The sequence below is a fragment of the Kitasatospora sp. NPDC085895 genome (genome assembly GCF_040702125.1).
In the GTDB taxonomy this organism is placed as follows: Bacteria; Actinomycetota; Actinomycetes; order Streptomycetales; family Streptomycetaceae; genus Kitasatospora; species Kitasatospora arboriphila.
Genome location: NZ_JBFBJY010000058.1, coordinates 1 through 55,804, shown reverse-complemented (window position 1 = coordinate 55,804; position 55,804 = coordinate 1). Strand labels below are relative to the sequence as shown.

General features: G+C 73.8%; 45 protein-coding genes, 2 pseudogenes and 1 riboswitch. Of the genes and pseudogenes, 26 read left to right on the top strand and 21 right to left on the bottom strand.

Translation table 11 applies throughout. From position 1 onward, the window contains the following. Nucleotides 1-103 precede the first annotated feature (103 nt). The gene (locus AB0442_RS29170; RefSeq protein ID WP_366166546.1) at nt 104-958 is read right to left on the bottom strand and encodes an aldo/keto reductase; all 855 of its coding nucleotides are present in this window, start codon (nt 956-958) and stop codon (nt 104-106) included. Nucleotides 959-1,299: 341 nt separating this feature from the next. On the opposite strand from AB0442_RS29170, the gene AB0442_RS29165 reads away from it, so the two are divergent. From AB0442_RS29165 to AB0442_RS29130, 8 genes and pseudogenes are all read left to right on the top strand, one after another. Next, a complete protein-coding gene (locus AB0442_RS29165; RefSeq protein WP_366166544.1) occupies nt 1,300-3,165 on the top strand; it encodes an ABC transporter ATP-binding protein in 1,866 nt (621 codons plus the stop codon). Beyond that, complete coding sequence (locus AB0442_RS29160) at nt 3,144-4,934, top strand: ABC transporter ATP-binding protein (protein WP_366166542.1); 1,791 nt, start codon at nt 3,144-3,146, stop codon at nt 4,932-4,934. The genes AB0442_RS29165 and AB0442_RS29160 overlap by 22 nt, the downstream gene beginning before the upstream one ends. A gap of 134 nt (nt 4,935-5,068) precedes the next feature. Next, nucleotides 5,069-5,326, top strand: a complete 258-nt coding sequence (locus tag AB0442_RS29155) for a LapA family protein (protein WP_366166540.1) — start codon at nt 5,069-5,071, stop codon at nt 5,324-5,326. A 17-nt stretch (nt 5,327-5,343) separates the two neighbouring features. Next, nucleotides 5,344-6,045, top strand: a pseudogene (locus tag AB0442_RS29150) (amino acid ABC transporter ATP-binding protein); the annotation flags it as partial. A 323-nt stretch (nt 6,046-6,368) separates the two neighbouring features. Beyond that, complete coding sequence (locus tag AB0442_RS29145; RefSeq protein WP_366166538.1) at nt 6,369-7,274, top strand: LysR substrate-binding domain-containing protein; 906 nt, start codon at nt 6,369-6,371, stop codon at nt 7,272-7,274. A 259-nt stretch (nt 7,275-7,533) separates the two neighbouring features. Beyond that, nucleotides 7,534-8,070 (top strand): cysteine dioxygenase family protein, encoded by a 537-nt coding sequence (locus AB0442_RS29140; RefSeq protein ID WP_366166550.1) that lies wholly within the window; start codon nt 7,534-7,536, stop codon nt 8,068-8,070. A 5-nt stretch (nt 8,071-8,075) separates the two neighbouring features. Beyond that, a complete protein-coding gene (locus AB0442_RS29135; protein WP_363547783.1) occupies nt 8,076-9,143 on the top strand; it encodes a putative sulfate exporter family transporter in 1,068 nt (355 codons plus the stop codon). A gap of 51 nt (nt 9,144-9,194) precedes the next feature. Then, a complete protein-coding gene (locus AB0442_RS29130) occupies nt 9,195-9,878 on the top strand; it encodes a spermidine synthase (protein WP_366166536.1) in 684 nt (227 codons plus the stop codon). Nucleotides 9,879-9,896: 18 nt separating this feature from the next. Here the strand turns inward: AB0442_RS29130 and AB0442_RS29125 are convergent, their stop codons facing one another. From AB0442_RS29125 to AB0442_RS29115, 3 genes are all read right to left on the bottom strand, one after another. Then, entirely contained in the window at nt 9,897-12,149 is a 2,253-nt protein-coding gene (locus AB0442_RS29125) for a glycosyl hydrolase family 18 protein (RefSeq protein ID WP_366166534.1), read from the bottom strand. Nucleotides 12,150-12,475: 326 nt separating this feature from the next. Next, nucleotides 12,476-14,470 carry a hypothetical protein gene (locus tag AB0442_RS29120; RefSeq protein ID WP_366166532.1) on the bottom strand — a complete coding sequence of 665 codons (1,995 nt, stop codon included), beginning with the start codon at nt 14,468-14,470 and terminating at the stop codon, nt 12,476-12,478. 130 nt (nt 14,471-14,600) lie between these two features. Continuing rightward, a complete protein-coding gene (locus AB0442_RS29115; RefSeq protein ID WP_366166530.1) occupies nt 14,601-15,389 on the bottom strand; it encodes a TetR/AcrR family transcriptional regulator in 789 nt (262 codons plus the stop codon). Between the two features lie 120 nt (nt 15,390-15,509). Between AB0442_RS29115 and AB0442_RS29110 the strand changes: the two genes are divergently transcribed. Beyond that, a complete protein-coding gene (locus tag AB0442_RS29110; RefSeq protein WP_366166528.1) occupies nt 15,510-16,226 on the top strand; it encodes a molybdopterin-dependent oxidoreductase in 717 nt (238 codons plus the stop codon). Beyond that, the gene (locus AB0442_RS29105) at nt 16,210-16,872 is read left to right on the top strand and encodes a cytochrome b/b6 domain-containing protein (protein WP_366166526.1); all 663 of its coding nucleotides are present in this window, start codon (nt 16,210-16,212) and stop codon (nt 16,870-16,872) included. The genes AB0442_RS29110 and AB0442_RS29105 overlap by 17 nt, the downstream gene beginning before the upstream one ends. On the opposite strand, the gene AB0442_RS29100 is transcribed toward AB0442_RS29105, so the two are convergent. Beyond that, nucleotides 16,848-17,357, bottom strand: coding sequence for an NUDIX domain-containing protein (locus AB0442_RS29100; protein ID WP_363547766.1), 510 nt, complete (start codon nt 17,355-17,357; stop codon nt 16,848-16,850). The two genes, AB0442_RS29105 and AB0442_RS29100, sit on opposite strands and share 25 nt — an antisense overlap. Nucleotides 17,358-17,543: 186 nt before the next feature. Between AB0442_RS29100 and AB0442_RS29095 the strand changes: the two genes are divergently transcribed. Continuing rightward, on the top strand, nt 17,544-18,770 hold the full coding sequence (locus tag AB0442_RS29095) for a serine hydrolase domain-containing protein (protein WP_366166548.1): 1,227 nt from the start codon (nt 17,544-17,546) through the stop codon (nt 18,768-18,770). A 7-nt stretch (nt 18,771-18,777) separates the two neighbouring features. On the opposite strand, the gene AB0442_RS29090 is transcribed toward AB0442_RS29095, so the two are convergent. The 5 genes and pseudogenes from AB0442_RS29090 to AB0442_RS29070 form a co-directional block, all read right to left on the bottom strand. After that, a complete protein-coding gene (locus AB0442_RS29090; protein ID WP_366166524.1) occupies nt 18,778-19,584 on the bottom strand; it encodes an acetylxylan esterase in 807 nt (268 codons plus the stop codon). A 55-nt stretch (nt 19,585-19,639) separates the two neighbouring features. Further along, complete coding sequence (locus AB0442_RS29085; RefSeq protein WP_366166522.1) at nt 19,640-19,993, bottom strand: hypothetical protein; 354 nt, start codon at nt 19,991-19,993, stop codon at nt 19,640-19,642. A gap of 37 nt (nt 19,994-20,030) precedes the next feature. After that, nucleotides 20,031-22,039, bottom strand: a pseudogene (locus AB0442_RS29080) (TIM-barrel domain-containing protein). 235 nt (nt 22,040-22,274) lie between these two features. Continuing rightward, a complete protein-coding gene (locus AB0442_RS29075; protein WP_366166520.1) occupies nt 22,275-23,288 on the bottom strand; it encodes a LacI family DNA-binding transcriptional regulator in 1,014 nt (337 codons plus the stop codon). Nucleotides 23,289-23,514: 226 nt separating this feature from the next. Beyond that, nucleotides 23,515-23,838, bottom strand: coding sequence for a nuclear transport factor 2 family protein (locus AB0442_RS29070; protein ID WP_366166518.1), 324 nt, complete (start codon nt 23,836-23,838; stop codon nt 23,515-23,517). A gap of 184 nt (nt 23,839-24,022) precedes the next feature. On the opposite strand from AB0442_RS29070, the gene AB0442_RS29065 reads away from it, so the two are divergent. Continuing rightward, a complete protein-coding gene (locus AB0442_RS29065) occupies nt 24,023-24,445 on the top strand; it encodes a DUF6325 family protein (RefSeq protein ID WP_366166516.1) in 423 nt (140 codons plus the stop codon). Nucleotides 24,446-24,701: 256 nt separating this feature from the next. Here the strand turns inward: AB0442_RS29065 and AB0442_RS29060 are convergent, their stop codons facing one another. Further along, complete coding sequence (locus AB0442_RS29060; protein WP_366166514.1) at nt 24,702-25,652, bottom strand: terpene cyclase; 951 nt, start codon at nt 25,650-25,652, stop codon at nt 24,702-24,704. A gap of 282 nt (nt 25,653-25,934) precedes the next feature. On the opposite strand from AB0442_RS29060, the gene AB0442_RS29055 reads away from it, so the two are divergent. The 7 genes from AB0442_RS29055 (at nt 25,935) to AB0442_RS29025 (ending at nt 36,718) form a co-directional block, all read left to right on the top strand. Next, on the top strand, nt 25,935-28,895 hold the full coding sequence (locus AB0442_RS29055; protein WP_366166513.1) for an AAA family ATPase: 2,961 nt from the start codon (nt 25,935-25,937) through the stop codon (nt 28,893-28,895). Nucleotides 28,896-29,052: 157 nt separating this feature from the next. Then, complete coding sequence (locus AB0442_RS29050; protein WP_366166511.1) at nt 29,053-30,120, top strand: aldose epimerase family protein; 1,068 nt, start codon at nt 29,053-29,055, stop codon at nt 30,118-30,120. Between the two features lie 373 nt (nt 30,121-30,493). Then, entirely contained in the window at nt 30,494-31,777 is a 1,284-nt protein-coding gene (locus tag AB0442_RS29045) for an extracellular solute-binding protein (RefSeq protein ID WP_366166509.1), read from the top strand. Between the two features lie 112 nt (nt 31,778-31,889). After that, the gene (locus AB0442_RS29040; protein WP_366166507.1) at nt 31,890-32,891 is read left to right on the top strand and encodes a sugar ABC transporter permease; all 1,002 of its coding nucleotides are present in this window, start codon (nt 31,890-31,892) and stop codon (nt 32,889-32,891) included. 50 nt (nt 32,892-32,941) lie between these two features. Next, on the top strand, nt 32,942-33,847 hold the full coding sequence (locus AB0442_RS29035) for a carbohydrate ABC transporter permease (protein WP_363547741.1): 906 nt from the start codon (nt 32,942-32,944) through the stop codon (nt 33,845-33,847). 104 nt (nt 33,848-33,951) lie between these two features. Then, entirely contained in the window at nt 33,952-35,673 is a 1,722-nt protein-coding gene (locus tag AB0442_RS29030; RefSeq protein WP_366166506.1) for a glycoside hydrolase family 13 protein, read from the top strand. Nucleotide 35,674: 1 nt separating this feature from the next. Continuing rightward, on the top strand, nt 35,675-36,718 hold the full coding sequence (locus AB0442_RS29025) for a LacI family DNA-binding transcriptional regulator (protein ID WP_344621856.1): 1,044 nt from the start codon (nt 35,675-35,677) through the stop codon (nt 36,716-36,718). A 211-nt stretch (nt 36,719-36,929) separates the two neighbouring features. Here the strand turns inward: AB0442_RS29025 and AB0442_RS29020 are convergent, their stop codons facing one another. Together AB0442_RS29020 and AB0442_RS29015 are read right to left on the bottom strand one after the other, a co-directional pair. After that, nucleotides 36,930-37,133 (bottom strand): hypothetical protein, encoded by a 204-nt coding sequence (locus AB0442_RS29020; RefSeq protein ID WP_366166504.1) that lies wholly within the window; start codon nt 37,131-37,133, stop codon nt 36,930-36,932. A 172-nt stretch (nt 37,134-37,305) separates the two neighbouring features. Then, entirely contained in the window at nt 37,306-38,475 is a 1,170-nt protein-coding gene (locus AB0442_RS29015) for a transglycosylase family protein (protein ID WP_366166502.1), read from the bottom strand. A gap of 5 nt (nt 38,476-38,480) precedes the next feature. Then, a riboswitch (cyclic di-AMP (ydaO/yuaA leader) is annotated at nt 38,481-38,679 on the bottom strand. A 1,326-nt stretch (nt 38,680-40,005) separates the two neighbouring features. Between AB0442_RS29015 and AB0442_RS29010 the strand changes: the two genes are divergently transcribed. Next, nucleotides 40,006-41,055 carry a hypothetical protein gene (locus AB0442_RS29010; protein ID WP_366166501.1) on the top strand — a complete coding sequence of 350 codons (1,050 nt, stop codon included), beginning with the start codon at nt 40,006-40,008 and terminating at the stop codon, nt 41,053-41,055. Nucleotides 41,056-41,223: 168 nt separating this feature from the next. Here the strand turns inward: AB0442_RS29010 and AB0442_RS29005 are convergent, their stop codons facing one another. Then, complete coding sequence (locus AB0442_RS29005) at nt 41,224-42,129, bottom strand: hypothetical protein (protein ID WP_366166500.1); 906 nt, start codon at nt 42,127-42,129, stop codon at nt 41,224-41,226. Between the two features lie 385 nt (nt 42,130-42,514). Here AB0442_RS29005 and AB0442_RS29000 point away from each other — a divergent pair, with 385 nt between their 5' ends. Continuing rightward, a complete protein-coding gene (locus AB0442_RS29000; protein WP_366166498.1) occupies nt 42,515-42,751 on the top strand; it encodes a DUF397 domain-containing protein in 237 nt (78 codons plus the stop codon). A 356-nt stretch (nt 42,752-43,107) separates the two neighbouring features. Here AB0442_RS29000 and AB0442_RS28995 read toward each other — a convergent pair whose 3' ends face one another. Then, nucleotides 43,108-43,626 (bottom strand): ATP-binding protein, encoded by a 519-nt coding sequence (locus tag AB0442_RS28995; RefSeq protein WP_366166496.1) that lies wholly within the window; start codon nt 43,624-43,626, stop codon nt 43,108-43,110. A 419-nt stretch (nt 43,627-44,045) separates the two neighbouring features. Between AB0442_RS28995 and AB0442_RS28990 the strand changes: the two genes are divergently transcribed. Then, complete coding sequence (locus AB0442_RS28990) at nt 44,046-44,912, top strand: helix-turn-helix transcriptional regulator (RefSeq protein WP_359984566.1); 867 nt, start codon at nt 44,046-44,048, stop codon at nt 44,910-44,912. Nucleotides 44,913-44,985: 73 nt separating this feature from the next. Here AB0442_RS28990 and AB0442_RS28985 read toward each other — a convergent pair whose 3' ends face one another. The 4 genes from AB0442_RS28985 to AB0442_RS28970 form a co-directional block, all read right to left on the bottom strand. After that, nucleotides 44,986-45,306 carry a hypothetical protein gene (locus AB0442_RS28985; protein WP_366166494.1) on the bottom strand — a complete coding sequence of 107 codons (321 nt, stop codon included), beginning with the start codon at nt 45,304-45,306 and terminating at the stop codon, nt 44,986-44,988. A gap of 138 nt (nt 45,307-45,444) precedes the next feature. Then, on the bottom strand, nt 45,445-47,127 hold the full coding sequence (locus AB0442_RS28980) for a LuxR C-terminal-related transcriptional regulator (protein ID WP_366166492.1): 1,683 nt from the start codon (nt 47,125-47,127) through the stop codon (nt 45,445-45,447). 75 nt (nt 47,128-47,202) lie between these two features. After that, a complete protein-coding gene (locus tag AB0442_RS28975) occupies nt 47,203-47,799 on the bottom strand; it encodes a helix-turn-helix domain-containing protein (protein WP_366166490.1) in 597 nt (198 codons plus the stop codon). A gap of 272 nt (nt 47,800-48,071) precedes the next feature. After that, on the bottom strand, nt 48,072-49,613 hold the full coding sequence (locus tag AB0442_RS28970) for an MFS transporter (protein WP_366166488.1): 1,542 nt from the start codon (nt 49,611-49,613) through the stop codon (nt 48,072-48,074). An 87-nt stretch (nt 49,614-49,700) separates the two neighbouring features. On the opposite strand from AB0442_RS28970, the gene AB0442_RS28965 reads away from it, so the two are divergent. Next, on the top strand, nt 49,701-50,099 hold the full coding sequence (locus AB0442_RS28965) for a MarR family transcriptional regulator (protein ID WP_344621869.1): 399 nt from the start codon (nt 49,701-49,703) through the stop codon (nt 50,097-50,099). Nucleotides 50,100-50,158: 59 nt separating this feature from the next. On the opposite strand, the gene AB0442_RS28960 is transcribed toward AB0442_RS28965, so the two are convergent. Continuing rightward, on the bottom strand, nt 50,159-51,109 hold the full coding sequence (locus AB0442_RS28960) for a M56 family metallopeptidase (RefSeq protein WP_366166487.1): 951 nt from the start codon (nt 51,107-51,109) through the stop codon (nt 50,159-50,161). A 132-nt stretch (nt 51,110-51,241) separates the two neighbouring features. Beyond that, nucleotides 51,242-51,778, bottom strand: coding sequence for a DUF5134 domain-containing protein (locus AB0442_RS28955; RefSeq protein ID WP_366166485.1), 537 nt, complete (start codon nt 51,776-51,778; stop codon nt 51,242-51,244). A gap of 382 nt (nt 51,779-52,160) precedes the next feature. Here AB0442_RS28955 and AB0442_RS28950 point away from each other — a divergent pair, with 382 nt between their 5' ends. Genes AB0442_RS28950 through AB0442_RS28940 form a run of 3 tightly spaced genes read left to right on the top strand, consistent with a single transcriptional unit; the run spans nt 52,161 to nt 55,380 of the window. Then, the gene (locus tag AB0442_RS28950) at nt 52,161-53,558 is read left to right on the top strand and encodes a DUF6421 family protein (RefSeq protein ID WP_363547704.1); all 1,398 of its coding nucleotides are present in this window, start codon (nt 52,161-52,163) and stop codon (nt 53,556-53,558) included. Next, entirely contained in the window at nt 53,555-54,298 is a 744-nt protein-coding gene (locus AB0442_RS28945; protein ID WP_030272023.1) for an SDR family NAD(P)-dependent oxidoreductase, read from the top strand. The genes AB0442_RS28950 and AB0442_RS28945 overlap by 4 nt, the downstream gene beginning before the upstream one ends. After that, nucleotides 54,295-55,380, top strand: coding sequence for a low specificity L-threonine aldolase (locus AB0442_RS28940; protein WP_363547808.1), 1,086 nt, complete (start codon nt 54,295-54,297; stop codon nt 55,378-55,380). Before AB0442_RS28945 ends, AB0442_RS28940 begins: the two co-directional genes overlap by 4 nt. The last annotated feature ends 424 nt before the right edge of the window (nt 55,381-55,804 follow it).

The following is a 55,804-nucleotide window of genomic DNA, read 5'->3' as shown; positions in this document are numbered from 1 at the left end:
CCCGCGGGCCGCCCCCTGGGCGGTGTGACCCCCCCCGGGCCCCCCGTCCGGCGCCCGGCCCCCCCGGGGGGGGGGGCCGGCCGCCGTACGGACCGGCACCGGCTCAGTTCCAGTCGAAGCCCTGCGGGTCCGGGCCGATCCGGCGGCCGGTGTCGATCGAGGCGATCGCCGCGAGGTCCTCGGCGTCCAGCTCGAAGCCGGCCACGTCGAGGTTCTCCCTGATCCGCGACGGGGTGACCGACTTCGGGATCGCGATGACGCCGCTCTGCAGGTGCCAGCGCAGCACCACCTGGGCCGGGGTGCGGCCGTGCTTGGCGGCCACCTTCGCCAGAGCCGGCTCGTCGAGCAGCGACTTGCCCTGGCCGAGCGGGCTCCACGCCTCGGTCGCGATGCCGTGCCGCGCGTGGAACGCCCGCAGCTCGTGCTGCGGGAAGTAGGGGTGCAGCTCGACCTGGTTGAGCACCGGGGCGACCGAGCTCTCCTGCAGCAGCACCTCCAGCTGCTGCGGACCGAAGTTCGAGACGCCGATCGACTTGGCGCGGCCGTCCGCCGCCAGCTGCTCGAAGGCCTTCCAGATGTTGCCGAAGGAGCCGTGCATCGGCCGCGGCCAGTGGATCAGGTACAGGTCGACGTGGTCGAGCCCGAGCTTGGCCAGCGAGTCGTCGAACGCGCGGAGCACGGCGTCCCGGCCCTGCTGCCCGGACCAGTCGACGGTGCCCGAGTTCCACAGCTTGGTGGTGACGAACAGCTCCTCGCGGGCCACGCCCGACTCGGCTATCGCGACGCCGGTGCCGGTCTCGTTCTCGTACACGGCCGCGGTGTCGATCGAGCGGTAGCCCGCCTCGATCGCCGCGCGGACCGCCGGCGCGGCCTCCGCGTCCGGAACCTGCCAGACGCCGAAACCGAGCTGCGGGATCACCGCGCCGTCGTTGAGCGTGACGCTGGGGATGGTGCTCACGGGAAGGGGTGCCCTCCTGGTCGTCCGATGCTTCCGAAGGCGGCCAACGGGAGCGGCGGGGAAAACATTCCCGGTGTGCGGATATTCCCTCGATCCAGTGAGACCCGCCGCCGCCCTGGCCGGAATTCCGCGGGTCGCCCGGAAAACCTGTTGCGTGCGCCACACCCCGACGGGGACGCTCGGTGACCATGACGTCCTGAACCGTGTCCGGCGCCCGCACCCCCGACGGGCCCGCCCCCCGCCTTCCGAAGCCCTGGTCGCGCCCGAGCGCAGGGCCCTCCGCCGTGCCCGCGATCCGGGCCGCGCGCCCGACCTGCCCGTACCACCCGTAACGGAGCGTCATGCCGCTCGTACACCTGCCGCTGGACGACCCCGGCAGACCCGACCTCTCCTCCCCGCTGGGCCTGCTGCGCTGGCTCTCCCGCGCCCAGCGGCGCGGGCAGGTCCTCGCCACCTGCTGGGGCGTCCTCGAAATGGGCTGCCAGGCGGCCCTGCCGCTGGCCCTCGGCCTCGGCATCCAGGCCGCGGTCGACGGGGACACCGCCGGCATCCGGCGGGCCGGCGGCCTCGCCGTGCTGCTCGCCGTCCTCCAGGCCACCGGCACCGTCCTGCTGCACCGCCAGGCGGTGTGGAACTGGATCACCTGCGCCGCCCAGGTCCGCCAGCTCGTCGCCCGCCAGGCCTCCCGCCTCGGCGCCGGCCTCTCCCGCCGGATCGCCACCGGCGAGGTCGTCGCCGTCAGCAGCGGCGACGTCGAGAAGATCGGCTGGTACGTCGAGCTGATGGCCCGGGTCCGCGCCGCCGTGCTGGTCTGGTTCGCCGTCAGCCTCGTCGTGCTCGTCCGCGAGCCGCTGCTCGGCACCGCCGTCCTGCTCGGCGTGCCGGTGCTCGCCGCCGCCGTCTGGCCGCTGCTCGGCCCGTTCGAACGGCGCTACTCCGAGCAGCGCGCCCTCGGCGGCAAGGCCACCGAACTCGCCGCCGACACCGTCGCCGGCCTGCGCGTGCTGCGCGGCATCGGCGGCGAGGAGCTCTTCCTGGAGCGGTACCGCACCGCCTCGCAGAAGGTCCGCCGGGCCGCCGTCCGGGCCGCCCGCACCTGGTCCCTGATGCAGGCCCAGCAGATCCTGCTGCCCGGCCTGTTCGTCGTCGGCGTCACCTGGTACGGCGCCCACCTCGCCGCGACCGGCGCGCTCGGCATCGGCGAACTCGTCGCCGTCTACGGCGCGACGGCCTTCCTCGCCGCGCCGCTGCGCATCCTCGGTGAGGCCGCGCACGCCTGGTCGGTGGCCCGGGTCTCGGCCGGCCGGGCCGCCCGCGTCCTCGCGCTCAGCCGCACCGCCCCCGGCAGCGACTTCCCGGAGAGCATCGTCCGGCCCGAACGCGGCGACCTGCACGACCCGGTCACCGGCCTGACCGCCCGGGCCGGCCGGCTCACCGCCGTGGTCTGCGGCGACCCGGACGTCGCCGGCGCGCTCGCCGCCCGGCTCGGCGGACACGTCCCGCTCGGCGAGGACGAACGGCCGCAGCCCTCCGTCCGGCTCGGCGGCGTCCCGCTGGACGGCGTGCCGCTGGCCGACGCCCGGGCCGCCGTGCTCGTCCACGACAAGGAGCCGGTGCTGCTCTCCGGCACGCTGGCCGATCTGCTGGACGTCCCCGGCGCCGGGCGGGTGGACACCGCCGAGGCGCTGGCCGCCGCCCGCGCCGAGGACGTGCTCGACGCCCTCGTCGACGGCTCGCCCGAGTGCGGCGGCGACCCGATGGCCGCCCGGATCACCGAGCGCGGCCGCTCGCTCTCCGGCGGCCAGCGGCAGCGCCTCGCCCTCGCCCGCTCGCTGGTCGCCGACCCGCCGGTGCTCGTCATGGACGAGCCCACCAGCGCCGTCGACGCCCACACCGAGTCGCGGATCGCGGCCGGTCTGCGCAAGGTCCGGGACGGCCGCACCACGGTGGTCTTCGCCACCAGCCCGCTGCTGCTCGACCAGGCCGACGCCGTCATCCTCGTCCAGGACGGCCGGGTCGCCGCGACCGGCACCCACCGCGCCCTGATCGCCGACGACGCCCGGTACCGGGCCGTCGTCACCCGCGAGGAGGACGCCGCCGGCCCCGCTCCCGCCGGCCCCGCCGCCGCACGTCCCGCGCCGGACGCCGGCACCCCCGCACCGAACCAGACCGTGAAGGAGGCGGCATGCGGCTCCCCCGAGGCCTGAAGCCCCCCACCGTCCAGGAGCAGGGGCCCGCCACCATGCTCCCGGTGGCCCGCCCGGCCACCGTCCGCGCCTACGTCCGGCTGCTCGCCCGACGCCACCGCGGCGGCTTCGCCGCCGTCGTCGCCCTGCACTCGGTCGCCACCGTGGCCGGCCTGGTCGGCCCGTGGGTGCTCGGCTCGCTCGTCGAGTCGCTCTCCGCCGGCACCACCGAGGACCGCATCCTCACCGCCGTCGGCTGGTACCTCGCGGCCCTGGTCGTGCAGTCCGTGTTCACGGGACTGTCCCGGCTGCGCGGCGGCATCCTCGGCGAGGAGGTGCTGGCCGACCTGCGCGAGGACTTCCTCGTCCGGTCGGTCGCGCTGCCGCCCGGCGTCCTGGAGCGGGCCGGCACCGGCGACCTCGTCTCCCGCGGCACCACCGACGTCGACCGGCTCGCCAAGTCGGTCCGCGAGGCCGTCCCCGAGCTCGCCGTCGCCGTGGTCTCCGTGGTGCTCGTGCTCGGCGCACTGGTGCTGACCTCGCCGCTGCTCGCCGCCACCGCGGTGATCGGCCTGCCGCTGCTGCTCGCCAGCTCCCGCTGGTACTTCCGGCGCGCACCGCAGTCCTACCGCGCCGAGTCGGCCGGGTACGCGGCGGTCAACACCGTCCTCGCCGAGACGGTCGACGCCGGCCGCACCGTCGAGACGCTGCGCCTCGGCGAGCAGCGGGTCCGGCTGACCGACCGCAAGATCGGCGAGTGGGTGGCCTGGGAGCGGTACACGCTCTGGCTGCGCTCGGTCTGGTTCCCGACCGTCGACGCGACCTACGCGCTCGCCGTGCTCGGCACGCTCACCCTCGGCGGGGTGTTCACCGTCCAGGGCTGGATCGACGTCGGCCGGCTCACCGCCGGCGTGCTCTACGCGCAGGCGCTCGTCCACCCGGTCGACCTCATCCTGCGCTGGTACGACGAGCTGCAGATCGGGCAGGCGTCGCTGGCCCGTCTGGTCGGCGTCCGCGAGGTGGAGGACCCGGACACCGACGGGACGCTCAGCCCCGACGGCCGGCGGGTGCGGGCCGAGGAGGTCCGCTTCGGCTACCGCGAGGGCGCCGACGTGCTGCACGGCATCAGCCTGGACGTCGCACCGGGCAGCCGGGTCGCCCTGGTCGGCCCGTCCGGCGCCGGCAAGTCCACGCTCGGACGGCTGCTCGCCGGCATCTACGCACCGGGCCGCGGCCGGGTCACCCTCGGCGGCGCCGCCCTGGCGGAGATGCCCGCCGAGCGGGTCCGGGCCGAGGTCGCCCTGGTCAACCAGGAGCACCACGTGTTCGTCGGCACGCTCCGGGACAACCTGCGGCTCGCCCGGCCGGGCGCCGACGACACCGAGCTGCGGGCCGCGCTCGCCGCCGTCGACGCCGAGGACTGGGCCGACGCCCTGCCCGAGGGCCTGGACACCGAGGTCGGCTCGGGCGGCACCGCGCTCACCCCGGCCCAGGCCCAGCAACTGGCGCTCGCCCGGCTCGTCCTCGCCGACCCGCACACCCTGGTGCTGGACGAGGCGACCTCGCTGCTCGACCCGCGGGCCGCCCGCCACCTGGAGCGCTCGCTCTCCCGGGTGCTGGAGGGCCGCACCGTGATCGCCATCGCGCACCGCCTGCACACCGCGCACGACGCCGACGTGATCGCGGTGGTCGAGCAGGGCCGGATCAGCGAGTACGGCAGCCACTCCGAGCTGGTCGCGGCCGGCGGGCCGTACGCGGCGCTCTGGCGCTCCTGGCGGGACGAGCGCTGAGCGCGTCCGGCCCGACCGGTGGGCGCGTCCGGCCCGACCGGTGAGGAGCACGGAGCAACCGGCATTGCGCCGCCCGGGTCGTACCGGGCGGCGCGATACCGGCAAACCGTTACGGAACGGAGCAGACTGACGGTGTGACCAAGACTTCGGGTGGTTCCCCGGGCGGTGCGTCCGGCGGGCCGCGAGGCGAGATCGCGGGAGTGCCCACCGGATGGATCGCCGGCGGGGTGATCGCGGTACTGGCGATCTGGTTCCTGTTCGCCAACCTCGACGACGTGCAGATCCGGTTCTGGGTGTTCACGGTGACCGCACCGCTGTGGATCGCCCTGTTCGGCACCCTGCTCGTCGGCGGCGCGGCCGGCTGGCTGCTCGGGAGGCGTCGCACCAAGTGACCACCGCCCGCCCGCCGCTGATCGAACTCGCCGGGGTGAACAAGCACTTCGGCGAGCTCCACGTGCTGCAGGACATCGACCTGGTCGTCGGCCGGGGCGAGGTCGTGGTGGTGATCGGTCCCTCCGGCTCCGGCAAGTCCACCCTCTGCCGGGCGATCAACCGGCTGGAGACAGTGGAGAGCGGCCGGATCAGCATCGACGGCCGTCCGATGCCGCAGGAGGGCCGGGCGCTGGCCGCGCTGCGCGCCGAGGTCGGCATGGTCTTCCAGTCCTTCAACCTCTTCGCGCACCGGACGGTGCTGGACAACGCCACCCTCGCGCAGACCAAGGTCCGCCGGCGCTCCCGCGCGGACGCCGAGCGGCGCGGCCTCGACCTACTGGACCGGGTCGGCCTCGCCGCACTCGCCGACCGCTACCCGGCGCAGCTCTCCGGCGGCCAGCAGCAGCAGGTGGCCGTCGCTCGCGCCCCCGCCATGGACCCGAAGGCGCTGCTCTTCGACGAGCCGACCTCCGCCCTCGACCCGGAGATGATCACCGAGGTGCTGGACGTCATGCGCGGCCTCGCCCGGGACGGGATGACCATGGTCGTGGTCACCCACGAGATGGGCTTCGCCCGCGCCTCCGCCGACCGCGTGGTCTTCATGGCCGACGGCCGCATCGTGGAGGACCGCCCGCCGGAGGAGTTCTTCGCCGCCCCGCGCAGCGCCCGGGACTTCCTGATCGCCACCAACCTCGACTACAGCCTGCCGTTCATCCCGGTGGTGATGGTCGTCGCCCCGGTCCACATCGGCCTCTGCCTCCTGCTGTCCTGGCTCGCCCGGACCGTCGGACGGCACGGCCGCCGCAGCCCGAAGCTGCGCGGCGGGGCACCGGTCGCCCCGGCCGAAGCCGTGACCGGCCTACCCCCGGACGCCCAGGGCCAGGCGAGCAGTACGGGGGCGCGGGGAGAGCCACGCGCCCCCGGTGCGCCTCTCGGCGCATACGGTGACCGCGAGCTGACGGTGCGTCGTCCGGGAACCCAACCTCCGCTTATGATTCGTTGGTGTTCGATTCACGGCACATCAGGACCTTCCACCAGGTGGTCGTCTCCGGTTCGTACTCGGCGGCGGCCCGCACGCTGGGCTACACCCAGCCGGCGATCACCCAGCAGATGAAGGCGCTGGAGCGCTCCGTCGGCGTGCCGCTGTTCACCCGGGCGGGCCGCGGCCTCCGGCTCACCGAGGCGGGCGAGGCGCTGGCCCGGCACGCGGAGACGATCCTCGACAGTCTCGCCTCCGCCCAGCAGCAGCTCGGCGCACTCGCCCGGCTGCGCGCCGGGAAGGTCAGGGTGTGCGCCTTCCCGAGCGCCAACGCGACCCTCATTCCGGAGACGATGGCCCGGCTGCTCGCCGACCACCCCGGCATCCGGGTGGAGCTGCTGGAGGCCGAGCCGCCCGACTCCGTGGAACGGCTGCTGCGCGGCGAGTGCGACATCGCGCTGGCCTTCCAGTACCCGGGCCTGCCGGTGGAGGTCCCGCCCGAGGTGGTCGAGACGCCGCTGCTGGAGGACCAGCTCACCGTGCTGCTGCCGGTCGGCCACGCGCTGGCCCGCCGGAGCGCCGTCCGGCTCGCCGACCTCGCGGAGGAGCGCTGGATCGCCGGCTGCCCGCGCTGCCGCGCCAACCTGCTGCAGATCTGCGCGGAGCAGGGCTGGACCCCGGACATCGTCTTCACCACCGACGACAACCTCGCCGTGCAGAGCCTCGTCGCCGCGGGCGTGGGGATCGCGCTGATGCCCGCCCTGGTGCTGTCCTTCCTGTGCCACGCCAAGGTCACCGGCCGCCTGGTCGAGCCGCACCACCGCCGCCGGGTGCTCGCCTACGCCCTGCGCGAGCACCTGCGGATGCCGGCCACCGCGCTGGTGCTGGACGAACTCCGCCGCGCGGCCGCCGCCAGGGCCGGCTGCTGACGGACCTGCCCGGGGCCGCCGACCCATAAGCGGGAGTTGGCGATCCCTCAACAGACTGTCGTTGGACGTGATGGGTCGTCGCGCCGACCCTGCTGCCATGGCCACCGCCGCGAAAACCGCCGCCGTCCCCGCCGCCACCCCGGCCGGCACGGCCGCCTCCGACGCCGCCCGCACCGCTCCCACTGCCGTCCCCGCCCAGGCCGCCCCCCTTGCCGACGCCACCGGCCGGCTCGCCGCCGCCACCCCGGCCACCCCGCGGATGCAGCAGCTGATCGCCGACATCCGTGCCGCCGTCGGACGCGGCCTCGACCCCGACACCACCGCCCGGCTGGTCGCCGACCGCCTCGCCCCGCACCTCGGCCCCGACGACCTGCTCACCCCCGAGCAGCGCCTCGGCGACCCCGACCGCTACCGGCAGCACCTGGTGCACGCGGAGGCCGACGGCTCCTTCTCCGTCGTCGCCCTGGTCTGGCTGCCCGGCCAGCAGACCCCGATCCACGACCACGTGGCCTGGTGCGTGGCCGGCGTCCACCGCGGCCAGGAGAGCGAACTGCGCTACCGGCTCGTCCCCGACGGGCCGGTCGCGCGGCTGGAGTTCACCGAGGCCGCCGTCAGCCCGCAGGGCTCGGTCGCCGCCTTCGCCCCGCCCGGCGACATCCACCTCGTCCGCAACCCCGGCCCCGGCACCGCGCTGTCCATCCACGTCTACGGCGCAGACATCTCCCGGCTCACCACCAGCATCCGCCGCACCTACCACCTGCCCGCCGGGCCCGGCCCGGCCACCGGCGGGAGGTGAGCTCGATGGCCCTCACCCTGCGCACCACGGCCGGGCCCACCGCACCGCCGCTGCTCCACCGCACCGGCCCCGGCCTGCTCCTCGCCTGCCTCGGCACGGCCGCCGCCTGGGCGGTGCACGCCGCCGTGCCCGCCGTCCCGCGACTGACCGCCGCCGTGGTGCTCGGCATCGCGGCCGCCCATCTGCCGGGCCTGCGCCCGATCGTCCGCGGCCCGGCCCGCCCCGGGCTGTCGCTGGCCGGCCGCCGGCTGATGCGCGCCGGCATCGTGCTGCTCGGACTCGCCCTCGGCCTCGACGACCTGCTCGGCCTGGGCTGGGCCACCGTCGCCATGGTGCTCGCCGTGGTCGCCGCGACCTTCGCCGGCACCGTCTGGCTGGGCCGCCGCCTCGGCCTGCCCGGCGACCAGCCGCTGCTGGTCGCCACCGGCTACTCGATCTGCGGGGCCTCCGCGATCGGCGCGGTCGCCGAGACCGCGGGCAGCGACGAGGAGGACGTCGCGGCGTCCGTCGCCCTGGTCACCCTCTGCGGCACCCTGGCCATCGCCGTCCTGCCGCTGCTCCACCATCCGCTCGGGCTCGACGCGCCCGGCTTCGGCCGCTGGGTCGGCGCGAGCGTCCACGACGTCGGCCAGGTGGTCGCGACCGCGCAGACCGCCGGTCCGGTGGCGCTGCGCGAGGCGGTCGTCGTCAAGCTGATGCGGGTGCTGCTGCTCGCCCCGCTGGTCGCCGGCACCGCCCTCGCCCTGGCCCGCCGGGCCCGGCCGTCCGGCGTGGCAACGGCCCCCGGCGGCAAGGGGAGCGCCGGTGCCCGGCGGCCCTCCCCGGTGCCGCTGTTCGTGGCCGGCTTCCTGCTCGCCGTCGCCGTCCGCTCCACCGGACTGCTGCCCGAGGCGGCCCTGAACCTCGCCCAGGACGGCCGTGAACTCCTGCTCGCCGCAGCCCTGTTCGGCCTCGGCAGTGCGGTCGACCTGCCCGCCCTGCTGCGCACCGGCGGCCGGATCGCGCTGCTCGGCCTCGGCTCCTGGGCGGTGGTCGCCGGGGTGTCCTATATCGGTGTCCTGCTGACCCGCTGAGCGGTTAGAGTCGGTCGCGTCCGACCTGTCCGACCTCCGAGGTGCGCAGCGATGAACCGCCCGCCCGTCCGCGAAGACGCCACCCCCGTCACCCTGGACCGGCGGGAGGGCCCGTACGGCGAGGTGGTGCTCCGCCGCCGCGGCGAGCACCTGGAGATCATCGCCAACGGCTGCTTCCTGATGGACACCGCGGACGGCCGCTCCGAACGGCTGCTGGTGCAGGCCGCGTTGGACGCGCTCGCCGAACCCCGGCCGGCCGTGCTGATCGGCGGGCTCGGCGTGGGCTTCTCGCTGGTGCACGCGGTGGCCGAGCCCCGCTGGGGCCGGATCGCGGTGGCGGAGCGGGAGGCGGCCGTCATCGACTGGCACCGCACCGGCCCGCTCGGCGCGTTCTCCGCCGGGGCCCTGGACGATCCGCGGGTCAGCGTGCTGCACACCGACCTGGTGGCGCACCTGGCCGGCGGCGGCGAGGCGTACGACGCGCTCTGCCTCGACATCGACAACGGCCCGGACTGGACGGTGGACGAGGCCAACGACGGGCTGTACGGCCCGGCCGGCCTGGCCGCCGCGCATCGCCGGCTCAACCCCGGCGGCGTCCTGGCGGTGTGGAGCGCCCGGCCCTCCGCCGCCTTCGAACAGGCTTTGCGCAGGGCCGGGTTCGCGGAGGTGCACACCCTGGAGGTGGCGGTCGCGCGCGGCGTGCCGGATGCGGTGCACCTGGCACGCCGCGCGTGAATCCCTCGGAGGCGAAGGCTACTTGAGGCCGTTGTCCACCGCGGTCATCAGCTCACCGCTCGTGGTGTCGCCGTCGAAGGACCAGATCATGGCCCCCGCCAGCCCCTGGGCCTTGATCCAGGCGGTCTTGCGGGCGATCTCCGTCGGGTCGTCGTAGGTGTAGAGGACGTTCCCGTTGTAGATGTAGGCGAAGCCCGCCACCGGGTCCCGGTAGATCGTGTAACCGCCGCTCGCAGCCATGTCCTTGAGCTTGTGGTAGTCCTCGTAGCCGGCCTCGTAGGTGCCGGGGGCGGCGCCGGTCGAGGTCTGGAACAGGCCGTTGGTGGTGCCGCGCGGCACGCCCTGCCAGCCGCGTCCGTAGAACGGGATGCCGAGGGTGAGCTTGCTCTTCGGCGCCCCGCCGGAGACGTAGGCGTTGATGGCGATCTCGGAGCTGAACCGCTGGTTCGCCGGGCTCGGGTCACCCGCCGGCAGGGTCAGCGCCGACTGCTGGTTGGTGGTGGTCTCCCAGGCGCCGTGGTAGTCGTAGCCCTGGATCGTGGCGAAGTCGAACGCCCCGAACAGGCCCGGGACGTCGATGCCCGCGGAGATCTTCGCCGGGTCGGCCGGCAGGAAGGCGCTCAGCGTGTAGTGCTTGCCGGTGGTGGCGCCGAGGGCGTCCAGCTGGCGGCGGAACTCCTGGGCCAGCAGGGTGTAGTTGGCCTTGTCGGCGGGCTTGTAGATGTTGCCGAGGTGGCCGTCCGAGTTCGGCCACTCCCAGTCGAGGTCGATGCCGTCGAAGATGCCGGCCGCCGAGCCGGCGCCGCCGCGGCCGTCGATCACCGGCAGGTTGCCCTTGACGTACATGTCGATGCAGGAGCTCACCAGCGCCTTGCGGGAGGCGTCGGTGGAGGCCGCGTCGGAGAACCACTTGCTGTACGACCAGCCGCCGATGGAGATCTGGATCTTCAGGTTCGGGTGCTTGGCCTTCAGCTGCTTGAGCTGGTTGAAGTTGCCCGCCAGCGGCTGGTCCCAGGTGTCCGTGGTGCCGGCCACGGAGTTGCCCGCGTCCCAGCCCTTGCCGAAGTCGGCCCAGGCGTCACCGGCGCCGTCGCCCGCGTTCGGGTCGGAGTCGTTGCCGGCCGCCTTGTTGGTGATGAAGCACTGCTTGGTGGTCGGGTGGATGTTGGCGAAGGCGTAGTTGAGCGTGGTGAGCTTCGCCGCGCTGCCCGAGGTCTCCAGCTGCTTCACGCTGTAGCCGCGGGAGTAGATCGACCACTGGGTGAAGTAGCCGATCTTCATGGTGCCGCCGCCCCCGCCGCCGGTCTGGGTGCGGGCGGTGACCGGGCCGGAGGCGGCCGAGGCGTTGCCCGCCGCGTCCCGGGCCTTCACGGTGAAGGTGTACGAGGTGTCCGCGGCCAGCCCGCCGACGGTGGCCGAGGTGCCGGTGACGGTCGCGGCGATCGTGCCGCCGTTGTACACGTCGTAGGCGACCACGCCGACGTTGTCGGTGGAGGCGCCCCAGGTCAGCGAGACCGAGCTGGACGTGGTGCCGGTGACGGTCGGTGTGCCGGGCACGGTCGGCGGCTGCGGGTCGGTCGTGGTCGGGACGGTGACGGTCACCGGCCCGGCCGCGGCGGAGCGGTTGCCCGCCGCGTCGAAGGCGACCACGGTGAAGCCGTGCGCGCCCGCGGCCAGCCCGGTGACGGTGGCCGAGGTGCCCGTCACGGTGGCCCGCTTGGTGCTGCCCTCCAGCACGTCGTAGCCGGCCACCCCGACGTTGTCGGTGGAGGCCGTCCAGGACAGCGCCGCGCCGTTGCTGCCGCTCGGCGTCCCGGTCAGGTTGCCCGGCGCGGTCGGCGGAGCGGTGTCGCCGCCCCCGCCGCCGCACGGCGCGCCGTTGAGCTTGCAGTTGGCGAGCGGCACGTAGGCACCCGAATAGGCGATGTTGAAGCCGAAGTTGTACGAGCCGCCGGCCGGGATGCTCGGCTGCCAGCTCGGGTTCTTCACCGTCACGTGCGAGGACGCCACCGTGTAGGTCGCGTTCCACAGCGAGGAGACCGTGTTGTTGGCGGGCAGGTCGAACTCGAGCGTCCAGCCGTTGACGGCGCTGGTGCCACCGTTGGTGATGGTGTAGCTGCCGCCGTACCCGGTGCCCCAGTCCTGGTCCTTGGTGAAGGTGGCGGTGGCGCCCGCGGCATGGGCCGCGGTGGCGGGCAGGGCGACCGCGACGAGCGGTGCGAGCAGGGTCCCCGCGGCGATCAGCGGGAGGCGGTACCGACGTTTGCGCATGGGTGAGAGCTCCTGTCCGGGAGCACGCCGGACCGCGTACGGCCCAGGGCTCCGCTACCTGTGGGGGAGGTGCCAGGTGCAGGGCTCCGGACGCGCGGGCGCGGCGGAGCCGGGTCCTCGGGCCGTCGGGTTGCCGCGGAGGTCCTGTCCAGGAGGTTAGGGAGGGTGCGGCCGCTGCGCAATAGGTCTGGACCATGCGGTGTCGCCGGGTGGTGACGTTCCGTCACCCGGCGGGCGGTGGCGGGAGGTCCGGGTGCGGAAACGGCCGACGGCCGGGCGGGTGGGAGACTACCTGCCCGGCCGTCGGCCGTGCACCACTGACCCGGTCAGCCGAAGGGGCTGTACGACGGGGGCTCCTCGGGCGCCGGCGGCGCGGCGGGAGCGGCCTGGGCCGAGGGCGCGGGCGGGGCGAAGGGGTTGAAGTCCGGCGGGGGCACGCGCACCGGGGTGCCCTTGCCCGGACCGGGCGGAGCCTCCTGTGCGGCCGGCTCGGCGGCGGGGGCCGGTGCCGGCGGGGCGAAGGGGTTGAAGTCCGGCGGGGGCACGCGTACGGGCGTGCCCTTGCCCGGGCCGGGCGGAGCCGCGGCCGGAGCGGCCGGTGCCGGGGCGGGCGCCGCAGGAGCGGCAGCCGCCGGAGCCGGCCGCGAGGTCACCGTGCCGAACGGGTCCTGCGGCTCGTTCGTGACCACCGTGCCGAACGGGTCCGCCTTCGCCGGCGCCGCCGGAGCGGGGGCCGCTGCCACGGGGGCCGGTGCCGGCGCGGCGGGAGCGGCCTGGGCCGAGGGCGCGGGCGGGGCGAAGGGGTTGAAGTCCGGCGGGGGCACGCGCACCGGGGTGCCCTTGCCCGCGCCCGGGGCCTGGCCGCCGGCCTGGGCGGCCGCCGTCTCGGCCGGGGCCGCGGCGGCGGGGGCCGGTGCCGGCGGGGCGAAGGGGTTGAAGTCCGGCGGGGGCACCCGGACGGGCGTGCCCTTCGGCCGCTCCGGGGCGGGTGCGGGCGCCACCTCCGCGACCGAGGCGAGGACGGGCTCGGCCGCGACCGGCGCGGGCGGCACCGGCGTCGGGGCGGGAACGGGCTCGGCGGTGGGCGCGGGCACCACCGGCGGGGCCGGGGGCATCGGCGGCACGGCCGGCGGCTGCTCGAAGACGGCCTGCGGCAGCGTCGGGGCGGTGACGGACGGCTCGACGGGCACCGGAGGAGCAGGCACCGGAGGCGCAGGCGGTGCGGGCGCGGCGGCGACCGGCTCCGCGACCGGCTGCGGCCGGGCCGCGCCGACGCCGTCCCAGCCGAGCTGCACGCTCTGCAGGACGTCCGCGAAGACGCCCGCGTACAGCTCCCAGTCCTCGGCCTGGACGGTGCCGAGCTGCAGGACCAGGGTGGTGGCGCCGTCCGGCAGCGGGAGCACCGCCTGGGCCACGGAGCTGACGGCCCATCGGCGCCGGCCGTCGGCGGTCAGCTCGGCGGGCACCGGGGAGGTGCGCGGCTCGACCAGCAGCGCGGCGGGGCCGGCCGGCAGCAGGACCGTCCACACCTCGGCGTGCGGCCGTGCGTCGGCCAGCCGGACGGCCAGCTGGTCGGCCGGTCCGCTGTGCCGGTGGAGCGAGACGGTGAGCGAGGCGTGGCTCGTCCGGCCCTCGGCGGCGAGCGCGCAGAGCCCGGCGAAGACCACCCCGGCCGCGGCCGCCTCGCCGGCCAGCGAGGCGGCGATCACCGACCAGTCGCGGCGCGCGGCCGGACCGGCGCCGGCGAACAGCTCCTCCGCGACCTCGGCCAGGTGGGCGGCGACCGAGGCGCCGTCGCCGCGGGCGGTCAGCGGGTGGAAGACCGGCGGCACCACGAGGCGCACCTCGGTGCCGGAGCCGGTCGACAGCTCCTCGGGTGCGCGGGTGGGCCGCTCGGAGGCGAGTGCGGCCAGGGCGGCCGTGAACGGCGGGCGGAGCTTGACGTCGCCGGGCTCCGGCACCACCGGCAGCCGGAAGGCGCCCGGGACGGCGTCGCCCGCCACTGCGTCGACCGCGACCCCGCGGACCTCGCCGGCGCCGAAGCGGGCGGCCAGTGCGGCCGTCGCGCCGGCGGCGGACCCGGTGCCGCGGGCCGTGCCGCCCTCGACCACCGTGCCGAGCCCACGGACCGTCAGCACACCGGGCCCGCCCGGGGCGATCCGCAGGCCGAACAGGGCGTCGGCGGACGGGTGGTCGTCGCGCCGGAAGGCCGTCAGCGACCCGGCGGCGTAGTGGGTGGCCCGTTCGTCCAACAGCGCCTCGGCCAGTACGTCCAGTGTCGCGGCGATCCGCTCCGCGCCGGCGAAGCCGTCCAAAGTCATGCGCCGAGCCCCCCTCGTTCCCGGTGGAAAATCTGTCCACTTTCTATCAGACCGGGCCGACGCCGCGGTGACCCCCCGAGGCCCACCGGCCGTCCGTCCCCGCCCTGTTGCGGCCGGTCCCGCGGTGCGGTCAGGCCCCCGACGCCAGGTGCCCGAGGGCGTCGGCGATGCCGTCGACGGCGAGCAGGCCGGCGAGGTCGCGGACGAGCCCGGCGCACGGGCCGTCCGGGCGCTCCTCGGCGAAGAAGCCGGCGAACTCCACGGCGAGTGCGGGTTCGCGGGAGGCGGTGACGGCCAGCGCCGCGACCAGCTCCTGCACCAGCTGGAGCTGCAACTCCTCGCGGGGGACGGCCCGTTCGCCCAGCCAGTCGAGGGAGCTGATCTCCGCGTTGGCGATCCAGGCGCGGACGGTGCGGCGCACCCCGGGGCTCGCCTTCGGCAGCGCCAGGTGCAGCAGGATCTGCTCCTGCGCGGCCCGCCGCACCTCGTCGATCACCGCGTTGGTGCCCGGGCTGGCGGCGACCGAGCCGCCGCGCAGCAGGGCGGCGAAGCCGGGGCCGTGGCTGTCCACGAAGTCCAGGTAGCGGCCCATGACCCGCAGCAGCCGCTCGGACAGCGGCCCGTCGGCGGGCTCCTCGAAGCGGGCGGTGAGCTCCTGCCCGGCCCGGCGCAGCGACTCCTCGTAGATCGCCTGCTTGCCGGGGAAGTAGTGGTACACCAGCGGCCGGGAGGCGCCGGCCGCCGCGGCGATGTCGTCGATCGACACCTCCTCCGGCGGGCGGCGGCTGAACAGCTCCAGCGCCACCGCGATCAACTGCTCCCGCCGCTCGTCGACGCTGAGCCGGCGCCGGGGCGCCTTGTCGGCACGGCTGGGCTGATCCTCCGACCGGGGCGCCGCCGAGGGCGTACGGGAAACCATGGCGCCACCCTATCCAGCCCGGACCGTCGGATGATCACTCGATCATGGGATTCCCGCCGGGTGGCGGAGGTGACGAAAGTCTGACGTCCGCCGGTAGCCCCTGGTCGGCGGGCCCGGCGGGTGGTCGAATCGAGGGGTGACGAATCCAGCGGTACGCCGGTCGGGCGGCGGGTGGTGCTCGGCATGCTGGGCCTCGGGGCGGCGGGCGTCGCCGCGGGCCCGCACCTGCAGCGCGTCGTCGAGGCGGTCACCAGCCGCGACCCGACGGGCCTGAGCGACCTGGTGCCGGGCGGCGGCGGGTTCCGCTACTACTCGGTCGTCGCCTCGGTGCCCGGGCGCACGGCCGCCGACTACGAGCTGCGGATCGACGGCCTGGTCGACCGGCCGGCCACGCTGCGGCTCGCCGACCTCGAGGCGCTGCCGCAGACCCGGATCGTCCACGACGTGCAGTGCGTCACCGGCTGGCGGGTGCCGGCGACCCCGTTCGAGGGGGTGCGCCTCAGCCTGCTGCTGGAGCGGGCCGGTGTCCGCGACGGCGCCGCCGCCGTGCGGTTCAGCTGCTTCGACGGCGCGTACAGCGAGAGCCTCACCCTCGACCAGGCGCGCCGCGACGACGTGCTGGTCGCGCTGCGCATGCAGGACCGCCCGCTCGGCCACGCGCACGGCGGCCCGGTGCGGCTGTACGTCGCGCCGATGTACTTCTACAAGTCGGCCAAGTGGCTCTCCGGCATCACGGTGACCCCGGAGGTCCGCCCCGGCTACTGGGAGCGTCTCGGCTACGACGTCGACGCCTGGGTCGGCCGATCCAACGGACGCGACGATGCACCCACCGGCTGACCCCGGGCGCACCGCCCGTCCCGCCGTCCGGGTGGCCCGCTTCGCCCGTGCCGAGCGGCTGGTGCACCGGGCCACCGCCGGCCTGCTGCTGACCTGCCTGGCCACCGCGCTGATGCTCTACTACCCGCCGCTGTCGGAGCTGGTCGGCCGCCGCCGGCTGGTCGTCGTGGTGCACGAGTGGTGCGGCCTGCTGCTGCCCGTCCCGCTGCTGCTCGGCCTCGCCTCCCGGGCGCTGCGCGCCGACCTGGCCCGGCTGAACCGGTTCACCGCGGCCGACCGGCGCTGGCTGCGGGCCGTCCGCCGCCGCTCCCACGACCGCCCGGCCGGCAAGTTCAACGCCGGGCAGAAGCTGTACGCGGCGTGGATCGCCGGTGCGGTGCTGGTGATGCTCGGCACCGGGCTGTTGATGTGGTTCACGCACCTGGCTCCGCTGGTGTGGCGCACCGGGGCGACCTTCGTCCACGACTGGCTGGCGGTCGCCGTGGGGGTGGTGGTGGGCGGCCACGTCTGGATGGCGGTGCGCGACCCGGAGGCCCGGCGCGGCATGCGCACCGGGCTGGTCGACCGGCGCTGGGCCGCCCGCGAGCACCCCGAGTGGGACCTCGGCGACGAGCGGGCCGCTCAGGACGGACGGGACTCCAGGTAGCGCCGGTACGCCTCCCGGCCGTCGGCCACGAAGTCCCACTCGGCGAGCCGCTCGGCGAGCTCCTCCTCGGTCAGCCAGCCGTGCCAGGCCACCTCCTCGACCTGGGGGGAGACCGGGCCGGCCCAGCGGGCCTCGTGCATGTCGCAGAACCAGGACAGCCCGTCCTGCTCGAACAGGAAGCGGAACAGCGGCACCGGCTCGATCCCGCGCACCCCGAGCTCCTCCTCGGCCTCCCGGACGGCCGCCTCGGCGTACGACTCCCCGGAGCCGACGACCCCGCCGACGAAGCAGTCGTAGGCGCCGGGGGCGAACAGCTTGGTGTCCGTGCGGCGGTGCACGAAGATCCGGTCCTGCGGGTCGCGGACCAGGACGAACACGCAGCGGTGGGTGAGGCCGTCCCGGTACGCCTCGGCGCGGGTCGCGGTGCCGACCACCTCGTCCCGGGCGTCCACCACGTCGAGCAGTTCTTCGGCGGGATTCGTCATGCTCGGGACACTACCGCCGGACGGGGCCGCGCCGCGGGCGGTGCGGGCGCTCCCGGCGGTCCGGCTCCCGTGCGGCCCGGCACCCCGGCGGCACCGGTAGGACCGTCCGACTATCGTTCCAACCGGAGGCGTGGGCGAGGAAGCGACCGGACGCACGGGCGAGGAACGGCGGGGAACGTGACAGCGGTGGAGATCTGGGGCGAGACGGCGGAGGGCTTCGAACCCGTCCGCGAGGCCTTCGCCCGCAACTTCCGCGAGTACGGCGAACTCGGCGCGGCCTTCGCGCTCTACCTGGACGGCCGCAAGGTGGTCGACCTGTGGGGCGGCGACGCCAGGCCCGAGGTCGGCGGGCGACCCGCCCCCGCCGTGCCGTGGACCGCCGACACCGCCCAGGTGCTGCGCTCCGTCACCAAGGGGCTCACCGCCGCCACCGCCCTGCACCTCGTCCAGCAGGGCCTGCTCGACCTGGACGCCCCGGTCGTCTCCTACTGGCCCGAGTTCGCCGCCGCCGGCAAGGAGCGGATCCCCGTCCGCTGGCTGCTCTCGCACCAGGCCGGACTGCCCGTCCTGGACGTGCCGCTGCGCCTGGAGGACCTGCTGACCTGGGAGCCGGCCGCCGCCGCCGTCGCCTCCCAGGCCCCCGCCTGGGAGCCGGGCACGGCCCACGGCTACCACCCGTACACCTTCGGCTGGCTGGTCGGCGAGATCGTGCGGCGGGTCAGCGGCCGCAGCATCGGCCACTACCTGGCCGAGGAGATCGCCCAGCCGCTCGGCCTCGACCTGTGGATCGGCCTGCCCGCGGGCGCGGCACCGCGGGTCGGCCGACTGGTCGACCTGCCCGCGCCCGAGGCCGCGCAGACCGGCCCGAGCGGCATGAAGGTCCGCCCCAAGGCCTCCGTCGTACGGGCCTACCAGGACCGCACCTCGCTGACCGCCCGGGCGTTCGGCGCGGTGCTCGCCGCCGTCGACCTGAACGACCCCGCGGTGCAGGCCGCCGAGGTGCCCGGCGCCGGCGGCATCGGCACCGCGCGGTCGGTGGCCCGGTTCTACGCCTCGCTGATCGGCGCCGCCGACCGGCACGGCGGGGCGCCCGGCGAGCGGCTGCCCGCGCTGTTCGGCCCCGAGGTGCTGAAGGAGGCGATGGGCCCCGCGGTCAGCGGCCCGGACAAGGTGCTGATCGTCAACACCACCTTCGGCCACGGCTTCTTCCGGCACGCCGCCACCTCCCCGATGGCCACGCCGGCGAGCTTCGGCCACCCCGGCCGCGGCGGCTCGCTCGGCTTCGCCGACCCCGAGCTCGGCATCGGCTTCGGCTACGTCACCAACGGCATGCAGCCCGGCGTGACCGGCGACATCCGCTCCCGCAGCCTGATGGCCGCCGTCCGGGCCTGCCTGGCGGGCCGGACGGGCTGACCGACCGTCAGTTCGCCGCGCCCAGGCCCTGTTCGCACAGCCACTCCAGCTGGCACCGCTGCTGGGAGGCCCGCCCGCCGGCGTGGTCGCCGAAGCGCCACACCTCGATCGCGGCCGGGCCACCGTAGCGGTGGTAGGTGGCGAAGACCGTGGACGGCGGGCAGACCGGGTCCATCAGCGCCGCGCTGAACAGCGCGGGCGCGGTGGCCCGCGGCGCCAGGTGCAGGCCGTCCACGTACGCCAGGGTGGCGAAGACCTGCTCGACGGCGTCCCGGCGGTGCAGGCCGAGGTACCCGGCGATCTCCGGGTACGGGCCCGCCGAGGCGGTCTCCACCGCCCGTGGGAAGTGCTGCAGGAAGGGCACGTCCACCAGGGCGGCGGCCAGGGCGAGGCCGCCGCCCTGGCTGGCGCCGCCCACCACCACCCGCTCCGGATCGATCCGCGGCAGGCCCTGGCCGCGGGTGTCCATGACCAGGTGGGCGTAGCCGGCCGACACGTACAGCAGCCGCTCCAGCGGCAGTCCGCGGCCCTGGCTGTAGCCCGGGTACTCGACGACCACCGGCAGCGGCCCGCGGGCGCCGCGCGGCAGCAGCAGCCAGCCGGCGACCGGCTCGCCGCCGTGGCCGGGGAAGCGCACGTCGTGCACCTCGGCGCCGCGCAGCAGGCTGTCGCCGACCGGGGTGACCGAGGCCGGGCCGCCGTGCGCCCGGGCCTCGGCGAGCGTGTCGTCCCAGAAGGCGTCCAGGTCGGCGGGGACGGCCGGCTCCGGGCGGTAGCGCAGCAGGTCCTCGTAGGGCAGGTCGGTCAGCGGCACGGGTTCTCCCTCCGGTTCGGGTGCCGTCGGCTCCTGCCGTGGAGCCGGCGGGCGGTCAGATCAGGCCGCGCCGGGCGGCCCGGACCGCGGCCTGCAGCGGGGTGCGCACCCCGATCCGGTCGCAGAGCACCCGGATCCGGCGGTGCAGCGGTCGGCTGGAGGTGGACAGCCGGCGGGCGACGGCGTCCAGTGGCAGCCCCTCGGCGAGCAGGAGCAGCAACTGGTGCTCCTCGGGGGCGAGCAGCCCGGCGGCGGGGCGGCGGGTCTGCGGCACGGGCTGGGCCTGCCGGTACGGCGCCGCCGGCGGCGGGCCGAACCGGCCGGTGGGGGCGGTACGGCCGCGGTTCGGCGCGGCGGGGTGCTGCGCGGCGGCCGGGTGCGGCGTCTGGTGCAGGGCGGTGGGGTGCATGGTGGCCTCCTTGCCACGGAGTGGGGGCGGGCCCGGGTCAGATCGGCAGCCGGGCGCCGTCGCGCAGGTAGAGCGGGATCCGGTCGAGCGGGGCGTCCGCGGTCACCGTGGTGCCGCCCGGGTGCACCTCGTCCGTCCAGGCGCAGCGCCAGGTCGCCCCGGCGGGCAGCAGGACGCTGCGCCGCCGGGCGCCGGCCTCGACCACCGGCGCGACGAGCAGGTCCGGCCCGAGCAGGAACTGGTCGCCGACCTCCCAGGCCGCCGGGTCCTCGGGGAACTCCACGAACAGCGGCCGCATCGGCGGCACGCCGGTCTCGGCGGTGTGCCGCATCTGCTCCTGGACGTACGGCCGCAGCCGCTCGCGCAGGTGCAGGTAGCTGCTGAAGATCCCGTACGCCTCCTCGCCGTACGACCAGACCTCGTTGGGGCCGCCGGTCATCGCCGGGCCGAGCGGCATCCACGGCTCGCGGTAGCCGTGCAGCCGGAACAGCGGGCAGAAGGCGCCGTACTGGAACCAGCGGACGACCACCTCCCGGTAGGCCGGGTCGTCCGGGTCGCCGCCGTGGAAGCCGCCGATGTCGGTCGTCCACCAGGGGATCCCGGAGACCATCACGTGCAGACCGGCCCTGGTCTGGTCACGCAGGGTGGCGAAGTCGGTGCCGATGTCGCCGGACCACAGCGCGGCGCCGTAGCGCTGGGCGCCGGCCCAGGACGAGCGGTTGAGGGTGACCACCTCGCTCTCGCCGGCGGCGAGCATGCCCTCGTGGAAGGCGCGGGCGTTCTCCCGCGGGTACAGGTTGCCGACCTCCAGGCCGGGCCCGGCGTGGTAGCGCAGGTTGGCCTGGTGGCCGGGGTTGATCTCCGGCTCGCAGGCGTCCAGCCACCAGACCTTGATGCCGTGCGCGAGGTAGTTCTGCGCGATCCGCTCCCAGAGGAACTCCCGGGCCTCCGGGTTGGTGGCGTCGTAGAAGGCGACCTGGACGGTGGAGTCGACCCCCTTGTCCGGCCACTCGGCGTGCGCCATCGGGCCGTACTCGGTGCCGATCAGCAGGCCGCGGCGCTCCATCTCGGCGTGGTTCTCGCTGAGCGGGCTGACGGAGGGCCAGACGGAGACCATCAACCGCACGCCCATGTCGTCCAGTTCGCGGACCATGGCGGCCGGGTCGGGCCACTCGGCGGGGTCGAGCTTCCACTCGCCGAGGTGCGTCCAGTGGAAGAAGTCGTTGACGATCACGGACAGCGGCAGACCGCGCCGCCTGTGCTCGCGGGCGACGGAGAGCAGCTCCTCCTGGGTGCGGTAGCGCAGCTTGCACTGCCAGAACCCGGTGGCCCACGACGGGATTCGGGGGAGTGGCCGGTGGCGTCGGCGTACCGGGCCAGGGTCTCGGCCGGCTGCCCGGCGGTGATCCAGTAGTCGAACTGGCGGGCGCTGTCCGCGACCCAGCGGGTGCCGTTGACGGCCAGCTCCACCCGGCCGATCGCCGGGTTGTTCCACAGCAGCAGGTAGCCGCGGTCCGAGAGCAACACCGGGATCGACACCTCGGCGTTGCGCTGCACCAGGTCGATCGTGGCGCCCTTCTGGTCGAGCAGCCCGTGCCGGTGCTGACCGAGACCGAACAGCTTCTCGCCGTCGTACGCGGCGAAGCACTGCTCCAGCCGGTGGTAGCCGTTGCCGGTCGGCGTGTAGAGCCGGGCGCCGGGCCACCAGAAGTGCGCGGGCCGCTCGGAGAGCAGTTCGCTGCCGTCGGCCCGCAGGAAGCGGACGATCCCGCGCTCCGTGACCTCGGCGGTGATCGCGCCGTTGACGACCCGCCCGACGCCGCCCTCGGTCTTCACCGCGGCCTGCGGCGCGGCCGGCGGACGCTCGGCGAGCGCCCCCGGCAGGTCGGGCCGCAGCCGCCCGCCGCGCACCGCCCGCACCCGGATCGCGTCCGGGCCCCAGGGCTCCACCCGCAGGGTCTCCAGGTGGCCGTGCCACTCCAGGGCGCCGTCGTGCTCGCGCAGCACACCGGGGGCCTCGGGCTTCTCCGGCGGGGGGATGGGCAGGGGGTGGTTCACGGGACGGCTCCTGGGGGTTGCGCGCGGGCAGCGCGGGGCGCGCCGGCGCGGGCTGCGCCCCGGCGTGCGGGATCGACGGGGTACGGGCGCGTGCGGGTGCGCCCGGCTCCCGGGAATCGGCGATGCGCGCGAGCGGCCGGGTGGAGCGGGTGGTGCGGGGGATCGGACGAGGGGACGGCCCGGCGATGCGTCCGGTGCGTCGGTCGGTGCGTCGGTCGGTGCGTCAGTCGGCCCGCGGGGCGGGACCGCTGGACTCCCGCACGATGAGGGTGGGGCGCAGCAGGGTCAGCCCGGAGGTGTCCTCACCGCCGGTCTGGGCCATCAGCAGCTCGACCGCGCGCCGGCCCATCTCCTGCGCGGGGATGGAGACCGAGGTGAGCTGCGGGGCGGAGTGCAGGGCCACCTCGTCGGGGCAGACCGCGACGACGGAGACGTCCTCCGGCACGGCCCGTCCGGACTGCCGGAGCTGGCTGAGCAGGTGCGGCAGCGCGGCTTCGTTCTGCACCACGAATCCCGTGGTGTTCGGCCGCTCCTGCAGGATCCGCGAGAGCGTCCCGCTGGCCGCCTCGGGGCCGGCCCCGCAGGGGCGGTGCAGGAAGCCCAGGCCACGGGCGGCCGCCTGCTGCCGGAAGCCGGCCAGGGTGCGCTCGGCGAACCCGGTGTGCCGGCGGTAGACCGACTCGGCGGCCCCGATCAGTGCCACCTCGCGGTGGCCGAGGTCGGCGAGGTGGTCGGCGGCCAGCGCGCCGGTGGCCTCGAAGTCGAGGTCGACGCAGGTGAGCCCGGCCGGGTCGGCGGGCAGGCCGATCAGCGCGGCCGCCGCCCCGGTCTGCCGCAGCAGCGGGATCCGCTCGTCCTCGAGTTCGACGTCCATGAGGATCATCGCGTCGGCCAGTCCGCTGGCGGCGACGCGCTTCACCGCGGACGGGCCCTCCTCGCTGGTCAGCAGCAGCACGTCGTGGCCGAACCGGCGGGCGGTGGTGGTGATCGCGATGGCGATCTCCATCATCACCGGCACGAACATGTCGGTGCGCAGCGGGATCATCAGGGCGATCACGTTGGAACGGTTGCTGGCCAGCGCCCGGGCCCCGGCGTGCGGGTGGTAGCCGAGCTCGGCGATGCTGCGCTCCACCCGCAGCCGGGTGTCCTGCGAGATGGACCGCTTGCCGCTGATGACGTACGAGACCGTGCTCGGGGACACCCCGGCGTGCCGGGCGACCTGGGCGAGCGTGACCATCTGGTGCTCCATCTCGCGACACGGCCGGGCGCCGATGGTGAAGCGCTTCGACGATGTCTGCTGTGCGGCTCGATGCTGTCCTGCCCGGAGAGCTTAGAGAGGCAGATGGACTGTGTCCAGACCCGGTGTCGAAGCGCTTCACCACCTGTGCCCGGCGGGCTGCGCGGGGGCGGCGCCGGGGCGTTCAGCCCGGGGCGTTCAGGGGTCCGCGGGCGGGCTGCGGAGCCTACGCCTGGCCGGTCTCGAAACGGCTGATCCGCTCCCCGTCCACGGTGAACCGCCACGCGGTGCGCATCTCGCCCCAGGTGTCGTTGCGGTAGTTGGCGATCAGGGCGAGGCCGCCGTCCTTCTCCGTCTGGACGTCCATGTGGCCCCGGGAGGAGAAGATCTCCCGCTCCGCCCAGGCCGCCAGCGGGCGGTCCGAGCCGTCGTCGGACATCGTGGCGTCCGGGGTCAGCACGTCGAAGAACGCCTTCGGGTCGCCCCCGTTGATCGCGGTGACCAGGGCGCGAACGGCGGGATTGGACAGCTTGGCGGCGGGGATCGTCATGGTCGGGGCCTCCTCGTCCCGGATGCACGGCACGGTGCCGTGCTTCCCAGAGACCACGGGGCCCGGCCGCCCGCCAGCGGCGTGCGCCGTCCGCGCCCCGCCTCCGCGGCACCGGGCCCGGGCTGTGCTTTGATCCGCATCCGGGGGCCACCGCGGGGAACCGCCGACGGAAGGAGTGCCCTGGATGGGGCCGGCCGAACTGATCGTCCTGACGTTCCCGCAGGAGGCCATCACCGCCGAGAGCGCCCGCGCCCTCGCCGCCCTGCGGACGGCCGGGGACATCCGGGTGGTCGACGCCCTGGTGGTCACCCGCCGCGCCGACGGCGCCGTCGAGTACGCGGAGGTCGGTGAGGTCGAGCACCTGCACGGGGTGGTCGCGGCCGGCGGGCACGAGCTGCCGCTGATCGGACCGGCCGACGCGCAGGAGGCGGCCGCCCTGCTCGCCCCGGGCAGCGTCGCCGTGGTGGTGCTGATCGAGCACTTGTGGGCGCAGAGTGCGGCGGCCGCGCTCGGTGCGGTCGGCGGGCGGATCGCCTCCGGCGTGCGGATCCCGCCGGAGCGGATCGAGGAGGCCGTCCGCGCGGCACGGGCCCGCAGCGGGCGGTGAGGACGATCAGAGGGCGTGGGGGCACCTCCCGGCCGAAGACCGGGGGGAGAACTGCGCAATCCGGATGTGGGTGCCTCAGGGCTCAGCCCGAATCGCATGGAGACCCGCTCCCGGACCGCGCAGTTCCCGCGCCCTGAGGTGCTGCCCTCGCATTGCGCAGCTCTTCGTGCTGCTGGTGCGGCCGAATTCTCCGTACACGTGTGCCGGGGGCTCTGGTCGCGGGGCTCCGGGTCCGCTACGGTGGGTGCATCGCCGGTCACGCGGTGCGGTAGCGGCCCGTCCACCGTTCCCAGTGCAGGTAGCCCGCCAGCCAGGCGGTCATGCCGTCGGCGTAGCGCTGCGCGACGGCGCGCTGCTCCTCGTCGAGTTCCAGCTCGCGGAAGGCGCAGGGCAGTTCGGCGATCAGCCGGGTGTAGCGGTCGACCAGCAGCTGCGCCTCGGCGAGGACGATCGAGCAGGCCTCCTCCGGCGGGCAGGAACGTTCGCGCTGGACGATCATCACCAGGTTGTACACGTCCCCGCGCGGTGCCTCCAGCGGGTAGGAACGGACGTCGTTGCTGTACGAGGGGATGTCCGCGGCGACCTGGCGCAGTTGCCGCAGCACGGGGTGGTGGAAGGTGCCCTGCGGCACGGTGAATCCGCCGAGCCGTTCCACCATGTCGAAGATGGTCTCCATGGCGGCCGTTCCCCGGCGGAGCATCAAGTAGCCCTCGCGGTCCGGGATCCGGCCGGAGAGCCGGCCGGCGGCCTCGGCGGGGTGGCTGGCGAAGTACCACTCCCAGTTGGCGGCGGCCCGGGCCCGCCAGCGGCCGGGCATGCCGGCCGTGGACCGTCTCCAGAGGTCGGCGAAGGCCCGTTCCACGCCGGAGGTGCCGTCCGGCAGGGCGCCGTAGAGGAGCGCGGTCAGCCGTTCGCAGATCCGGGACACCTCGGTGGGGCGCCGGCCCAGGGCGCTGTCGAACTGGTCGTCGAAGAGGAAGAAGAAGCCCAACATGTCCGCGGCGAGGGCGAGTTCCTCCGGTCCCGCGTCCGGATGGCTGAGCGCCGCGAGCTCTGCGACCTCCCAGTGGCCGTACACCGCCGCGTCCGCGACGTCCGCGAGTTCGCGGTGGCGGGCGAGCCAGGAGCGGTGCCGCTCGGCGGCGTGGGCGTGGTGCCCGCTGCGCCGGTGCGGGAAAGGGAAGTCGAGCGAGCTGTCGTCGGACATGGTGCTCCCAGCGAGGTGACTCTCGGATCCGGTGCTGTGCGTTCGCGCGTCGTACGGTGACCCCGATGCTGATACTGGGACGTGCGGAAGATCCACTGCGCCGTCCGGCCCGGCAGACTACCCGATCGGATCATCAGATGGCATGCGCACCAGGGCATTTGCCCGGGCCCTGCACCCTCAACCCTCGACTCCCGCCCGGCCTGCACGAATGCCGCCCGCGCGGGCGTGCACGGCGCTAGGGTCGTGGGCGGAACGAGGAACGGAAGAGGCGGAGGCGCGGCGGTGTCGGCAGATCAGAACGGGCAGGGCGAAAAGGAGTACGTCACCTCTCCGGCCGAGGAGACACTGCGCGAGCGGGACACCGAGCTGCACACCGCCGACGAGGCGGTCGCCCGGCTGTGCCGCAAGTTCGCCGCCGGCGGCACCGAGATCGGCGAGGTGCTCTGCTACTCCGGCCCCGGCGGCATGGGCAAGACCTCGCTGCTGCACCGGGTCCGCCGCCTGGGCAAGCTCCAGCCCGGCTGCACCGTGCTCTTCGCCCGCGGCGGCGAGCGCCAGCGCAACGAACCCTTCCGCGTGCTGCGGCAGCTGCTGCAGCCGGTGCTCGGCTCGCTGCCCGAGGAGGAGAAGCAGGAGGTCTTCGGCAACTGGTACGGCATCGTCGGCCCCGCCATCGGCCTCGTCCCGCCGTCCGACGAGCTGGAGCCCCTCGACCCGCAGGGCGTGCGCGACGGCCTCGACTTCGTCTTCACCCAACTCGCGCCGCGCCGGGCCCCGTTGGTCATGGTCGTCGACGACCTGCACTGGGCCGACCAGGAGTCCCTCAGCTGGCTCGCCGCGTTCGCCGTCCGCTCGCGCGAACTGCCGGTGCTGCTCGTCCTCGCCTACCGCGACGAGTTCGACCACAAGGCGCTGCCGCTGCGCCACCAGGTCGAGTCCATCGCCCAGCACCGCCACGAACTGCGCCGGCTCACCCCGGACACCGTCGCCGACCTCGTCCGCGCCGAACTCGGCCCGCACGCCGAGGACGCCTTCTGCCGTCAGGTCTGGGCCGTCACCGGCGGCACCCCGTACGAGGTCGTCGCGCTGCTCCGCGAGGTCCGCGACCAGGCGCTGGAGCCCAGCGAGGAGAACGCCCGCAGGCTGCACGACCTCGCCGCCGCCGCCCGCGGCGAGACCCTGCAGCACTGGCTGGACAAGCTCGGCCCGACCACCCTGCGGTTCGCCTGGGCCGCCGCGCTGCTCGGCACCGACATCCGGCAGACCCTCGCCGCCGCGATCTCCGCCCAGGGCCCGGACCAGGCCGAGGAGTCCGTCCGCCAGCTGCGCCGCCAGCGCGTCCTCACCAGCCAGCCCAACGGCCGGCTGGAGTTCGTCCACCCGCTGATCGGCACCTCGATCTACCTGACGATGCCGGCCGCCACCAAGACCGCCATGCACGGCATCGCGGCCACCGCCATCGAGAACGCCGGCGGCACCATGCTCGCCGCCTCCCGGCACCTGCTGGAGGTGCTGCCCGAGGGCGACGACGCGATCGTCCGCAAGCTGCGCAAAGCCGCCCAGGAGCACCTGGCCATCGGCGCCCCGGACGCCGCCAAGCGCTGCCTGGAGCGCGCCCTCAACGAGCCGCCGGACGAGGAGATCCGCGCCGAGGTGATGTACGAGCTCGGCTGCTCCGCCCTGCTCACCGACCCGGCCGCCACCGTCAACCAGCTCACCGTCGCCCTGGAGCCGGAGAACGGCCTCAGCCCCGCGCTGCGGGTCGACGCCACCTTCCGGCTCTCCGAGGCGCTCGCCCACGCCGGCCAGCTGACCCGGGCCGCCGCGGTCTGCCACGAGGAGGCGCAGCGCACCCCGCAGGGCCCCGGCCGGCTCCGCCTGGAGGCCGCGCACTTCATGTGGGCCGCCTTCCAGCGCGACGAGGACGACGCGGTCGGCCGCTCCCGGCGGCTGGAGGACCTGGCCACCTCGCTCACCGGCCGGGACAGCGCCGAGCGCGCCCTGGTGGCCATGCAGGCCTGGGACCTCACCCTGCGCGGCGGGTCCGCCGCCCGCGCCGTGGAGCTCGCCGACCGGGCGCTGGTCGACGGCCGGCTGCCCGCAGAACTCCGCTGGACGGGCACCACCTGGGGCTTCGAGCTGCCCGCCCTGATCGGCCTCACGCTCACCTACACCGACGAGCTCATCCGCGCCGAGCGGCTGTTCTCCGACGCCATCATGGAGTTCGAGGTCGCCGGGTGGAGCGGCGCGCACCGCGGCTTCGCCTACTTCCTGATGGGCCTCGTCCGGTTCCGCCGCGGCTTCCTGCTGGAGGCCGAGGACTTCCTCCGCCGCGGACTGCGGATCTCCGAGCGGATCGCCCCCGACCTGCCGCTGCAGTGGGACATCGTCGGCGTCCTCGCCGACACCCTGCTCGCCCGCGGCCGCGTCCAGGAGGCCTGGGAGCTCGCCGAGCAGTACCGCTTCGCCCCGCCGTACCACGAGACCGCGATGGTGCTGCCCGACGCGCCCACCCTCTACGGCAAGCTGCTGCTCGCCCGCGGCGACCGCGCCCGGGCCGTCGAGGTCCTCACCGAGGTCGGCCGGCAGCTCGACGCCCGCGGCCGCTACAACACCGTCTGGGCGCCCTGGGCCGGCCACCTCGCGCTCGCCCTCGCCCCGGACGACCCGGAGGAGGCCCGCAAGCACGCGCAGGACGCCGTCGACCGGGCGCGCACCTTCGGCTCGGCCTCCGCGGTCGGCGCCGCCCTGCGGCTGCAGGCCGCCGTCACCGACGGCCCGGTCGCGGTCGAGCTGCTGGAGGAGGCCGTCGCCGTGCTCGGCCAGTCCCCGGCCGGCCACGAGCACGCGCACGCCCTGGTGGACCTCGGCGCCGCGCTGCGCCGCAGCGGCCGGCTGGTCGACGCCGGCGAGTACCTCTACCAGGGCATGGAACTCGCCCAGCAGTGCGGCGCCGACGGCCTGGTCGCCCGCGCCCGCCGCGAGCTCGCCGTCTCCGGGCTGCGCCCGAACCGGCTGCGCACGCTCACCAAGGACGCCCTCAGCCAGCACGAGTGGGAGGTCGCCGAACTCGCCGTGCGCGGACTGCCGCCGCAGCGGATCGCCGACCACCTCGACCTGCCGCTCAGCCTGGTGCACCGCCGACTGGCCGCCGTGCACCGCAAAGCGGGCACCGGGCCGGAGGGCCTGGCGGCCGCCCTCGGGCTGCCCGACAAGGACTCCCGCACCGGCGACGACGGCTGAGCCCGTCCGGAACCCGCGACCGGCCGGGGCACGCACCGCGCAGCAGCGCCGTACCAGGCCCCGGCCGGGCTAGGCTGCTCCCGGGGCGACAAGATCGCTCATAATCGAACAGCAGTCGAGGTGAGGCGGTCGCGGCCGCTTCGGTGAGGAGCAGGCCATGGCGGCATCCGCACAGGCCACGGAGGTCCGGCACGGGCCCTTCGAACCCAGTGGTGCGGGCGCGGCGATCGAGCGCTGGACCTTGCGCAACGGCCCGCTGGAGGCCAGCGTCCTCACCCTCGGCGCCACCCTGCACACCCTCACCGCGCCCGACCGCTCCGGCACGCCCGCCCAGATCCTGCTCTCCACCGAGGACCTCCCGCAGGTCCTCGGCGCCGCCCGCCACTACGGCAGCACCGTCGGCCGCTACGCCAACCGGATCGCCGACTGCCGGATCACCCTCGACGGCGAGGACCACCCGCTCGCCCCCACCGGCAACGGCGTCACCCTGCACGGCGGCCCGGACGGCTTCGCCCACCGGATCTGGGAGGCCGAGGAGATCCCCGGCGGCGTCCGGCTCACGCTGCACAGCCCCGACGGCGACCAGGGCTTCCCCGGCAGCCTCGACGTCACCGTCTCGTACACGCTCTCCGCCGACGCGGTGACCATCGACTACCACGCGGTCACCAGCAAGCCCACCGTCGTCAACCTGACCAATCACGCCTACTTCAACCTCGCGGGCGAGGGCAGCGGCGACGTGCTCGGCCACCTGCTCACCCTGGACGCGGACCACTACACCCCGGTGGACGCCCGGCAGATCCCGCTCGGCCCGTTCGAGGCGGTGGCCGGCACGCCCTTCGACTTCACCACCGCCCGGCCGCTCGGCAAGGGCATCGCCGAGAACCACCCGCAGGTGGCGGCGGCCCACGGCTACGACCACAACTGGGTGCTGCGCGAGCGCCCCGCCGACGGCGGCCCGTCCCGCGCCGCCCTGCTGGAGGACCCGGAGAGCGGCCGCACCCTGGAGGTGCTCACCACCGAGCCGGGCATCCAGGTCTACACGGCCAACGGCTTCCAGGGCGCGGTCACCGGCGCCCGCGGCGTCCCGTACGGCCCCTACGCCGGCGTCGCGCTGGAGACCCAGCACCACCCGGACTCGCCGCACCAGCCCTCGTACCCGTCGACGGTGCTGCGCCCGGGCGAGGAGTTCCGCTCGACGACGGTGCTGCGCCTCGGCACCGCCTGAGGCCCGGCGACCGTCCGGGAGGGGCGGTGGGCCCGTCCGACTGAGAACGGTTGCTGCAAACCACCGCAACGACGGCCCGTGCCGCCGGGGACGACCCGGACGGCGCGGGCCGTTCGCATGCCCCGGCCGACCAGGAGCGACGCAGGTCACAGGGGTCGAGGGAGCGGTTAGCGCGACGGCAACTCGGAGGACACGCGGATGTAACGATCTGAATCACGCTTGCAGAAAGTTGCTGCAAGGGCTTTCAGGTTGGCTTTCGGCGCTGTTACGTTCCTCCACAAGCCCGACGGCCGCAACGGCGCAGTCGGCACGGGACAGCCATTATGCGCGGTCCTCCACCAATTCGGGCACCCCCACCTTCCTAGGAGTTCTCATGCGGCGTGGCATCGCGGCCTCCGCTCTCGTTGCGGCCCTTGCGGTTTCCCTTGCAGCCTGTGGTAGCAGCGGCTCCGGCTCGGACGCCAAGGGCGACGGCGGTCCGGTCACCATCACCTACTGGGACACGTCCAACGCCACCAACGAGGCTCCGACCTACCAGGCGCTGGTCCAGAAGTTCGAGGCCGCCAACCCGAACATCAAGGTCAACTTCGTCAACGTGCCGTTCGACCAGGCGCAGAACAAGCTGCAGACCGCGATGGGCGCCAAGGGCGCACCGGACGCCTTCCGCTCCGAGGTCGGCTGGACCTCCGCCTTCGCCAAGGCCGGCTTCCTGGAGCCGCTGGACGGCACCCCGGCGCTCCCCGACGCCGCCGCCTTCCAGCCGAGCCTGGTCCAGCAGGCCAAGTTCGACGGCAAGACCTACGGCGCCCCGCTGGTCACCGACACCCTCGGCCTCCTCTACAACAAGGACCTGTTCACGAAGGCCGGCATCACCAAGGCCCCCGCGACCTGGGACGAGCTCAAGGCCGACGCCGCCCTGATCAAGGACAAGGCGGGTGTCGACGGCTTCTTCATGCGGGCCGGCGACGGCTACTACGCGATGCCGTTCCTCTTCGGCGAGGGCACCGACATGGTGGACGCCAAGGGCAAGAAGATCACCGTCAACTCGCCCGAGGCCACCAAGGCCGTCGAGACCTACAAGACGATGTTCACCTCGCCCGGCACGGTCAAGGCCGACACCACGACCGACTCGTACGCCCACATGATGGACGCCTTCAACACCGGCAAGGTCGCGATGATCATCCAGGGCCCCTGGGAGATCACCAACATCTACAAGGGCGCCGCGTTCAGCAACAAGGCGAACCTGGGCATCGCCCCCGTCCCGGCCGGCTCCACCGGCAAGGCCGGCGCCCCCACCGGCGGCCACAACGTCTCCGTCTACGCCGGCTCCGACGCCGCCCACAAGGCGGCTGCCGAGAAGCTCGCCGCGTTCCTGACCTCGGCCGAGAGCCAGAGCACCCTCGCGCTGAAGAACTCCACCCTGCCGACCCGTGGTGACGCCTACACCGCCGAGGTCAAGGCCAACCTGGGCATCGCGGGCTACCAGGCCATCCTGAGCTCCGCCCAGCCGCGGCCCGAGCTGCCCGAGTACGGCTCGCTGTTCGCCTCGATCGGCACCAACCTCGCCAAGATCGTCCAGGGCCAGGCCGACACCAAGACCGGCCTCGACGCCACCGCCGTCGACTACGCGAAGCTCCTCCCCGGCTTCGCCAAGTAACACCCCCGGCCGCCCGGCCCACCCCCTGGTGGGCCGGGCGGCCGTCGGCCACCCCCGTACGAAGACCCAGTCGCCGACGCGAGGCGGCGGACCTCCCGAAAAGGTGTCAACAATGGCAGTCGCCGTGCAGGGCGCTCCCGGCAAGAGCAGCCGCGGCCGCGAACCGCGTCCGGGCCTCGTGGAGCGCATCAAGCTCTCGTACAGCAAGTACTGGTACGCCTACGCCATGATCGCGCCGGTCGTGGTCGTGCTCGGCGTGCTGGTCGGCTACCCGCTCGTGCGCGGCGTCTACCTGACGCTCACCGACGCCACCAGCCTCAACACCGGCCGCCAGATCGGCGTCAACCACATCCCGGACAGCTTCACGTTCGTCGGCCTGCACAACTACGCCGACGTGCTCTGGGGCCCCGGCTCGTACGACCGCTTCTGGTCGCACTTCGTGTGGACGATCGCCTGGACGGCCATCTGCGTCCTCCTGCACTACACCATCGGCCTGGCGCTCGCCCTGCTGCTCAACCAGAAGCTCCGCGGCCGCGGCCTCTACCGCATGCTGCTGATCCTGCCCTGGGCCGTGCCGACCTTCGTCACCGTCTTCTCCTGGCGCCTGATGCTCGCCGACGGCGGCGCCATCAACGCCGTCCTCGGCTCGGTGGGCCTGCCCGAGCCCGGCTGGCTCTCCGACCCGTTCGCGCAGAAGGCCGCCGCCATCGCCGTCAACACCTGGGTCGGCGTGCCCTTCATGATGGTCTCGCTCCTCGGCGGCCTGCAGTCCATCCCGGCCGAGCTCTACGAGGCCGCGGAGATGGACGGCGCCAGCCCCTGGCAGCGCTTCCGCTACGTCACCCTGCCGGGCCTGCGCACCGTCAGCAGCACCGTCGTCCTGCTCGGCGTGATCTGGACCTTCAACCAGTTCGCCGTCATCTTCCTGCTGTTCGGCAACGGCGCGCCCGACGCCCAGATCCTGGTCACCTGGGCCTACCGCCTCGGCTTCGGCCAGATGCCCCGCGACTACGCGCAGTCCGCCACCTACGGCGTCCTGCTGCTCTCGCTCCTGATCGTCTTCACCAGCTTCTACCGCCGTTGGCTCGCCCGCAACGAGCAGGCGAACGGCTGAGCGCCGCGAGCATCCAGCAGACCAGCGACATCCACGAGGCAGGTACCCCGATGACCACCACCACCGATCGACCGGCCGCCCGCCCCGCGGCCGCCCACGCCGCCCGGCCGGCCAAGGTCCGCAGCCGCGAGCAGCGCAGCCCCGTCGCCTCCGTGCTCAGCCACCTCGCGCTGATCACCGCCAGCCTGATCGCGCTCTTCCCCGTCGTCTACATCGCCTACATCTCGCTGGGCCCGGACGACATGGACTACCTGCACCCGGGTCAGATCCTCGGCAAGGCGACCCTGTCGAACTACGACAAGGTGCTCAACCAGACCGACTTCTTCAGCTGGTTCGGCAACTCGGTGATCGTCGCCGGCGGCACCACGGTCGTCGGCGTCATGCTCGCCGCCAGCACCGGCTACGCCGTCTCCCGGATGCGCTTCGCGGGCCACAAGCAGCTGATGTGGACGCTGCTGGTGACCCAGATGTTCCCGATCGCCGTGCTGATCGTCCCGATGTACTACATCCTGTCCAACCTGCAGCTGCTGGACAGCTACCTCGGCCTGATCCTGGTCTACTCCGGCACCACCGTCCCGTACTGCGCCTGGCTGCTGAAGGGCTACTTCGACACCATCCCGGTGGAGATCGACGAGGCCGGCCGGGTCGACGGGCTCTCCCCGTTCGGCACCTTCTGGCGGCTGATCCTGCCGCTGGCCCGCCCGGGCCTGGCCGTCGCCGCCTTCTACTCCTTCCTCACCGCCTGGGCCGAGGTCGCCTTCGCCTCGACCTTCATGCTCAGCTCGGACAAGTACACGCTCGCGGTCGGCCTGCAGTCCTTCATCAGCGAGCACGACCACCAGTGGCAGCTGATGGCCACCACCTCGGTGCTCATCGCGCTGCCCGCCGCCCTGGTCTTCTACCTCGTCCAGCGCCACCTCGTCACCGGACTCACCGCAGGTGCGGCCAAGTCCTGACGAACGCACGCACCGGACGGCCGAAGCACCCGCCGAGGCCGTCGGTCCGACGTACCGTCACACCACGCTCCGTCCGCCGCGATTCCCCAAGGGATGACTGACCCATGACCCAGAACCTGGCCGACGCCTCCCGGCCCGCCCCCGATACCGCCGCCGAGCCCATCGCAGCGAGTGCGGGCGCGAGCAGAGGCTGGTGGCGGGACGCGGTCATCTACCAGGTGTACCCGCGCAGCTTCGCCGACTCCAACGGCGACGGCATGGGCGACCTGCCGGGCATCCGCAGCCGCCTGCCCTACCTGCGCGACCTCGGCGTCGACGCGGTCTGGCTCTCCCCCTTCTACGCCTCCCCGCAGGCCGACGCCGGCTACGACGTCTCCGACTACCGCGCGGTCGACCCGATGTTCGGCACCCTGCTGGACGCCGACGGGCTGATCCGCGACGCGCACGCGCTCGGCCTGCGGATCATCGTCGACCTCGTCCCCAACCACTCCTCCGACCAGCACGAGTGGTTCCAGCGCGCGCTGCGCGAGGGTCCCGGCTCCCCGCTGCGCGACCGCTACCACTTCCGCCCCGGCAAGGGCGAGAACGGCGAGCTGCCGCCCAACAACTGGGAGTCGATCTTCGGCGGCCCGGCCTGGACCCGCTCCGTCAACCCGGACGGCACCCCGGGCGAGTGGTACCTGCACCTCTTCGCCCCCGAGCAGCCCGACTTCAACTGGGAGAACCGGGCCGTCGCCGACGAGTTCCGCTCGATCCTGCGGTTCTGGCTGGACATGGGCGTCGACGGCTTCCGGATCGACGTCGCGCACGGCATGGTCAAGCAGGCCGGCCTGCCCGACATCGGCGGCGAGGGCGACCAGCTCAAGCTGCTCGGCAACGACGTGATGCCCTTCTTCGACCAGGACGGCGTCCACGAGATCTACCGCGACTGGCGCAAGATCCTCGACGAGTACCCGGGCCAGCGGATCGGCGTCGCCGAGGCCTGGACCCCGACCGTCCAGCGCACCGCCAACTACGTCCGCCCCGACGAGCTGCACCAGGCGTTCAACTTCCAGTACCTGGGCACCTCCTGGTCCGCGGACGAGCTGCGCGAGGTGATCGACGTCTCGCTCGACTCGATGCGCCCGGTCGGCGCCCCCACCACCTGGGTGCTCTCCAACCACGACGTCACCCGGCACGCCACCCGCTTCGCCAACGAGCCCGGCCTCGGCACCCAGATCCGCACCGCCGGTGACCGCGAGCTCGGCCTGCGCCGCGCCCGCGCCGCCAGCCTGCTGATGCTGGCCCTGCCCGGCTCCGCCTACGTCTACCAGGGCGAGGAGCTCGGCCTGCCGGACGTCACCGACCTGCCGGACGAGGTCCGCCAGGACCCGTCCTTCCTGCGCGCCTCCGGCCAGGACGGCTTCCGCGACGGCTGCCGGGTGCCGATCCCGTGGTCCGGCACCGAGGCCCCGTACGGCTTCGGCCCCGCCGCGGGCGGTCCGAGCTGGCTGCCGCAGCCCGCCGAGTGGGCCGACCTCAGCGTGGAGGTCCAGACCGGCGACCCGACCTCCACCCTGGAGCTCTACCGCTCCGCGCTGGCCGTCCGCCGCGAGCACCCCGCGCTCGGCGCCGGCACCGAGGTGACCTGGCTGGACGCGCCGGAGGGCGTGCTCGCCTTCCGCCGCGACAGCGCGCAGGGCTCCTTCGTCTGCACCTCCAACACCACCGGTGCGCCGGTCCGGATGGCGGCTCCCGGACGTATCCTGCTGTCCTCCGCGGACACCGAGGCCGCGGACGGCGAGATTCTGCTGGCAGCGGACAGCACCGTATGGTGGGCGGTCTGAGATGGTTGCAATAGGCTCTGGGATCGTGACTACGGCGCGACTCTCGGACATCGCGGCGCAGGCGGGGGTCAGTGAAGCCACCGTCAGCCGCGTCCTCAACGGCAAGGCGGGCGTCTCCGCGACCACCCGGCAGACCGTACTGGCCGCCCTCGACGTACTCGGGTACGAGAGGCCGACCCGGCTGCGACAGCGCAGCGCGGGTCTGATCGGCCTGATCATCCCGGAGCTGAACAACCCGATCTTCCCCGCGCTCGCGCAGGTGATCGAGCAGGTGCTCAGCCGGCACGGCTACACGCCGGTGCTGTGCACCCAGACCCCCGGCGGCTCCACCGAGGACGAACTCGTGGAGCTGCTGGTGGAGCGGGGGGTGTCCGGCATCGTGTTCGTCTCCGGACTGCACGCCGACACCACCGCCGACCACGAGCGGTACAACAAGCTGATCGGCCGCCAGGTGCCGTTCGTGATGATCAACGGCTACAGCGAGCGGATCGCCGCGCCGTTCATCTCCCCGGACGACCGCGCCGCGATGTGGATGGCCGTCCAGCACCTGGTCGAGCTCGGCCACACGAAGATCGGCCTCGCGATCGGGCAGCGGCGCTTCGTACCGGTGCTCCGGAAGGTCGAGGGCTTCCGGGCGGCCGTGCAGGAACTGCTCGGCGTGACCGAGGAGGAGGCCGACGGCTGGATCCACCACACGCTGTTCAGCGTGGAGGGCGGGCACGCCGCGGCCGGCGTGCTGCTCGACAAGGGCTGCACGGCGATCGTGTGCGGCAGCGACATGATGGCGCTCGGCGCGATCCGGGCGGCCCGGCAGCGCGGCCTCGCGGTGCCGCAGGACGTCTCGGTGGTCGGGTTCGACGACTCGCCGTTGATAGCGTTCACCGAGCCGCCGCTGACCACGATCCGCCAGCCGGTGGAGGCCATGGCCATCGCGGCCGTGGACGCCCTGCTGGAGGAGGTCGGAGGCAACCCCGCGCAGCGCGCGGAGTTCATGTTCCAGCCGGAGCTCGTGATGCGCGGCTCCACCGGCGCCAGCGTGCGCTGACCCCGCCACCGGGCCGACGGGCCCGAGGCACACCCCTGCGGCCCCGGAGAGCCCTCTCTCCGGGGCCGCGGGCGTTTCCGGGGCAGGGCCCCAGGGGCACGGGGCAACAACTCAGGGGCGCGGGGCAACCGTTCAGGGGCGCGGGAGGTGCCCCACGCGCCCCTGGTGGTCGGCCCGGCGCCCCTGGCGGCTGGCCCCCTGGGCGTGTGCCTCAGCCCTCTTCGACGGTGCGGTGGGGGCGGGCGGTGCGTTCGGCGTCGGCGGCGTCGCCGGTGCGGGCCTCGGTGCGGCGGCTGCGGGCCAGGTAGTCGCGGACGATCAGCTCCACCGCGTCCTGCGGGCTGCCCGCCCCGACGGCCAGCATGACCTCGATCGCCAGATCGGCGTCCAGCGTGACGGTGACCTTCGCTGCCATGGCGGCTCCTCAACTCCGTGGGAGCGTCAGCCTATCCGTGCGGGCAGGCCGAAGCCCCGGGGCGGCGGGAGGCCGCTCCGGGGCTGCGGAGGGGAGAGGAGCGCCCGGGCCGAGGGACCCAGGTACGGCTTCGGGCGCCTGCCCCGGCGTGCGCGACGCCGGGAGGGGTGGTTCAGACCCGGCCTGCGAAGTCCGGGGCCCAGTTGGCGATGGTCTGGACGCGGACGCCGGCGCTCGGGTTGGCGGCCTCGACGTACTTGCCGTCGCCGATGTACATGGCGACGTGGTGCACGCCCGAGTTGGCGCCGTTGTTGGACCAGAACAGCAGGTCGCCCGGCTGCAGGTTGTCCAGCGAGACGCGGGTGGAGTAGTCGGCCTGGTCGGCGGCGACGCGCGGGACGGAGATGCCCGCGGCGCGCAGCGCGGCCTGGGTGAGGCCGGAGCAGTCCCAGCCGCCGTTGCCGGTGCCGCCGTAGATGTAGGCCTGGCCCACCTTGGAGAGCGCGAAGTCGACCGCGGCGGCCTTGGAGCCGGTGGCGGTCTGCGCGGCCGTGGTGGTGCTCGCCTTGACCGCGGTGGTCGCCGGCTTGGCGGCGGCCGGGGCGGCCTGGGCCGGGGTGGAGGACGCCTTGGCCGGGGTGCCCAGCGACAGCTTCTGGCCCGGGTAGATGGTGTGCGGACCGTTCTTCAGGACCGACTTGTTGATCTCGTAGAGCTTCTGCCAGCCGCCCTGGACGTGGTTGTGCTCGGCGATGGTCGACAGCCAGTCGCCGGCCCGCACGGTGTAGGTGGCGCCGTGGCTCCACTGGCCCTGCCAGGACTTCTGGCCCTGCCAGGCCTTGCCGTCCTGCGAGGTGCCGGTGGAAGCGGTCGAGCCGGTGGAGGCGGCCGGCGCGGCCGGGGCGGCCGGCTTGGCGGGGGTGGTGGCCGCCGGGGCCGGGGTGGAGGCGGAGCCGCCGGTGTTGATCTCGGGGGCCGGACCGCCCTTGGTCAGGCCGGCCTTGACGGAGCAGACGGGCCAGGCGCCGGGGCCCTGGACGGCCAGCACCTTCTCGGCGACGGCGATCTGCTGGTCCTTGGTGGCCAGGTCGGCGCGGGAGGCGTAGCTGCCGCCGCCGAAGGAGGTCCAGGTGCTGTTGGTGAACTGGAGGCCGCCGTAGAAGCCGTTGCCGGTGTTGATGTGCCAGTCGCCGGAGGACTCGCACTGGGCGACCTTGTCCCAGGTGGAGACCGAGGCGGCGGAGGCGGTGCCGGCGGCCAGCGACGGGATGCTGAGGCCGATGCCGACGACGCCGGTGGTGGCGAGAATGCGGCGGCCGCGCTTGGAGTTGATGGACAGCATGAAGCAGCGTTCCTCTCCCACGCCTGCGAGGTGAGCTGTCGGATTCGGGCTGGAGTTGCCCGGCCGCGCGCGCAGGATCCGGCGATCCCTCGCCGTTTCCGCGCGTGCGGCTTCACCCCAAGCCGGGGAGCGGTGCTGGACCGCTCCCGGGCGACTTACCTGGTTCCCCCGCCCCTGCCGAAGTGCGTTTCGCATTGCCAGTCGGACCGCCGGCAGGACTCGGCGTTCGGGCCAACTGGGTCCGTGTGACCACGAACGTGGGAGGACATTAGACAGAGTTAAGTTCAAACCGCAAATATGTGTGATGCCGATCACAGTCAATCTTGGTATATTCCATGATCGACCCCTCGATCTTTTCGTGATCGACTTCTGTCGATTTCCGGCAAGGCCCTTCCGGGAAAACCGGCCTGTTCATGCTTCAGGACGGGGGCCGGGCGACGGCCCGGGGAGGGGTCGACCGCTCATGGACCACCACGGGCAGCACCGGGAGGCGGCGTCCGGCGGAGTGCCGCGACGGCCGGCGCCGCACCGCCGGGTCGGCCGGCGCAGGATGCTCGTCTGGCTCGGGATCTCCACCGCCGCGGCCGCGGTCGGCGGCGGCGAGTTGGCCCGCCGCGCGCTCGTCTCGTCGGCCGCGCCCGCGACGGCGGCCACGCCCCTCCCCACGGCCTCCGAGGGGCTCTCTGCCGGGCACACGCGGGCCGCCCCGGCTCCTGTCGACCCCTCGCCCTCCCCGGTCGACCTGACGGGCCGCCGCTGGTCCGACCCGGCGGGCTGGGGCGGTGCGGTCCCCGGGGCGGGGAGTGCCGTCAGGATCGCCGACCGTGTCCTGCTGGACGCCGACGCGTCGATCGGCTCCCTGGTGGTCGAGCCGGGCGGCTCGCTGGTCTTCGCGCCCGGGCGCAGCCTCACGCTCTCCTCCGCGGGCGCCGTGGAGGTCCGCGGCATCCTGACGTTGGCCCCGGCGGACGGCTCCGTGCACACCCTGAGATTTCCGTCCGTTGACGAACGAAGCTTTCGCGGCGGCGGCATGACGGTGGTGGAGGGGGACACCGGGCTCTGGGTGGCCGGCGCCGGCTACCTGCGGCTGGACGGCGCCGCCAAGACCGCCTGGGTCCGTGCCGCCACCGCGCTGCGGGCCGGCGACACCGAGCTGCGGCTGGCCGAGCCGCCCGTCGGCTGGCGGGCGGGCGACGAGCTGGCCGTCACGCCGACCGGACCCCCGAGCGAGGACGAATTCTCCACCCGGTACGATCTGTGCACGATCAGACGGGTCGACGGCATGACCGTCACGCTGACCGCACCCCTGGCACACCCGCACCCGCGGGTGACCGCCGGCGGCGGCGTCGCGGTCGGCGCCGAGGTGCTCAACCTGACCCGCAGCGTCCGGATCGAGGGCACCGCCGGGGGCCGCGCCCACGTCCACCTGGCCAGTTCGCGCCGGGCCGACGTCCGGCACGCCGCACTGCGCTGGCTCGGCCCGCGGCAGCCGGGCAAGGAGACCTGGAACGGCGCCCCGTCACCGAGCCCGTGCTCGGCCGGTACGGCCTGCACTTCCACATGCTCGGCGACACCTCCCGCGGCACCGTCGTCGAGGGCGTCGTGGTCCGCGACAGCGGCAGCCACGCCTTCGTCCCGCACGCCAGCCACGGCATCACCTTCCGCAGCTGCATCAGCCACAACACCTGGGAGGACGCCTACTGGTGGGACGGCCCGCCGGACACCCGCACCCCGCAGGCGCCGTCCGACGACATCACCTACGAGTCCTGCGTTGCCTCCCGCACCGTCCACGAGCCGAACGCCCGCGGCTACCGGCTCACCGGCTTCTCGCTCGGCGCCGGCACCGGCGGCACCGCCCGCGACTGCGTGGCCGTCGGCGTCCAGGGCGCCACCGGCGCCTCGGGCTACGAGTGGCCGGAGACCAGCGAGGGCGTCTGGACCTTCGAGCGCTGCCTGGCCCACAACAACCTCGAGAACGGCGTCTTCGTCTGGCTGAACGCCCGTCACCACCACACCCTGGAACGCTTCGTCGCGTACCACAACGGTGGCTGGGGCATCGAGCACGGCGCCTACCTCAACGACTTCGACTACAACGGCGGCGTGCTGTACGGCAACGGCGCCGGGGGAGTGGCCGTGCACGCGCTCGGCCGGGACAGGGGCACCGTCTTCGACGGCCTGCTGATCGACGCCGCGGGCCAGTCCGACTACGCCGTCGCCACCGCCGAACACCAGCTCGCCGGAGCGACGGTGACGATCGGTCGGAGTCACCTGACGGGCTATCGGAAGGCAGGCGTCGCCTTCCGGGCCACCACGGACGGTGAACCGGACGACATCGCCGTGCTGGACTGCTCCTTCGGCGGCAACGAGGTGTGGCTCGACCCGCAGGCACCCGAACCGGCCCGGATCGTCCTGCGCAAGGCCGGTGAACGGCAGGCCGTGCAGCTGCGGCCGGGCCCGGGCAAGGCCGAGTGGAACGCCGCCGCCGCACCGGCCGCGGTGGACGGGCCGCCCCGGGCGGTCGTCACCCCCGCGATCCGGCTCGCCGACGCGGCGGCAACGACCCGGCGGCTGCCCGTCTGAACCCGCGGCCCGAGGTCCGCGCAACGGAGGGACCCCGAGTCCCGCGGCCCGAGTCCTGCGGCCCCGAGGCAATGCGGCCTGACCCGGGACGCGCGGAGGGGCCCCGACCTGATGCGGTCGGGGCCCCTCGTCGATTCACGGCGTGCGCGGTCGGGAACCGCGCACCGCTCACTGCTCGACGGCAGTCTCCTCGGCCTCGGCCTGAGCGGCGGCCTCGGCGGCGGCCAGCTCCTCCTCGTCGACCGGCCGCGGCGGCAGCGCAGCCAGGTAGGTGGAGGCGATCAGCTGGCCGACGGCCGGGTAGGCGCCCAGCGGCGCGGCGCTCGGGCAGCCGGTCTCCTCGGCGGCGGTGGCCAGCAGCTCGGAGTCCGCCTCCGGGCCGATCACCAGCGGGGCGAGCGCCGGGCGCTCGGAACCGGTCGCCTTGAGGTGGTCGACCGCGGCGGCGACCGAACCCGGGACGTCGAGGGCGGCGGCCACCACCGGCACCGCGAGGCGCGCGGCGAGCAGCACACCGGTGATTCCGGCAGCCGCGGCGGCGTCCTCGCCGCCGGAGACGGTCAGGACCACGCCGTCGGCGGAGGTGGCGATCGCGAACAGGCGGGCGCGGTCGGCGCGGGCCAGACCGGCCTCGGAGAGACGGACGTGCACGGCCTCGGCGAGCAGCGGGTGCGGGCCCAGCGGGTCGGTCACCGGGGAGCCGGCGGCCGCGGCCACCTCGTGCAGCTCCGTCAGGAAGCCGTGCGGACCGGGGAGCAGCGGCACCACGATCGGCGGCGGCGCGCCGTTGCCGGCGGCCATGGCCAGCAGGTCGGAGACGGTCGGGGCGTCCTCGGACTCGGCCGCGAGGTAGCCGGCGGCGATCTCGATGCCCGGCTGCTCGCCGCGCACGATGGAGAGCAGCTCGTCGACGATCGGGCGGGCCTCGGGCCCGGCCGTGGCCGGGACGGCCAGCAGCAGGGCCGGGGAGCCGGCCGGGACCTCGGGGCGCTCGGGACGGCGGTGGCGCCCCCGCGCACGGGAGCCTGGCGTACGGACGGGCAGTGGCGCGCCCGGGATGGCTGCGGTGCTCATGGCGGAGATCGTAGGACATACCGGGGCCCTTACTGCAGTCGACTCCCGTGAGGGGTTGGTGGTGACGGCACAAGGCCGGACAAACACCGGCAAAGCGCTGTGCGCACTGGTGTCCGGGTGCGTGATGCTCCTCACAGTGGCCGATGTGACTGCGCGTAAAGCCCGGCGGCGAGCGTCAAGATCCACGGGATGCAGAGCGGCCCATACGTACGGTGATCGTTTGCCGTGACGTCTGCTCTGGTTTGACCTGGTTTGCCCGGCGCGCGGTGCGGTTGTTCGACGCTACTGATGAGTCAGATGCACGCGCTTTGTCCCGTGCTGATGCACGTGCAGGCCAGCTATCATCACGTCAAGTGAGGCGAACGCCAGGCTCAGGGAGGCAATGATGGGTGACGCGTACAACGGCATGGCGGCTGCGGACCTCGACGGGGTCGTCTGGCAGAAGAGCCGGCACAGCAATTCGCAGGGCAACTGCGTCGAGTTCGCGGCCCTTCCGGGCGGCGAGGTGGCGATGCGCAACTCCCGGTTCCCGGACGGCCCCGCGCTCATCTACACCCGGGCCGAGATAGCCGCACTGCTCCTCGGCGCCAAGGACGGGGAGTTCGACCACCTGGCGACCTGACCGCCCGTCGGCCCGCCGCACCCGGTGGGCCCAGGTGTTCGGGCTTCCCGTTCCGGGGGCCGTCGTGGGGGACGCCGCGGCGGCCCGGCTGCGTGCCCGGCCCCGTGCGGGTCCGACGTCTTCCCGACCTCCCCTTGCTGCCGGGCCTCGGGCGTGCGGGCCGACCGCTCGGCGACGCGGCGTCCGTGGACCGTCTCCCTGCGGTCGCGGTGCCCGCCCGTGCGGTGCGAGGTCGCCGACCGGGTCCCCTCCGCCCGACCCGCCCCTACCCTCCGCCCGCCCCAACCCGGCGTCGCGGCCGCTGCCCGTCCCGTCCGGTCCGGTTCGCGTCCGGTCGGGGCTCGGTGCGGACCGGCTCAGGCCGAGCGGTGCCGACCGGTCCCGACCGCGGGTGCGGCCTCGAACAGCGCCCAGACGACCTTGCCCGCCCCGGCCAGCGGGTGCCAGCCCCAGGACGTGCTGAAGGAATCGACCAGGTGCAGTCCGCGGCCGGACTCCGCCACGAAGTCCGCCTCGCGCGCCACCGGACCCTGACTGCTGGGGTCGCTCACCGCGCACACCACCTGCGGCGCCCGGTGCACCAGGCTGATGCGTATGGGGGTGCGGCCCTCCGGGCCCTGCGGGCGGGCCAGTTGTGCGGGCACCTGCGCCGTCGGGGCGCCGCAGCCGTCGGGCAGCGCGCCCACGGCGTGCCGCAGCGCGTTGGTCACCAACTCCGAGGCGACCAGGGCGACATCGTCGAAGAGCGAGTCGAGTCCCCAGTTCCGCAAGGTGGTCCTGGCGAAGTCGCGGGCCGATCTGACGGCTTCGTAGCGAGGGACGAGGGTACAGCTGACCACGTACGGGTCGGCAGCGATGGCCGTACCGGTGCTCATGAAGAGCTCCTCCCATAAGGGGGCGGACACGGCGGGACCCACCCGGGTCATGCCGGTCACCTCCGACTCGCTCGGCCGCTCGGCCGCCCGCCGGTAAGCCCGCACCCGCACACGAACTCCCGGCCGCACAGGGGCGCGGCCGGGAGGGCATGTGGGGTCGCGCGTTCGGTCGACGCGAAGCCCGCGGAGTTGTCAGGTGCGTGCAAGTGCACGTGCACCATGGTCCTCTGCGCCCACTGCAGATGCAAGAGTCGATTCACGTGCAGTCGCATGTTTGGCATATGCAAGCGCCAGATGCACGTGCAAGATGGAGGATGTGATGCAGAAGTAGTAGATCGTTGCGCCACTACGGGCACCGAGCGCGCCCAACTGATGGCAGACTGTGCGCTGTTTGACCCGAGGTGGAGGTTTCCGACCGCATGACCACAGTTCAGCCCGGCGGGGGCTCGATGGTGCGCCGCATCCTCCTCGGCTCGCAGCTGCGGCGCCTGCGCGAGGGACGGGGCATCACCCGCGAGGACGCCGGCTACACCATCCGCGCCTCCGAGTCGAAGATCAGCCGTATGGAGCTCGGCCGCGTCTCCTTCAAGGAGCGCGACGTCGCCGATCTGCTCAGCCTCTACGGCGTCGACGACGCCACGGAGCGCGAGGCCCTGCTCGGCCTGGTCCGCGAGGCGAACAAGTCCGGTTGGTGGCACAGCTTCAACGACGTCCTGCCCGGCTGGTTCCAGACCTACGTCGGTCTGGAGGAGGCCGCCGCGCTGATCCGCACCTACGAGGTGCAGTTCATCCCCGGCCTGCTGCAGGCGGAGGAGTACGCCCGCGCGGTCTTCGGCCAGAGCCGCCCGGCGATCGGCGCCGAGGAACTGGAGCGCCGGGTCAGCCTCCGGATGCGCCGGCAGACCCTGCTGACGGAGGGTCGGAGCCCGCACCTGTGGGCCGTCATCGACGAGGCCGCGCTGCGCCGCCCGGTCGGCGGCCCGGCCGTGATGCGGGCCCAGGTGCAGCACCTGATCGACATGGCGGACCGGCCCAACGTCACCATCCAGGTCATGCCGTTCCGCTTCGGCGCCCACGCCGGCGAGAGCGGCGCCTTCTCCATCCTGCGGTTCCCCGAGCAGGACCTGGCCGACGTCGTCTACCTGGAGCAGCTCACCAGCGCCCTCTACCTCGACAAGCGCGACGACGTCGACGCCTACATCCAGGTGATGGAGCGGCTCTGCGTCGACAGCCTGACGCCCGATCAGACCGTGGACCTGCTCACCTCGATCCTCAAGGAACGCTGAGCCGGCGAACGCGGCAGAAGGCGGTCGGGCACCCCTCGGGTGCCCGACCGTTCTTTTCCTTTCGGCGACACGCCTAGGACGTGCCGGACGGGCCCGGGTGGGTGACCGGAGCCGGTGACGGGCGCAGGCCGAGCGGGCGGTCGGCGAACGCCCGATCCGCATCGACCTCGTAGCAGAGGTTGGTGCTGGAATCCCCGAGGGTCGTGTCGACGAAGCGCTGGACGTCGCCGACGGACTCCGCCTCCCAGAGGCACGCCACGGCGGAGCCCCCGACATGCGGGTAGAACTGCAGCACCCGGGTGCCGTCCGGCGCTCCGCTGCCGCTCATGAGGGCCCGGCCACGGGAGAATGCGGTCTCCGGGTCGAGGATCGTGTGCTGGACCACGACGTACATGGGGAGTCCTCCTCACTGCCGGCCCTCCCCTTCGGACAGTTCGACGCTAGGTCCGCGGGGGCGGACACCGCGTCGCGCACATTCACCAATCCGGCACCGATCCGGTGCGGGAGGCATGGTCAATCCTGGCCATCCGGCTCAGACCAGGCCGTGCTCCAGCGCGAAGGTGCTCGCCGCCGTGCGGGAGGAGACACCCAGCTTGCCGAAGATGTTCTGCAGGTGCCGGGCGACGGTGTGCTCGCTGATCACCAGGGCGACGGCGATCTGCCGGTTGGTCGCGCCACCGACCACCTCCCGGAGCACCTCGACCTCGCGTGGCGAGAGACCGTAGCCGGCCGGCCCCGTGACCGGGTCCCCACCTGCGCCCGTGCCCGGGTGCGTGCCCGGTCCGCCACGGGCGAGGGAATCCAGACGGGCGACGTCCGGCCCGGCCCCGAGCCCGACGAAGACCGTGCGGGCCGCCTGGAGCTCCAGATCGGAGGTATCCCCGTCGCCGAGCGCACGGCAGGCGAGCGCCACCAGGACACGCGCCCGCGCGGCCTCGTACGGCACTTCGAGCTCCTGCCACCCGCGCCACGCCCGCCGTGCCGCGGCGAGACCGGCGGAGGCGTCGCCCCCGGCCAGTGCCGCGGAGGCGACGCCGTACGCCGCCGCCGCGCGGAGCACGTCGCCATCCCGGCGCTCCGCGACGGCCTCCAGCTGGCGGGCGGCCTCGGCCGCGGCGTCGATGTCGCCGCCGGCCAGCATGATCTCGACGTACGCCGGGAGGAGGGCCGCCCGCTCCAGGTCCCGGGTGTGCTCGGACACGGCGCGGCGGACCGTGGCCGCTGCCGCCTCGTCGTTGCCCTGCGCCAACCGGAGCAGGGAGAACCCGGGCTGTGGCTCGAACCCGCAGCGGTTGGCCTCCCGGTAGGCGGCCTCGGCCTCGGCCGGGCGGCCCTGCAGCCGGTGGATCTCGCCCTGCCGGTAGTGGGCCTGCCCGCAGGCGATCCGGTTCAGCACACCCCGGGTGAAGTGTTCGGCGGCGCGGCGGGCCTCGTCGAGCGCGGCGGTCCAGGCACCGCCGTACTGCATCACCTCGGCCCGGTGCACGAGGCACAGTCCGTTGTGCGCGACCATCTGCGGCTGGCGCTCGCACCACCGGGTCAGGGCGTCCGTCCACTCGCGCAGTCGGCGTAGCTCGTACAGGTCGTGGCAGAAGCTGATGGTGTTGCAGTAGACGATGCCGCTGACGATCGGAGACAGCGCGCCGGACTCGACGACCACGAGCGTCTCGTCCACCAGGCGAAGGCCCTCGTGCACACGGTCGAGGTTCACCAGGGCCCGGGCCTGTTCGTCGCGTGCCAACCACACCAGGTCGGCGTCGCCGAAAGCCTCACCGGCCTCGGTGGCCTCGGCCGCCGTGGCGTGGCCGGCCTGCCAGTCGCCGCCGCCCATCTGGGCCAGCCACACGGGGATCAGGAGGTACCCGCGTTCGACGCAGTCCCGCCCGTCGGCCTTCAGGAGGCGCTCGCCGAGGGAGAACCAACCGCTCGCCCGCGCGCCGTGGCCCCGGAACAGCATGCTGTGGCCGATCCACACCGCACAGCGGACGGCCCGTGGCACGTCACCGGCGTCCAGCCAATCCGCGTGGGCGCGCTCCAGCCGGGCCACGTAGTCCTCGTCGAGCCCGAGCATGTAGGCGGACCTGGCCAGCAGCTCCAGGTCGTCGGCGCCCACCGGTGCGGCCCCGTCGGCGGCGCTGAGGCTCTCGAAGGCCTCGCGCCAGGCCCCGGCGGCGTAACACGCACGGCCCCGGACGAGATCGCGGCTGGTGTCCACGAGCCGATTATCGACCCGCCGAACGAGGCCGACAGCCCCGGGCCCGCCCGGACGTGCGCGCCCGAGGGCAGGCCGTCACGCCCGGGTCGAGATCCCCCCGCGGACGGATGCCTGGGCGCGCTCGGGCGCCTCGGGCTGCGGCGGCACCCCCAGCTCCCAGGCGAGCCCGTACCTCGCGAACAGGTCGGCCCGGATCGGGGCCAGCGGCGTCGACGCCCCCGGCAGCAGCACCCCGATGCAGCCGCCCATCAACGCGCTGCGCAGCACCGCGTGCTCGGCGACCGGATCCGGGGCGCCCCAGTCCTTCAGCAGCCCCCGCAGGATCGCGCCCAACTGCCGCTGCTCCGGATCCTGCACGAAGGCGCCGACGTCCGGATCGAGGATCAGCGCCAGATGTGCGCGCATCACCCGCGGATGGTCCATGGCGAGACCGAGGACGACGTCGATGGCCCGTGCCAGCCGTGCCTCAGGCGGGGAACCCTCCGGCATCGCCGCCAGTGCCGCGCCCAGCTCCAGGTGCATCAGGCGGTGGGTGGCGGACTGCATCAGCAGCCGTTTGCCGTCGAAGTAGTAGGAGACCAGGCCGCGGGCGAGCCCTGCATGCTCCGCTATGTCACTGAGCGTCGTCCCTGCGTATCCGTGCTGGTCGACGAGCTCGACGGTGGCGCGCATGATTCGGCGGCGGGATCGCCGGCGCATCTCCTCATTGACCGATTCCCCGCGAGGTGCCATCGTGTCTGCTCCGAACGTTGACTGGCTCCGGGCCAATATACTGGCCGAGCCCGTCGCGGCGCGGCCGTATGCCCGGGCCCGGACGGCCTCGGCGGCAGCGCACGCAGCAGCGCCGGCTCCACCAACACGGGGGTTTGGTGGAGCCGGCGCTGCTGCGTTCCCGGACCTGGACGGATGTCGATCCCGGCCGGTCGGGCGTCAGCGGTCGGGCGTCAGCGGTCGGCGAGCACCCTGCCCTCGGCGTCCTCCCCCTCGTCGGAGCCTCCGGCCGTGGCCGGCCCGGCAGCCGCCCGGGCGATGGGCGCGGATGCGGACTCGGCCGCGACGGGCGCTGCCGTGCGGCGGCGCTCCAGGGCCCAGCCCACCAGGGTCACCACCAGGGCGCCCAGCGAGACCGCCGTCACCAGCAGCAGCGCGGGCCGGTAGCCGGCCAGCTGGGCCTGCGGGCTCAGGCCGCCGTCGCTGCCCGCCGTGATCACGGCCGTGGCCACGGCCAGCACGATCGCGCTGCCCACCTGGAAGGCCGTGTTGACCAGGCCGGAGGCCAGCCCCTGCTCCTCGTCGTCGACGCCGTTGGTGGCGGCGATGTTGACGGAGGGGAAGGCCAGGGCGAAGCCGATGCCGAGCAGCACCATGCTGGGCAGCACCAGGCCGAGGAAACCGGAGTGCTCGTCCAGGCGCAGGAACAGCGCGTAGCCCGCGGTCAGGAAGCCGATGCCGAGCGGCAGCAGGCGGGCCGTGCCGAACCGGTCGACCACCGCCCCCATCTTCGTGGCCGACAGTGCGACCAGCGCACCGGCCGGGAGGAAGGCCAGGGCCATCTCCAGCGCGGACCAGCCGAGCAGCCGCTGCAGGTAGAGGGTGGCGATGAACTGGAAGCCGGCGTACGAGCCGAACACCGCCAGCGCCGCGACGTCGGCCCGGCTCACCCCGCCGTTGCGGAAGATCCCCAGCCGGACCAGCGGGTGGGCGGCCCGGGACTCGATCAGCAGGAAGAGCGCCATCAGCACGGCGACCGCGGCGAGCGAGCCGATGGTGCGGGCGCTCGCCCAGCCGGCGTTCTGCGCCTCGGTGACGGTGAAGACGAGCAGCAGCAGCGAGCCGGTGCCGGTGATCGCGCCGGCCGCGTCGTACCCGGCGGTGCCGCGGGCCGGGGCGGGCTGACGGGGGAGCAGCCGGACGGCCGCGCCCAGGGCCACCAGTGCGACCGGCACCGGCATCAGGAACGTCCAGCGCCAGCCGGCCGAGGTGAGCAGGCCGCTGAGCACCAGGCCGAGCGAGAAGCCGCTGGCGCCGCAGGTGGTGTAGATGGAGAGCGCCCGGTTGCGTGCCGGGCCCTCCGCGAACGTCGTGGTGATGATCGACAGGCCGGCGGGGGCGGTGAAGGCGGCGCTCACGCCCTTGAGGAACCGGGCGGCTATCAGCAGGCCGCCGTCGTCCACCAGGCCGCCGAGCAGCGAGGCGGCGGCGAAGACGGCGAGGGCGGCCAGGAAGACGCGCCGCCGCCCGAGCAGGTCGGCGGCGCGCCCGCCGAGCAGCAGCAGCCCGCCGTAGCCGAGCACGTAGCCGCTCACCACCCACTGCAGGGCGGAGGTGGACAGGTGGAGGTCGGTACCGATGGAGGGCAGGGCCACGCCCACCATCGAGACGTCGAGGGCATCGAGGAAGAGGGCGGCGCAGAGGACGACGAGGGTGCCCCACAGGCGTGGACTCCAGGCCCCGGTCGTCGACGGGTCGTCAGATGCGGTCGTCATGGCCACGAGACTACATGCACGTGCATCCAGTGCAAGTGAATTTAATGCGCCTGCAATAGATGTGCGGACACGTGGTATCCTGGCCGGGTGGCTGAACCGGATCTCGCCCCAGAGTCCGCCCTCGTGTTCGAGTGGCGGGACGTCCTCGCGCGTCACGCCGCCGTCTCCTGCGCGCTCGACCGCACGCTGGGCGAGCAGTTCGGCCTCGGCATGAGCGAGTTCGAGGTGCTGGAGCGCCTCTGGGAGGACGAGCTGCGGGTCGGCCCCGGCAAGCTCCGGGTCCAGGAGATAGCGCAGACGGTCCACCTCAGCCAGAGCGCGCTGTCCCGGCTGATCGGCCGGCTGGAGAAGGACGGCCTGGTCGCCCGGGTCATGTGCGAGCTCGACCGGCGCGGGATCTTCGTGGCGCTCACCGACGAGGGTCGCGCCCGGTACCAGGAGGCCCAGCCGATCCACCGTGAGGTGCTCGCCCGCACCCTCGGCTGAATCCCCGACTGATCCCCGGCCGGTCTCCCGGCTGGTCCCCCCGTGGTCGGGGGCCCTCGTCAGAGCAGCGTGCCCAGCCCGGGTGCCATCGCCAGCAGCACCACCGCGGCGGGCGCGGCCAGCGCCGCCAGCGTCAGCCGCAGCCGGTGGTGCACCGGCAGCCGCGGCTCGCCCGCCAGCAGCCGGTCCACCCGGCGCGGTGCCTGGGCGAGCTGCTTCGGCGGGCACGAGCCGAACACCCCGCGTCCGGCGTTGATCTCCACCAGTGCGAGCGCCGTGGTGATCCGCCCGTGCCGACGGGCGGCCCGGTCGTCCGCAGCCAGTTCCACCAGCTCGCCGACCTGGTCCCGGAAGGCGCTGAACACGCCCACCCCGGGGAAACCGGTCGCCAGCGCCTCGGCGCACTGCGCGAGCCAGTGGTGCCGCGCGCGGACGTGGCTGCGCTCGTGGCTCAGCACCGCCGCCAGCTCACGGTCGGTCAACTGCTGCAGCGCCCCGGTGGTCACCACCAGCCGGGCCTCCGGGCCGGGCAGCGACCAGGCCTCCGGGCGGAGGTTCTCGAGCACCACCAGGCGCTCACCGCCGCGCCGCTCGGCCGCCGACTCGCCCGGCAACTGCGGTGCTCGGTCGTCCAGTTGGGCGTGGCGCGCCCCGCGCAGCGCGCGGGCCGCGCGCACCTCACGGGTCAGCGACACCGCGGTCTGCACCCCGCCCAGGGCCAGCAGAGCCGCCGTCAGCCGGCCCCAGCCCTCGGCGCCCGCGAGGCCGTAGGCCTCCTCGACGCCCGAGGGCGCACCCGTGAACACCGCCACGCGCAGCGCAGGCAGCGCGGCGGCACAGGCCAACAACAAGGAGAGCACACAGCACAGCAGCACGGCCACCACGAGGGACTGCCAGGCGAGCAGCGCCAGCACGGGTTCTCGCTCGGGCCAGCGGGCCCGGCCCAGCAGGCCCGGCGCCACGGTGGCGAGCAGCAGTCCGAGCAGCAGCAGGCTCAGCAGGGCCGTCATGGCAGGGGCTCCCCCGAGGAGCGATCAGGAGCGCGACAGTGCGCTGCCCCCAACCTATGCTCCGTCGCGCCCCGGTGGAACGGCTTCCGCGGACAGGTGACCAACGACACCCCGTCAACATTGCGGAAGCCGTCAGAGCGTCAGGAGCATGGCGAACATCCCGATGCCCATCGCCACCCGGCAGGCCCGCACGGTGCCGCCCTCCATCCCGGTCGCGCCTCCCGCGGCCCCGGGCACGGACAGCAGCCGACTGCCCGCCCACAGCGTGTACCCGCCGAAGTAGAGGAGCAGCAAGCCGGTCAGTGCCGGCAGCCCCATCGGCGTGCCGGTCGCTCCGGGGACGCCCGGCGCCGCGTGGTGCAGGTGGGCGGGGGCGGCCGGCGAGGTGGCCATGGCCAGCGCCATGTACGCCATCGCGAGCGCCCCGACCCCGTGGTGCAGGCGGTGGACGCGCCCCGCGCGCCCCGCGACCGCCCCCAGCACCAGGGCGCCTCCCAGCACGGTGAAGAGCCAGCCCCAGACCGCGCCGGGCAACACGGCCATCCCGGCCATGCCGACCGCCATCGCGGCCTCGGCGGCGTCCGCCTCGCGGTGCGCCCCCGCACAGCCCGGGCGGCGCAGGCGCAGCGCGCACAGCGCGGCCGAGCCGGCGGCCAGTCCCGCCAGCATCCATGTGACGACGGCCGGACCGTGCACGGCGCCCCTCCCGACCGGTGCCAGCGGACAGTACGTCCACGATCACCGATCCGGGCGGCGGGCAGCAGGGCGCGCAGGGGGGCGCACGGGAGTGCCCGGCCGATCGGGGCCCGGACCGCACCCCGACGGGCGCCGCCGCTTCCCGGTGGCGGGGCCGCGGCGGGCGCGGGATGGTCGGGATGCGGCGGCCTCCGACCCACTCCGGACCGCCCCCGCGGGACGCCCCGGAGAGCCGGATCTCCCGCCGTGAGCCCCATACGCCGCAGGATTGCCCGATAGACCCCCCCTTGAACAGAAGAACCTTTCGTATCTATGGTGGGTACGTCGCAATACCTCCTGTCGAAGTGAGTCTCCGATGCAGAATCTTTCGCCGACGCTCGCCGTGGCTGGCGATGCTTCCGCCTCTCCGGCCGGCCACCCCGCCTGGCTCCGTCTGAAGGACGCGGTGGAGTCCCTCCGCCCGCTGCAGTCGAAGGACGGCTCCATCGACCTGTCCGCCGTCCAGCGCGGCACGGTCGACCCCCTGGTCGAGACCGTGCTCACCTCGGTGCAGGAGCTCGCCCCGCTCTTCCCGCAGGACGCCGCGTACCTCGCCGCCGTCCAGGACGACCTGCGCAAGTGGGCCGACACCGGCTACCGCGAGCCCGACTTCCTCGACTCGCTGCTCGCCTTCCACCCCGCCGAGCAGCGCACCGACGGCCTGGACCACCTCGTGGTCTTCCCGATGTACACCCAGAACGGCAACCCGAACCGCAACCTCGAGGCCGTCCTGCTCAAGGTCGTCTGGCCGGACTGGCTGGCCGAGCTGGAGCGCGAGCGCTTCGACAACCCGATGTTCGTGCCGATCACCTTCACCGACTTCACGGCCGGCTACGACACCAACTCCGCCGTGCTCTTCCCGGAGACCGTGGCCGTCCGACAGGCGCCGGAACGTTTCACCTGGGGCGGCATCTTCTGCGACCGCGAGGCGGCCCGCTTCCGCGCCGTCTCCACCAGCGCCGTCGAGCTGCTCGGCCTGGAGATCCCCGAGGACGCCACCGGCCTCCTCAAGGACCAGGAGCGCGCCCAGCAGACCTTCGTGCTGTGGGACCTCATCCACGACCGCACCCACAGCCACGGCGACCTGCCGTTCGACCCCTTCATGATCAAGCAGCGCAGCCCGTTCTGGATGTACGGCCTGGAGGAGCTCCGCTGCGACCTCACCGCCTTCAAGGAGGCCGTGAAGCTGCAGGCCGAGGGCTACGCCCAGGGCCGCGACGTCCAGTACGCGATCCTCTTCGACCGCATGTTCCGCTTCCCGGTCAGCGGCGACCGCGTCCGCAACTACGACGGCATGGGCGGCCAGCTGCTCTTCGCCTACCTGCACAAGCACGACGCGCTGCGCTGGCGCGACAACCGCCTCTCCATCGACTGGGACCGCGTCGCCGAGGTGACCAACCAGCTCTGCGGCGAGATCGAGACCCTCTACCGCGACGGCATCGACCGCCCGAAGACGGCCCACTGGATCGCCGCCTACGAGCTCGTCTCCCGCTACCTCACTCCGCACCCCGCCTCCACCTGGGCCAAGGGCACCGAGGCGCTCCCGCTCGACATCACCGACGGCAAGGCCCTCAACAAGGCGCTCTGCGACGCGGTCAAGCCGGACGAGTTCCCCCTCAGCATGTTCTACGAGGCCCTCTCCAAGAAGCTGAGCGGCGTCATCGCCGCCACCACCGGCATCACCGGCACCGGTGTCCAGGGGGTCGCCGCGTGAGCGCCCGTCTCGACGACAAGGTGATCGCGGTCGCCGGGGCCAGCGGCCCCGCCGGCCAGGCCACCATGCGGCGCCTCGCCGCCGCCGGCGCCACCGTCATCGGCGCCGACATCGACCAGCAGCGCCTCGACAAGGCCCTCGACAGCGTGCGCACCACCGTGCCCGGCGCGAAGGTCAGCGGCCAGGTCATCGACCTGCTCGACCCGCAGGAGGTCCACGACTGGGCCGACCACCTGGAGGCCGAGCACGGCCACGTCGACGGCCTGCTCCACCTGGTCGGCGGCTGGCGCGGCAGCAAGACCTTCTTCGACTCCCGGATCGACGACTGGGACTTCCTGCACGACACGGTGGTGCGGACCCTGCAGCACACCTCGCTGGCCTTCCAGCCCGCGCTGGTCCGCAGCGGCGGCCGCTACGCCATGGTCTCCGCGGCCGCGGCCCACAAGCCGACCGCCGGTGGCGCGGCGTACGCCGCCGCGAAGGCGGCCACCGAGGCCTGGACGCTCGCCATGGCGGACTCCTTCGTGAAGGAGACCACCGCCGGGGACGGAACGCCCACCGCCGCGGCTGCCATCCTGGTGATCAAGGCCCTGGTCTCTCCCGAGATGCGTGCCGAGAAGCCGGACGCCAAGTTCGCCGGCTTCACCGACACCGCCGACCTGGCCGAGACCCTGGCGGGCCTCTGGGACCGCCCCGCAGCAGAACTGAACGGACAGCACCTGTGGCTGACAGCCCGATGACCATCGGCACCGACGACACCCGCACCGACGCGGTGCGGCACCACGACACCACCGTGCGCGGATTCGCCAGCGACAACTACGCAGGCATCCACCCGGAGGTCCTCGCGGCGATCGCCCTCGCCAACGGCGGCCACCAGGTCGCCTACGGCGAGGACGACTACACCGCCCACCTGCAGCAGGTCTTCCGCCGCCACTTCGGCGACCGGGCCGAGGCGTACCCCGTCTTCAACGGCACCGGCGCCAACGTGGTCGCCCTGCAGTCCCTGCTGCCGCGCTGGGGCGCCGTGGTCGCCGCCGAGTCCGCGCACATCAACGTGGACGAGTGCGGTGCGCCGGAGAAGATCGCCGGGATCAAGATCCTCACCGTCCCCACCCCGGACGGCAAGCTCACCCCCGAGCTGATCGACCAGCAGGCCTGGGGCTGGGACGACGAGCACCGCGCCCAGCCGCTGGCCGTCTCGCTGACCCAGAGCACCGAGCTCGGCACCGTGTACACGGTCGACGAGGTCAAGGCCATCTGCGACCACGCCCACGAGCACGGCATGCTCGTGCACATGGACGGCTCGCGGCTCGCCAACGCCGCCGCCACCCTGGGCGTGCCGTTCCGGGACTTCACCACCGACGCCGGTGTGGACGTGCTGTCCTACGGCGGCACCAAGAACGGCCTGATGCTGGGCGAGGTCGTCGTCGTGCTCAACCCCGAGCGCGTCCGCAACCTGAAGTTCCTGCGCAAGATGTCGATGCAGCTCGCCTCGAAGATGCGCTTCGTCTCGGTGCAGTTCGAGGCGCTGCTGGCCGGAGACCTGTACCTGCGCAACGCCGGCCACGCCAACGCGATGGCGAAGCGCCTGGAGCAGGCCGTCACCGGCATCGAGGGCGTGACGGTCGTCCGCCCGGTCCAGGCGAACGCGGTCTTCGCGATCCTCCCGCGGGAGGTCAGCGAGCGGCTGCAGAAGCGCTACCGCTTCTACTTCTGGAACGAGCACACCGGCGAGGTCCGCTGGATGGCGTCCTTCGACACCAGCGAGGCCGACATCGACGCGTTCGCCGCGGCGATCGCCGAGGAGATGGGCCGGGTCTGACCCGACAGCCTGTCCGGTACAGCAGTACGGCTCCGGCGCGGAGACTCCGCGCCGGAGCCGTTTTGCATCTTCCGGCGTATCGGCGTAGTGTTCACTGGTCGCTCGGCAGGGAGCACCGGACACGCATCTGCGCGGACGGTCCCGGAGCGGCCAATCCCTTGAAACACCACTTCCAGATCCTCATCGGGTCGCGTCTTGTCGCGTCCCGGTGCGAATTCGGCGTGCGTGTTTATAGGAATTGCACTTCGGGCCGGCGCCGGATTCGCTTTTCGGAGCGGGGATCGGCTAGGGTTTGAAACGTCGGACGGGCCGTCAGGCCGGTTCCGACCAGGCAGTGAAGAAAGCGCGTCGGTGAAGAGCACAGGCTCGGATCTGATAAGCTGGAAACACGGAAGAGCGAAACGCCCGGAGGGTCCGCTGGAAG

Excerpts from the sequence above, each read along its gene's own strand:
- AB0442_RS29165 (WP_366166544.1), top strand. The coding sequence starts at position 1,300 with ATGCCGCTCGTACACCTGCCGCTGGACGACCCCGGCAGACCCGACCTC.
- AB0442_RS29160 (WP_366166542.1), top strand. The coding sequence starts at position 3,144 with ATGCGGCTCCCCCGAGGCCTGAAGCCCCCCACCGTCCAGGAGCAGGGG.
- AB0442_RS29140 (WP_366166550.1), top strand. The coding sequence starts at position 7,534 with ATGCAGCAGCTGATCGCCGACATCCGTGCCGCCGTCGGACGCGGCCTC.
- AB0442_RS29135 (WP_363547783.1), top strand. The coding sequence starts at position 8,076 with ATGGCCCTCACCCTGCGCACCACGGCCGGGCCCACCGCACCGCCGCTG.
- AB0442_RS29130 (WP_366166536.1), top strand. The coding sequence starts at position 9,195 with ATGAACCGCCCGCCCGTCCGCGAAGACGCCACCCCCGTCACCCTGGAC.
- AB0442_RS29125 (WP_366166534.1), bottom strand. The coding sequence starts at position 12,149 with ATGCGCAAACGTCGGTACCGCCTCCCGCTGATCGCCGCGGGGACCCTG.
- AB0442_RS29120 (WP_366166532.1), bottom strand. The coding sequence starts at position 14,470 with ATGACTTTGGACGGCTTCGCCGGCGCGGAGCGGATCGCCGCGACACTG.
- AB0442_RS29115 (WP_366166530.1), bottom strand. The coding sequence starts at position 15,389 with ATGGTTTCCCGTACGCCCTCGGCGGCGCCCCGGTCGGAGGATCAGCCC.
- AB0442_RS29105 (WP_366166526.1), top strand. The coding sequence starts at position 16,210 with ATGCACCCACCGGCTGACCCCGGGCGCACCGCCCGTCCCGCCGTCCGG.
- AB0442_RS29100 (WP_363547766.1), bottom strand. The coding sequence starts at position 17,357 with ATGACGAATCCCGCCGAAGAACTGCTCGACGTGGTGGACGCCCGGGAC.
- AB0442_RS29085 (WP_366166522.1), bottom strand. The coding sequence starts at position 19,993 with ATGCACCCCACCGCCCTGCACCAGACGCCGCACCCGGCCGCCGCGCAG.
- AB0442_RS29075 (WP_366166520.1), bottom strand. The coding sequence starts at position 23,288 with ATGGTCACGCTCGCCCAGGTCGCCCGGCACGCCGGGGTGTCCCCGAGC.
- AB0442_RS29070 (WP_366166518.1), bottom strand. The coding sequence starts at position 23,838 with ATGACGATCCCCGCCGCCAAGCTGTCCAATCCCGCCGTTCGCGCCCTG.
- AB0442_RS29065 (WP_366166516.1), top strand. The coding sequence starts at position 24,023 with ATGGGGCCGGCCGAACTGATCGTCCTGACGTTCCCGCAGGAGGCCATC.
- AB0442_RS29060 (WP_366166514.1), bottom strand. The coding sequence starts at position 25,652 with ATGTCCGACGACAGCTCGCTCGACTTCCCTTTCCCGCACCGGCGCAGC.
- AB0442_RS29050 (WP_366166511.1), top strand. The coding sequence starts at position 29,053 with ATGGCGGCATCCGCACAGGCCACGGAGGTCCGGCACGGGCCCTTCGAA.
- AB0442_RS29045 (WP_366166509.1), top strand. The coding sequence starts at position 30,494 with ATGCGGCGTGGCATCGCGGCCTCCGCTCTCGTTGCGGCCCTTGCGGTT.
- AB0442_RS29040 (WP_366166507.1), top strand. The coding sequence starts at position 31,890 with ATGGCAGTCGCCGTGCAGGGCGCTCCCGGCAAGAGCAGCCGCGGCCGC.
- AB0442_RS29035 (WP_363547741.1), top strand. The coding sequence starts at position 32,942 with ATGACCACCACCACCGATCGACCGGCCGCCCGCCCCGCGGCCGCCCAC.
- AB0442_RS29030 (WP_366166506.1), top strand. The coding sequence starts at position 33,952 with ATGACCCAGAACCTGGCCGACGCCTCCCGGCCCGCCCCCGATACCGCC.
- AB0442_RS29025 (WP_344621856.1), top strand. The coding sequence starts at position 35,675 with ATGGTTGCAATAGGCTCTGGGATCGTGACTACGGCGCGACTCTCGGAC.
- AB0442_RS29020 (WP_366166504.1), bottom strand. The coding sequence starts at position 37,133 with ATGGCAGCGAAGGTCACCGTCACGCTGGACGCCGATCTGGCGATCGAG.
- AB0442_RS29015 (WP_366166502.1), bottom strand. The coding sequence starts at position 38,475 with ATGCTGTCCATCAACTCCAAGCGCGGCCGCCGCATTCTCGCCACCACC.
- AB0442_RS29005 (WP_366166500.1), bottom strand. The coding sequence starts at position 42,129 with ATGAGCACCGCAGCCATCCCGGGCGCGCCACTGCCCGTCCGTACGCCA.
- AB0442_RS29000 (WP_366166498.1), top strand. The coding sequence starts at position 42,515 with ATGGGTGACGCGTACAACGGCATGGCGGCTGCGGACCTCGACGGGGTC.
- AB0442_RS28995 (WP_366166496.1), bottom strand. The coding sequence starts at position 43,626 with ATGAGCACCGGTACGGCCATCGCTGCCGACCCGTACGTGGTCAGCTGT.
- AB0442_RS28990 (WP_359984566.1), top strand. The coding sequence starts at position 44,046 with ATGACCACAGTTCAGCCCGGCGGGGGCTCGATGGTGCGCCGCATCCTC.
- AB0442_RS28985 (WP_366166494.1), bottom strand. The coding sequence starts at position 45,306 with ATGTACGTCGTGGTCCAGCACACGATCCTCGACCCGGAGACCGCATTC.
- AB0442_RS28975 (WP_366166490.1), bottom strand. The coding sequence starts at position 47,799 with ATGCGCGCCACCGTCGAGCTCGTCGACCAGCACGGATACGCAGGGACG.
- AB0442_RS28970 (WP_366166488.1), bottom strand. The coding sequence starts at position 49,613 with ATGACGACCGCATCTGACGACCCGTCGACGACCGGGGCCTGGAGTCCA.
- AB0442_RS28960 (WP_366166487.1), bottom strand. The coding sequence starts at position 51,109 with ATGACGGCCCTGCTGAGCCTGCTGCTGCTCGGACTGCTGCTCGCCACC.
- AB0442_RS28955 (WP_366166485.1), bottom strand. The coding sequence starts at position 51,778 with ATGCTGGCGGGACTGGCCGCCGGCTCGGCCGCGCTGTGCGCGCTGCGC.
- AB0442_RS28950 (WP_363547704.1), top strand. The coding sequence starts at position 52,161 with ATGCAGAATCTTTCGCCGACGCTCGCCGTGGCTGGCGATGCTTCCGCC.
- AB0442_RS28940 (WP_363547808.1), top strand. The coding sequence starts at position 54,295 with ATGACCATCGGCACCGACGACACCCGCACCGACGCGGTGCGGCACCAC.